The organism is Flavobacterium sp., from assembly GCF_046296355.1.
Classification (GTDB): domain Bacteria; phylum Bacteroidota; class Bacteroidia; order Flavobacteriales; family Flavobacteriaceae; genus Flavobacterium.
Genome location: NZ_JBKBLM010000018.1, coordinates 1 through 57,671, shown reverse-complemented (window position 1 = coordinate 57,671; position 57,671 = coordinate 1). Strand labels below are relative to the sequence as shown.

Annotated in this window: 52 protein-coding genes (1 of these 52 running past the window's edge); 28 read left to right on the top strand and 24 right to left on the bottom strand. The window is 38.4% G+C overall.

The annotated features are described in order from the left end of the window. The 5 genes from ACK4HO_RS08665 to ACK4HO_RS08645 form a co-directional block, all read right to left on the bottom strand. On the bottom strand, positions 1–1,145 hold part of the coding region annotated (locus ACK4HO_RS08665) for a DUF2357 domain-containing protein (RefSeq protein WP_409664919.1) (this coding region is incomplete at its 3' end). The annotated region extends 65 nt beyond the left edge of the window; 1,145 of 1,210 annotated nt are visible. A 6-nt stretch (positions 1,146–1,151) separates the two neighbouring features. Further along, positions 1,152–3,401 carry an McrB family protein gene (locus ACK4HO_RS08660; protein ID WP_409664917.1) on the bottom strand — a complete coding sequence of 750 codons (2,250 nt, stop codon included), beginning with the start codon at positions 3,399–3,401 and terminating at the stop codon, positions 1,152–1,154. Positions 3,402–3,437: 36 nt separating this feature from the next. Further along, positions 3,438–5,645, bottom strand: coding sequence for a DNA cytosine methyltransferase (locus ACK4HO_RS08655; protein ID WP_409664915.1), 2,208 nt, complete (start codon positions 5,643–5,645; stop codon positions 3,438–3,440). Further along, a complete protein-coding gene (locus ACK4HO_RS08650; protein WP_409664914.1) occupies positions 5,642–5,863 on the bottom strand; it encodes a helix-turn-helix domain-containing protein in 222 nt (73 codons plus the stop codon). The genes ACK4HO_RS08655 and ACK4HO_RS08650 overlap by 4 nt, the downstream gene beginning before the upstream one ends. Positions 5,864–6,061: 198 nt before the next feature. Beyond that, complete coding sequence (locus ACK4HO_RS08645; protein WP_409664912.1) at positions 6,062–8,077, bottom strand: M13 family metallopeptidase; 2,016 nt, start codon at positions 8,075–8,077, stop codon at positions 6,062–6,064. Positions 8,078–8,339: 262 nt separating this feature from the next. Here ACK4HO_RS08645 and ACK4HO_RS08640 point away from each other — a divergent pair, with 262 nt between their 5' ends. The 4 genes from ACK4HO_RS08640 (at position 8,340) to ACK4HO_RS08625 (ending at position 12,795) form a co-directional block, all read left to right on the top strand. Then, positions 8,340–8,930 (top strand): Crp/Fnr family transcriptional regulator, encoded by a 591-nt coding sequence (locus ACK4HO_RS08640; protein ID WP_409664911.1) that lies wholly within the window; start codon positions 8,340–8,342, stop codon positions 8,928–8,930. Next, entirely contained in the window at positions 8,930–10,159 is a 1,230-nt protein-coding gene (locus ACK4HO_RS08635; protein WP_409664909.1) for a hypothetical protein, read from the top strand. The genes ACK4HO_RS08640 and ACK4HO_RS08635 overlap by 1 nt, the downstream gene beginning before the upstream one ends. Positions 10,160–10,244: 85 nt before the next feature. Next, positions 10,245–10,796 (top strand): fasciclin domain-containing protein, encoded by a 552-nt coding sequence (locus ACK4HO_RS08630; RefSeq protein ID WP_409664908.1) that lies wholly within the window; start codon positions 10,245–10,247, stop codon positions 10,794–10,796. 184 nt (positions 10,797–10,980) lie between these two features. Continuing rightward, positions 10,981–12,795: a hypothetical protein gene (locus tag ACK4HO_RS08625; protein ID WP_409664906.1), complete on the top strand. Its 1,815-nt coding sequence runs from the start codon at positions 10,981–10,983 to the stop codon at positions 12,793–12,795. A gap of 49 nt (positions 12,796–12,844) precedes the next feature. Here ACK4HO_RS08625 and ric read toward each other — a convergent pair whose 3' ends face one another. From ric to ACK4HO_RS08580, 9 genes are all read right to left on the bottom strand, one after another. Then, the gene (ric, locus tag ACK4HO_RS08620; RefSeq protein WP_409664905.1) at positions 12,845–13,579 is read right to left on the bottom strand and encodes an iron-sulfur cluster repair di-iron protein; all 735 of its coding nucleotides are present in this window, start codon (positions 13,577–13,579) and stop codon (positions 12,845–12,847) included. Positions 13,580–13,722: 143 nt separating this feature from the next. Continuing rightward, positions 13,723–14,094, bottom strand: a complete 372-nt coding sequence (locus tag ACK4HO_RS08615) for a group III truncated hemoglobin (RefSeq protein WP_409664903.1) — start codon at positions 14,092–14,094, stop codon at positions 13,723–13,725. A gap of 1 nt (position 14,095) precedes the next feature. Further along, the gene (locus ACK4HO_RS08610) at positions 14,096–14,863 is read right to left on the bottom strand and encodes an ABC transporter permease subunit (RefSeq protein ID WP_409664902.1); all 768 of its coding nucleotides are present in this window, start codon (positions 14,861–14,863) and stop codon (positions 14,096–14,098) included. Continuing rightward, a complete protein-coding gene (locus tag ACK4HO_RS08605; protein WP_409664900.1) occupies positions 14,847–15,569 on the bottom strand; it encodes an ABC transporter ATP-binding protein in 723 nt (240 codons plus the stop codon). The genes ACK4HO_RS08610 and ACK4HO_RS08605 overlap by 17 nt, the downstream gene beginning before the upstream one ends. Further along, positions 15,566–16,795, bottom strand: a complete 1,230-nt coding sequence (locus tag ACK4HO_RS08600) for a nitrous oxide reductase family maturation protein NosD (RefSeq protein WP_409664899.1) — start codon at positions 16,793–16,795, stop codon at positions 15,566–15,568. Before ACK4HO_RS08600 ends, ACK4HO_RS08605 begins: the two co-directional genes overlap by 4 nt. Continuing rightward, a complete protein-coding gene (locus ACK4HO_RS08595; protein ID WP_409664897.1) occupies positions 16,792–17,223 on the bottom strand; it encodes a nitrous oxide reductase accessory protein NosL in 432 nt (143 codons plus the stop codon). The genes ACK4HO_RS08600 and ACK4HO_RS08595 overlap by 4 nt, the downstream gene beginning before the upstream one ends. Before the next feature lie 2 nt (positions 17,224–17,225). Next, positions 17,226–17,810 (bottom strand): hypothetical protein, encoded by a 585-nt coding sequence (locus ACK4HO_RS08590; RefSeq protein WP_409664895.1) that lies wholly within the window; start codon positions 17,808–17,810, stop codon positions 17,226–17,228. Between the two features lie 51 nt (positions 17,811–17,861). Further along, positions 17,862–19,841 carry a Sec-dependent nitrous-oxide reductase gene (gene nosZ / locus ACK4HO_RS08585; RefSeq protein ID WP_409664893.1) on the bottom strand — a complete coding sequence of 660 codons (1,980 nt, stop codon included), beginning with the start codon at positions 19,839–19,841 and terminating at the stop codon, positions 17,862–17,864. Positions 19,842–19,904: 63 nt separating this feature from the next. After that, the gene (locus tag ACK4HO_RS08580; protein WP_171221100.1) at positions 19,905–20,387 is read right to left on the bottom strand and encodes a c-type cytochrome; all 483 of its coding nucleotides are present in this window, start codon (positions 20,385–20,387) and stop codon (positions 19,905–19,907) included. Between the two features lie 215 nt (positions 20,388–20,602). Between ACK4HO_RS08580 and ACK4HO_RS08575 the strand changes: the two genes are divergently transcribed. From ACK4HO_RS08575 to ACK4HO_RS08545, 7 genes are all read left to right on the top strand, one after another. Continuing rightward, positions 20,603–21,568: a 2-hydroxyacid dehydrogenase gene (locus ACK4HO_RS08575; protein WP_409664891.1), complete on the top strand. Its 966-nt coding sequence runs from the start codon at positions 20,603–20,605 to the stop codon at positions 21,566–21,568. A 23-nt stretch (positions 21,569–21,591) separates the two neighbouring features. Beyond that, positions 21,592–21,993 carry a hypothetical protein gene (locus ACK4HO_RS08570; protein WP_409664889.1) on the top strand — a complete coding sequence of 134 codons (402 nt, stop codon included), beginning with the start codon at positions 21,592–21,594 and terminating at the stop codon, positions 21,991–21,993. Further along, positions 21,986–22,384: a VOC family protein gene (locus ACK4HO_RS08565; RefSeq protein ID WP_409664887.1), complete on the top strand. Its 399-nt coding sequence runs from the start codon at positions 21,986–21,988 to the stop codon at positions 22,382–22,384. Before ACK4HO_RS08570 ends, ACK4HO_RS08565 begins: the two co-directional genes overlap by 8 nt. Positions 22,385–22,464: 80 nt before the next feature. Beyond that, positions 22,465–22,806 carry a TM2 domain-containing protein gene (locus tag ACK4HO_RS08560; protein WP_409664886.1) on the top strand — a complete coding sequence of 114 codons (342 nt, stop codon included), beginning with the start codon at positions 22,465–22,467 and terminating at the stop codon, positions 22,804–22,806. Position 22,807: 1 nt separating this feature from the next. Then, positions 22,808–23,215, top strand: coding sequence for a DUF2752 domain-containing protein (locus ACK4HO_RS08555; protein WP_409664884.1), 408 nt, complete (start codon positions 22,808–22,810; stop codon positions 23,213–23,215). Further along, positions 23,212–23,643 carry a DUF4870 domain-containing protein gene (locus tag ACK4HO_RS08550; protein WP_409664882.1) on the top strand — a complete coding sequence of 144 codons (432 nt, stop codon included), beginning with the start codon at positions 23,212–23,214 and terminating at the stop codon, positions 23,641–23,643. The genes ACK4HO_RS08555 and ACK4HO_RS08550 overlap by 4 nt, the downstream gene beginning before the upstream one ends. Then, positions 23,643–24,443 carry a M48 family metallopeptidase gene (locus tag ACK4HO_RS08545; protein ID WP_409664881.1) on the top strand — a complete coding sequence of 267 codons (801 nt, stop codon included), beginning with the start codon at positions 23,643–23,645 and terminating at the stop codon, positions 24,441–24,443. Before ACK4HO_RS08550 ends, ACK4HO_RS08545 begins: the two co-directional genes overlap by 1 nt. Before the next feature lie 37 nt (positions 24,444–24,480). Here the strand turns inward: ACK4HO_RS08545 and ACK4HO_RS08540 are convergent, their stop codons facing one another. Next, positions 24,481–26,298 (bottom strand): GNAT family N-acyltransferase, encoded by a 1,818-nt coding sequence (locus ACK4HO_RS08540; RefSeq protein WP_409664879.1) that lies wholly within the window; start codon positions 26,296–26,298, stop codon positions 24,481–24,483. A 163-nt stretch (positions 26,299–26,461) separates the two neighbouring features. On the opposite strand from ACK4HO_RS08540, the gene ACK4HO_RS08535 reads away from it, so the two are divergent. The 4 genes from ACK4HO_RS08535 to ACK4HO_RS08520 all read left to right on the top strand — a co-directional run bounded on the left by ACK4HO_RS08535 (position 26,462) and on the right by ACK4HO_RS08520 (position 29,983). Then, positions 26,462–27,223 carry an exodeoxyribonuclease III gene (locus tag ACK4HO_RS08535; RefSeq protein WP_409664877.1) on the top strand — a complete coding sequence of 254 codons (762 nt, stop codon included), beginning with the start codon at positions 26,462–26,464 and terminating at the stop codon, positions 27,221–27,223. Positions 27,224–27,233: 10 nt separating this feature from the next. Next, positions 27,234–27,818: a hypothetical protein gene (locus tag ACK4HO_RS08530; protein ID WP_409664875.1), complete on the top strand. Its 585-nt coding sequence runs from the start codon at positions 27,234–27,236 to the stop codon at positions 27,816–27,818. 17 nt (positions 27,819–27,835) lie between these two features. Further along, entirely contained in the window at positions 27,836–28,801 is a 966-nt protein-coding gene (locus tag ACK4HO_RS08525) for an OmpA family protein (RefSeq protein ID WP_409664873.1), read from the top strand. Between the two features lie 147 nt (positions 28,802–28,948). Continuing rightward, positions 28,949–29,983 carry an NADP(H)-dependent aldo-keto reductase gene (locus ACK4HO_RS08520; protein ID WP_409664871.1) on the top strand — a complete coding sequence of 345 codons (1,035 nt, stop codon included), beginning with the start codon at positions 28,949–28,951 and terminating at the stop codon, positions 29,981–29,983. A 34-nt stretch (positions 29,984–30,017) separates the two neighbouring features. Here the strand turns inward: ACK4HO_RS08520 and ACK4HO_RS08515 are convergent, their stop codons facing one another. The 8 genes from ACK4HO_RS08515 to panC form a co-directional block, all read right to left on the bottom strand. Beyond that, on the bottom strand, positions 30,018–31,391 hold the full coding sequence (locus tag ACK4HO_RS08515; protein WP_409664870.1) for a PQQ-dependent sugar dehydrogenase: 1,374 nt from the start codon (positions 31,389–31,391) through the stop codon (positions 30,018–30,020). A 90-nt stretch (positions 31,392–31,481) separates the two neighbouring features. Then, on the bottom strand, positions 31,482–33,431 hold the full coding sequence (locus ACK4HO_RS08510; protein WP_409664868.1) for a transglycosylase domain-containing protein: 1,950 nt from the start codon (positions 33,429–33,431) through the stop codon (positions 31,482–31,484). Continuing rightward, the gene (locus tag ACK4HO_RS08505; RefSeq protein ID WP_409664866.1) at positions 33,431–33,889 is read right to left on the bottom strand and encodes a hypothetical protein; all 459 of its coding nucleotides are present in this window, start codon (positions 33,887–33,889) and stop codon (positions 33,431–33,433) included. The genes ACK4HO_RS08510 and ACK4HO_RS08505 overlap by 1 nt, the downstream gene beginning before the upstream one ends. 19 nt (positions 33,890–33,908) lie before the next feature. After that, complete coding sequence (radA, locus tag ACK4HO_RS08500) at positions 33,909–35,270, bottom strand: DNA repair protein RadA (RefSeq protein ID WP_409664865.1); 1,362 nt, start codon at positions 35,268–35,270, stop codon at positions 33,909–33,911. Between the two features lie 11 nt (positions 35,271–35,281). Further along, on the bottom strand, positions 35,282–36,532 hold the full coding sequence (locus tag ACK4HO_RS08495; RefSeq protein ID WP_409664863.1) for an alpha/beta hydrolase-fold protein: 1,251 nt from the start codon (positions 36,530–36,532) through the stop codon (positions 35,282–35,284). Between the two features lie 57 nt (positions 36,533–36,589). Beyond that, positions 36,590–37,555 (bottom strand): YbhN family protein, encoded by a 966-nt coding sequence (locus ACK4HO_RS08490; protein ID WP_409664861.1) that lies wholly within the window; start codon positions 37,553–37,555, stop codon positions 36,590–36,592. Positions 37,556–37,559: 4 nt separating this feature from the next. Continuing rightward, positions 37,560–37,910, bottom strand: a complete 351-nt coding sequence (gene panD / locus ACK4HO_RS08485) for an aspartate 1-decarboxylase (RefSeq protein ID WP_409664859.1) — start codon at positions 37,908–37,910, stop codon at positions 37,560–37,562. Between the two features lie 14 nt (positions 37,911–37,924). Next, positions 37,925–38,773 (bottom strand): pantoate--beta-alanine ligase, encoded by an 849-nt coding sequence (gene panC / locus ACK4HO_RS08480; protein WP_409664923.1) that lies wholly within the window; start codon positions 38,771–38,773, stop codon positions 37,925–37,927. A 106-nt stretch (positions 38,774–38,879) separates the two neighbouring features. Here panC and ACK4HO_RS08475 point away from each other — a divergent pair, with 106 nt between their 5' ends. The 12 genes from ACK4HO_RS08475 (at position 38,880) to ACK4HO_RS08420 (ending at position 54,976) form a co-directional block, all read left to right on the top strand. Then, positions 38,880–39,686: a glycogen/starch synthase gene (locus tag ACK4HO_RS08475; RefSeq protein ID WP_409664857.1), complete on the top strand. Its 807-nt coding sequence runs from the start codon at positions 38,880–38,882 to the stop codon at positions 39,684–39,686. A gap of 18 nt (positions 39,687–39,704) precedes the next feature. After that, a complete protein-coding gene (locus tag ACK4HO_RS08470) occupies positions 39,705–41,354 on the top strand; it encodes a DUF4270 domain-containing protein (RefSeq protein WP_409664856.1) in 1,650 nt (549 codons plus the stop codon). A gap of 11 nt (positions 41,355–41,365) precedes the next feature. Beyond that, a complete protein-coding gene (gene glmS / locus ACK4HO_RS08465; protein ID WP_409664855.1) occupies positions 41,366–43,213 on the top strand; it encodes a glutamine--fructose-6-phosphate transaminase (isomerizing) in 1,848 nt (615 codons plus the stop codon). A gap of 283 nt (positions 43,214–43,496) precedes the next feature. Beyond that, positions 43,497–46,337, top strand: a complete 2,841-nt coding sequence (locus tag ACK4HO_RS08460) for a TonB-dependent receptor domain-containing protein (RefSeq protein ID WP_409664853.1) — start codon at positions 43,497–43,499, stop codon at positions 46,335–46,337. 30 nt (positions 46,338–46,367) lie between these two features. Continuing rightward, positions 46,368–47,858 carry an SGNH/GDSL hydrolase family protein gene (locus ACK4HO_RS08455; protein WP_409664851.1) on the top strand — a complete coding sequence of 497 codons (1,491 nt, stop codon included), beginning with the start codon at positions 46,368–46,370 and terminating at the stop codon, positions 47,856–47,858. A gap of 218 nt (positions 47,859–48,076) precedes the next feature. Next, positions 48,077–49,588, top strand: coding sequence for a F0F1 ATP synthase subunit beta (gene atpD, locus ACK4HO_RS08450; RefSeq protein WP_409664849.1), 1,512 nt, complete (start codon positions 48,077–48,079; stop codon positions 49,586–49,588). A gap of 75 nt (positions 49,589–49,663) precedes the next feature. After that, positions 49,664–49,945: a F0F1 ATP synthase subunit epsilon gene (locus tag ACK4HO_RS08445; protein ID WP_409664847.1), complete on the top strand. Its 282-nt coding sequence runs from the start codon at positions 49,664–49,666 to the stop codon at positions 49,943–49,945. Positions 49,946–50,007: 62 nt separating this feature from the next. Next, the gene (locus ACK4HO_RS08440) at positions 50,008–50,538 is read left to right on the top strand and encodes a hypothetical protein (protein WP_409664845.1); all 531 of its coding nucleotides are present in this window, start codon (positions 50,008–50,010) and stop codon (positions 50,536–50,538) included. After that, complete coding sequence (locus ACK4HO_RS08435; protein WP_409664844.1) at positions 50,535–51,692, top strand: aminotransferase class I/II-fold pyridoxal phosphate-dependent enzyme; 1,158 nt, start codon at positions 50,535–50,537, stop codon at positions 51,690–51,692. The genes ACK4HO_RS08440 and ACK4HO_RS08435 overlap by 4 nt, the downstream gene beginning before the upstream one ends. Positions 51,693–51,786: 94 nt before the next feature. Next, positions 51,787–52,404: a dethiobiotin synthase gene (bioD, locus tag ACK4HO_RS08430; protein ID WP_409664842.1), complete on the top strand. Its 618-nt coding sequence runs from the start codon at positions 51,787–51,789 to the stop codon at positions 52,402–52,404. Between the two features lie 4 nt (positions 52,405–52,408). Then, positions 52,409–53,680: an adenosylmethionine--8-amino-7-oxononanoate transaminase gene (gene bioA, locus ACK4HO_RS08425; RefSeq protein ID WP_409664840.1), complete on the top strand. Its 1,272-nt coding sequence runs from the start codon at positions 52,409–52,411 to the stop codon at positions 53,678–53,680. Positions 53,681–53,815: 135 nt separating this feature from the next. After that, positions 53,816–54,976, top strand: a complete 1,161-nt coding sequence (locus ACK4HO_RS08420) for a beta-ketoacyl synthase N-terminal-like domain-containing protein (protein ID WP_409664921.1) — start codon at positions 53,816–53,818, stop codon at positions 54,974–54,976. Positions 54,977–55,241: 265 nt separating this feature from the next. Here the strand turns inward: ACK4HO_RS08420 and ACK4HO_RS08415 are convergent, their stop codons facing one another. Then, a complete protein-coding gene (locus tag ACK4HO_RS08415) occupies positions 55,242–55,709 on the bottom strand; it encodes a regulatory protein RecX (RefSeq protein ID WP_409664838.1) in 468 nt (155 codons plus the stop codon). Positions 55,710–56,521: 812 nt separating this feature from the next. On the opposite strand from ACK4HO_RS08415, the gene ACK4HO_RS08410 reads away from it, so the two are divergent. Next, the coding region (locus ACK4HO_RS08410; protein ID WP_409664837.1) for a hypothetical protein at positions 56,522–57,671 on the top strand (1,150 nt) is incomplete at its 3' end.

Sequence of the window (57,671 nt, the reverse complement as noted above, 5' to 3'; positions counted from 1 at the left end):
AAATCATAAAGCGTGAAAAACAGCCAGTATTCGTATAAAGTGGCGATATCCCTTTTGCCTGCTTTGTAAACATCATCGCCTCCTTTCCAAACTAACTTAGCTGCCAAGTCAAATTGTAGCCAAGCACTTAAAATCTCGCGATAACCGCTTTTTCGTTGTAAAACAGGACTGTTTAATTTTAATGAGGTTGGCCTTGATATATCTTTAAAGAAAGAATGACTTAAATAACCATCTAGTTTTGTGACCAAATTAGAGGCTTCAATAGATGGCCTGGCATATCCTTTATCTTTGAAGTACTGTTGGCAGTCTTCTGCAAATCTTAAAAACACTTCTAAGGCATGTTTTATAAATCGATTTTCGGGTGTATCTGTGTGCTCTATTTTTCTAAAGCTATTTATTTTACTCGGGATTGAATGAATCCCGACTTGGTATAATGGATGTGATGTCTGTAGAGGAATTCTATTGGAGCCTGATATTATTTGTTTAGTAGCGGCATTGTTGAATCTTCTGATTCTACGGATGTCAACAACTTCTTCTTCAGTATCCCAATTGGTTTTGGGAGAAGCTATAATTTTAAGTACTGCTTCCTCAAAATCTTTGTTTTCAATGATTGTACTGATAAAACTAAATCGTTGGTAAATGGTTTCGTTATCTCTTGAAAAATCGGTTTCAAAATTTTGTTCAATCGGAGAGTTGATCTGCATTAATAGTTCCGTACACTTATCCGTTATGTCTTTGAGCATAAAGCGATAGTTTTCACGGTAACTTTTGTCGAGTTCAGTATCAAACTTAGTAGCTAAGACTTCAATAGTAATAGAGTATTCTTTACCTAATTGGGTAATATCAGTTACAAATAATTTAAGTGTTCCTACATAGATATTTGGCACTATCCTTCCTAGAGATGGGTTACGCTTTGATTGCGAAATTACTCCATCAATACTACAATTTAAGCGATAATTTTCATTAGTAAAGGCATATTCATAACTGTTCCCTTCCAAAATCTGAAAGGGACTTTCTCCATTTTCATTCGCTTCAACTTCGGAAATTTCAAAAAGTTTAGCCTTGTTTTCAGGATAGATTTCTAAAAAATCAATCTCGTTAAAGAATGTTAATGGTATTTGAATATGTTTTTTGGTTTCCTCCATGTTTCTCTATGCTTCAGCATAACTAGTAAAACCATTAGCTAAGACATTTTTATACATTCTAATTAGCTTCTCAAATGAAATGGAGTACTTAAGATCAATACCTTCAAAGTCTTTTTTATAAAGTTCTTCAAAATTCTTTTCGAAATCTTCCTTTTTCATACCATCGATACATAAGCCCGCTAAAGCAATTAATATTTTCACTAACTTGCTTCTAGAACCATGTAGTTTTGGTAGCAACTTTTGCATAATAGCAATATCTAAACAAACATTATCGCTAATTTCAGGCTCTAACATTTTTAATTTTGCCGCTAGTTGCATTATCTCTGTAGCAGAACGGTAACCGAACTCGGCCCCCACTTTTTTTAGCTCGTTAAAGAAATAAACCAACTCATCTGTTAGTGCTTTGTTTTTAACTATATCTACTTTTTCTGAGATGGATAAAAAACTTTTTGCCATTGCAATTCCTTGACCTTTTAGTTTTTTTAAAACTGGAATACCCGGACTTGCTAAGAAGCCATTTATTTCTTCTTCTGTAATTCTGAATTCTATTACATTGGCTCTGTCTAATACTTTAGGACTGAACATGTATGTTGTTTCATCTATGTTTACTGTACCGATAATAAATACATTTTTTGGCCAACCAATCTCAAGAGGAATTTGTATACCATCTAAACTTGATCTTTCCTTGCCTGTATATAATTTTATGGAGTCATTGGATTCCATTATACTTAGAAAATCTGCAAAATATCTTTCTACATGACTGAGGTTCATCTCGTCTAGAATTAAAAAGAAAGGTTTGTTTTCATTTTCTATTTTTACCGCCTCCATTAATAGATGAATTACGCCGCTATCTGGAGTAATGTATTCATTTGAAACTAATCCATTTGGATAACCAACTAAAGGTTCCCGATTAGTCCAATCTGCACCTACAGGAACAATTTTGTATTGGGTGTCATCTTCACAAATCCATTGCACAAAGCTTTGTGCTATTTTGGTTTTTCCAGAACCAGATAAGCCACTAAGTATAACGAATGGTTTTGAGGAAAGAGACGATATAAACCTTATAATCAATAGATCAGAAAATGTTAATTTACTTTCATTTAAACTTTTCAAATAAGCTTTATAATCAAATTTTTCTGTCCCCATGTTTTTAATAATTATATCTTCTTTCTTTAAAGAAACTGTTTCATCTAAAATTGATAAGGTTAATGAATTAATATAGTATCTCTTTGATTTATCCTTTAATTCAACTAAATCTAAAAACCCAAAGTTTGAGAGAAATAACAAATATTCTTTAATCATTCTAAAGTCATTATCTCCAGGAGCACAATTTGGCCATGTGCTAAATTGAGATTTGTCGGCTCTATATTTTAGAATATTGTCAACATAAACATCAACATCTAAATCTTTATAAATAGATAACGGAATTACAACATCTCTGAGCTCTTCTCCTTCAATATACCAATTTGTTGGCGATTGATTTCTTTTTGACAGACCTAATAAAATATTGAAAATGATCTTAAAAGGATGAACAACAATGTTATTATCATTCCAGATGCTGATAGTAGATATACTTTCTATATTAGGGTTAGGCAATGAAAAATCATTGTACAATTTCTTTATAAAATCTAATTTTGAAATATTGCCACTGACAATACCCTTACCTAAATCTGTAACCGATATTGTACCGTCAGTTGTAGAATTAAGTAATCCAAGTGCTTTCCAATATTGACCTGAATTTTCTATTATATTTTTGTTAATATCTCTATCAATTTTTGCTAAATCAATACTAGTACCAGTTCTATTTTGTAATTCCAACAAATCATTCTTAAACTCTTGTGTGGCATGTCTTTTGCCATTATGTTTTACGAGAATTGCTAAAACCCCAAATAAAAGTTCTTCAGTATTAAGGCTTTCGGAAGGTGTAGTTACTGCCCATCTCCATTTGAATTCTGGAAATGGAATTACTGGTGGAATTACTATATTTTTAATTTCCATTCTCAAGAATTTTTTAAATTGCCCAATACTAGCAGTTAAATTGTTATGCCCTTTAGCATTTATTTCTATAAAATCTTTGTTTTCTCTTAATTGACTTTCATTACTAGACCATTCAATTGCGGTCCATTTATATAAATCCCCTAATTCAGCATTTATAGAAATTTTATTAGCCGTATTAAAATAAGAAAAATATTTATCCGCAGATTTTGTAAAATTAACGGTTAACCAATCTCGAAATTTAATTTGAATATCTGTCATTAGAATTATAGTTCTTTCCTGATTCGATTAAATAATTTATTTTTCTATTAATGAATAATATGCAAGGTTGCTTGTATCTTCTTCAATCCAATTGTTAGAAATTGCTTTTGCAATACTATTAGCTATTGTTTCTGCTGCCATAGGAGGAAATGCATTACCAACTTGTTTACATTGTTCACCATGATTTCCTAAAAACTCAATGTTATCAGGGAAACTCTGAATTCTAGCTGCTTCTCTGACTGTCAATTGTCTGTTTAACCAAGGATGTATTGGAAAAGCACTATGTCCTGGGACTAATGTGTGACTTGGATTATTTCTGTTAAGTCTAAAAAAGACTTTACTGAAACTTTGAATTTCTTTACCAGTTTTACTATGCTTTAAATGTTCTGGTAAATCATCAGGGACAATTTTACATCCTTCTTTTATATATGAAAATCTTTCTACGACATCTGGAGAATGGTTCATAGGAGTGTGATTAAAATATTTAGATTGTGATTTTATTGTTTCTAAACCTAATAAAACCTCCCCAACACTCCTGTAAGGTTTCTCCCAGTCCTCTGGCTTTTCATAATACTTTGGTTTTGGCCAAGGAATGATATTACCTGTTCTATTTGCAATAAGAATAAAGCGTTTTCTTTTTTGAGGAACACCATAATCAGCTGTGTTTATTATTTTGTAGTCATGATTGTTATAACCCAACTTCTCAATTTCTAAAATAAGTGCTTTTAGGAAAGATCCTCCATCAAGAGTGGTCAATCCTTGAACATTTTCCATCAAAAACCATTTTGGTTTAAAATGTTTAACATATTCTAAATAAGTAAAAATTAATTTGTTTCTATCATCATCATGAGGATTATAGTCTTTGGAATTAACAAATCTTCTTTTGCCAAACATTGAAAAACCCTGACATGGAGGACCTCCAACAATAATATCAATTTCCTTATCTGAGAAATCTTCTTTTATTTTATTAAAAATAGACTCATCCGATAAATCTCCTTCTATAAATGGAATGTTGGGATTGTTATGTCTAAATGTTTTAGCAACAGCTGAATCGAAATCAGCACTAAATACATGCTCAAAACCAGCTTGTTCGAAGCCAACACCGATGCCACCAGCACCGGAGAACAAATCAATAAAACTAAGTTTATTTTTTTTGTTATTTTTAAAATTTGATTCTTTACTCAATTCTATTTTTTTATGTTTTTTTAAATAAATGTGTTTTGAAGTTTCCTCCGTTTCCATTGATTCAATATGACGTTTTACTGCTGCAGCAATGTTAGCTGCCATTAAAGGAGGAACTGCATTTCCAACAAGAGTACATTGTTCTTTTCTTGGTCCAGTAAAAATGTGTTGGTCTGGAAAAGATTGAATTCTCGCAGCCTCTCTGGGTGTCAAACTTCTGTTTAAAATTGGATGTACTGGAAAAGCATTGTTTCCTGGAACCATAGTTGACGAAACCTTGTTTCTATCTAATCTAACATATGTGTTTCCAAAATTCTTTCTTCTTATTTTTTCAGGTAATTCTTCAGGTGGAGGCAATTTTCCACCTTCCTTGATAAGTTTATATCTTTCTAATACAATTTCACCATGTTCCAAAGGAATGTGATTTGGGAAGGTTTCGTCTTTATCAATTAAATCGTTTATTGCTTCGCCAACATCTTTATAAGGTATTAAATTTCCAATCTGTTTATCATTGGGAAGAGGATAGTTAAAGGGATTATCTAATCTAGTTCCAAAAATAATTACTCTCTCTCTAGATTGAGGCACCCCATATTCTTTTGAATTTAAAACTTTAAGATGAATATCATAGCCTAAATCAGCAAAGCTATTAGCAACCATATTTAGGTATCTGCCATTAAACATAGTTTTTATTCCCTTTACATTTTCAAAAACAAAACATAGTGGGTTCAAATCATCAACTAATCTAACATAACTTTCAAAAAGTGAATTTCTGGGGTCTGCTGAATTTTTATCTCCCATGACGGAAAATCCTTGACATGGGGGACCTCCGATGATTATATCAGGAAAAACGTTATTTGTGCTTTCTAATATTTCACTAGAAGTTAACAGTCTAATATCCTTGCAAATAAATGGAATATTAGGATAATTTAAATTCATTGTTTTTTCGCTTTCTTTCCAAATATCGGATGCGCCAATTACTTCAAATCCAGCTTCTTCAAAACCAATGTCAAAACCACCAGCACCAGTAAATAATGAATAAACTTTATATTTTTTCTCTTTCATCTCTTAAAACTTTTATCACTGAAGAATGTTGCAAAATCACTCTCTAATCCGGTTATTACCTTTTCAATTATTTCAATCGATGCGTTTCTTTTTCCCTTTTCTATATCGGAAATATAGTTTCTATCTACGTTGGAAATGTTGGCTAACTGCTCGATGGAGAAGCCTTTTTCTTCTCTCAAAGCTTTAACCTTATTGCCAAATTTTTCTTTAATATTCATGTGTTTAAAATTATGTTTATGCCTACGATTGGCCCGCCTACGATTGTAAGCATAAGGTCTGTTTGTTTGCAAAATTTATGAACAATGGGTTTGCCCTTCGTCAGGCTCAGGGTGACAGTCGGGATTTCGATTGGCTTTAGTGGTAAAACAAAAAACCCCAACGTCTCCGTCAGGGTTTTTATTATAGTATGATTTCTTCTACCAAATCTTCACACGCTTTTCAGGAGCCAAATACAAAGAATCCGTTGGTTTAATATTAAACGCTTCGTAAAACTCAGGAATATTACGCACAGTTCCGTTGACTCTGAATAGTGCCGGTGAATGTGGGTCGGAGGCAATTTGACTGCGCAGGGCTTCGGCACGGGATTTTTCTAACCATACTTGTCCCCAACCTAGGAATACGCGTTGCATGCCGGTGAAGCCATCCATTACGGGTGCTTCTTTGCCGTTTAAACTGGCTTTGTAGGCTTTGATGGAAATGCTCAATCCACCTAAGTCGCCTATGTTTTCGCCTAAGGTAAAGGCACCGTTGACATTCAAATCAGGGAAGGCTTTGAAGCTGCTGTATTGGTCAACCAAAGCGGCCGTTTTCTTTTTGAAAGCGGCTAAGTCTTGTGGTGACCACCAGTTTTTCATTTCGCCTTTGCCATTAAAAGCACTTCCTTGGTCGTCAAAACCGTGGCCTATTTCGTGACCAATCACGGCTCCAATTCCACCATAGTTTACAGCATCATCGGCATTCAAATCAAAGAAAGGCGGTTTCAAAATGGCAGCCGGGAATACAATCTCGTTTAAGGAAGGATTGTAGTAAGCGTTTACCGTTTGCGGGTTCATGCCCCATTCGGTGCGATCTACCGGTTTGCCTAGTTTGGCTAGGTTGCGGTTGTATTCAAATTCGGCAGCGCGTACACCGTTACCGAAGAAGTCGTTTTTGTCTATTTTAAGGGCTGAGTAGTCTCTCCAAGTGTCGGGATAACCAATTTTAATCATGAAGTTGTCCACTTTTTTCAAGGCTTCTTTTTTGGTGGCCGGACTCATCCAATCTAGTTTTTTGATGCTTTCGGCATAGGCTTTTAATAGATTTTCCACCATAGTCACCATGCGTTCTTTGGCTTCGGGAGAGAAGTGTTTTTTGACATAGACTTTCCCCACAATTTCACCCAAACCGCCATTTACCACATCAACGGCACGTTTCCAATCTTCTTGTTGCTTCTCAATACCATTAAGCGTTTTGCCGTAAAAAGCAAATTTTTGGTTGTCTATGGCAGTGGTTAAACTTTCGCCTGAGTCGTTGATTAAACCCCATTTTAAGTAGGTTTTCCAAGTGTCAATTGGGGTGTTTTTGATAATGTTGTTTAGGCTTTTGGTATAGTCTACTTGGGTCACTACCATTTTTTTCTCATTGGCTACACCGGCACTTTTTAGCATGGCTGTCCAATTGAAATCGGGCATCAACGTTTTTAAATCTTTTACAGCGTAAGCATTGTATAGTTTTACAATGTCGCGCGTGTCTTCTTTTTTCATTTGGTTGGAAGCCAAAGTAGTTTCCAAAGCCATGATGGTGGCGGCACTTTCGGCAGCGTTTGGCATATTGGTCAATTGGAACATCTTTTCGATGTAGGCTACATATTTTGTACGGATATCAGCCATTTTAGCATCGGTAGCCAAATAGTATTCTCTTTCCGGAAGTCCGAGACCTCCTTGCCAAGTGATTAAAGTGTATTTCGTAGGATCTTTAAAATCGGTATAGACCGAAACGTTGAACGGAATGGCTACTCCTATGCGGTTGGCTTTTCCGAAATATGCTGCTAAATCGTCATAAGAAGCAATGGCATCGATGGCTTTTAATTCGGGTTGGATAGGCGCTACGCCTTTCGCATCGCGACCTTTTCTGTCCATAAAAGAAGCGTAGTAGTCACCGATTTTTTGTTCGTCGGAACCTTCCGCATTGCTGCCTTTTGCGGCTTCTTCGATAATGGCTTTGACGTCTTTTTGGGATTGGTCTACCAACATGTCAAAAGCACCAAAGGAAGCTTTGTCTGCCGGAATCTTGGCGGTTTTCATCCAAGCGCCGTTGACATAGGCGGCAAAGTTATCGCCGGGTTTTACCAGCGTATCCATGTTTTTTTTAGTGATACCCGAAGTGAGTTCTTTTTGGCTGCAAGCCGCCAATAAAACGGAAGCCGATAACAAGATGAGTTTAGTATTCTTCATAGTTTTAGTTTGATGATTAGAATGCTAAAGTAGTTAAAAATATTAGGTTATGGTGTTAAAAGGTAAGGTTGAGGTTGAGGAAAAGGTTTCTTTTAAGGGTAACATTTCACCTATAAGATTCTTCGAAGCCTGAAGCAGATAAAGTTATTATTTATATGACTATGGTCATATTTTTTGTAATTTTATTCGAATTAACTTTGTATCCATTAGTTGGGAAGGCTTGTAAAATAAGCGTTTTTTACTTAAAACACTCAAAATCAAAATGCAAATAGACTTAGACTTACTCTTTACTTGGGGCGCCATAGCTAAGGAATATAAAAAAGGCGAAATGATTTTTGGTGAAGATGAAATAGCCCATTTTTATTTTCAGATTATAGAAGGCAGCATTAGGATGTATAATTCTAATGATGAGGGAAAAGAATTTACGCAAGGGTATTTTTCAGAAGGGCAAAGTTTTGGCGAACCGCCATTATTTATTGATGAAAAATATCCGGCTACGGCAGTGGCATTTCAGGACAGTAAAATTGTAAAGCTTTCTAAGGAGAAGTTTTTAAAAATTTTGGACGAATATCCGTCTTTTCAAAAACAGTTTTTGGTCTTGATGTCGAGGCGAATACATTCAAAAGCCATGACGTCAAAGGATATTATTAATCAAAAGCCGGAATTTAGAATTACTGCTTTTTTGAATGCACATAAAAAAGGGAAAAGCGGCTGTGAGAAAGAGCAAGTTCCGTTTACCCGACAAGAGATTGCCAATTTCACCGGATTAAGAGTGGAAACCGTAATTAGGGCATTGTCTAAAATGTCAAAAACGAATAAGGTTGAGATTATCAACCACAAAATATTTTACTAATGCAATTTACCCCTAAGTTTTGGCTGAAGTTTTCACTACTCAATTTGCTGATTGTGGCGCTGCTCGGGCTTTTGATGCGGTATAAAATAGGTTTCGAATTTCCTTTCTTTAACCAAAAGAATTTGCAGCATTCCCATTCTCATTTTGCTTTTGCCGGTTGGATTAGCCATACTTTAATGGTGTTGATGGTTGGGTTTTTGGAGAAAAGAGGCAATAGGCAAAAGGCATTAGGCAACAGATTTGGTAATTATAATAAGATTCTATTGGCCAATTTGATTTGTGCTTATGGCATGTTGGTTTTCTTTATTATTCAAGGTTATGCGGCCTTTTCGATTGTGTTTTCTACTGCTTCTATTATTGTGGCTTATGTTTTTGGGTACCAATATTGGAAAGATTTGAAAGCGGTGGACAAGAGCTCGCTATCGGTCAATTGGTTTAAAGGCGCTATTTTTTTTAATGTGATTTCATCGTTGGGCACTTTTGCTTTGGCGTATATGATGGTTACCAAAAACATCCATCAAAACGAATATTTGGCTTCTATTTATTACTATTTGCATTTTCAGTATAACGGTTGGTTTTTCTTTGCGTGTATGGGATTGTTAGTGCATTTCCTCGACTTAAAAACCACGGATTCGCCTTTGTATCAAAAGGTGTTTTGGCTGTTTTTTATCGCTTGTATTCCGGCTTATGTTTTGTCTGTATTATGGTTAGATATACCCTTGTGGATTTACATTCCAACCGTAATTGCTGCTTTTCTTCAAGTGTTTGCCTGGTTTCCGTTTTTGTTTAAGGTCATTAAAACTAAAAAAGGCGTTTTTGAAAACTACCCGTTCTTTTTGCGTTACATTATCGTGTTTGTGGCGGTGGCTTGCAGCGGAAAGTTGCTGTTGCAATTAGGCTCGACGATTCCCGCGCTTAGTCAGTTGGCTTTTGGTTTCCGACCTATAGTGATTGCTTATTTGCATTTGGTTTTATTGGCGGTTATCAGTTTGTTTTTGTTGTTTTACATTTATGTCAATCATTTCTTTTTTATCCGTAGCCCCATCAAATTCGGGATTACGCTTTTTTCAGTGGGTGTTTTTTTAAACGAATTGGTTTTGGCCGTTCAAGGGATTGCCTCGTTTAGTTATACGGTCATTCCGTTTGTGAACGAGCTGCTTTTTGGCATTGCGGCTTTAATGGTTTCGGGTATAGGCATCACCGCTTTTTATTCGATAAAAAAAAGTTAAAATCCCTGCAGTTTTATGAGTTCAATCATAAAATAACTGTTTCATAGTTAGGTACTTTGTGTGTATAAACCAAGTATCTATTATTATGAAAAATTCCATTAAAATTTTGCTCTTAGCTTGTTTTTTTGCCACTGTGGGTTGCAAACAAAGCAGCGAAACCCCAACTGAAACAACCGAAAGCACACCGGCTCAAAGTGTGGGTCAAGAAGGCGTACAAGATGAAACCTCTAATCCAAATATCGTTCAGGTTGCCTCGGGAAGTAAAGACCACACTACTTTAGTAGCGGCTGTGAAAGCCGGTGAGTTGGTGACTTCTTTAAGCAATGCCGGACCGTTTACCGTTTTTGCTCCTACCAACGCGGCTTTTGATAAATTACCGGCCGGAACGGTTGATGGTTTGCTTAAACAGGAGAAAAAAGCCGACTTGCAAAACATTTTAGGTTACCACACTTATGTAGGCACTTTGAAGGTTGAATACATGCAAGACGGACAAGAGTTTGATATGGTGTATGGTGGTAAAGTGAAAATTACCAAACAAGGCGAAAAGACTTTTGTCAACGGTTCTGAAATCGTGGCTTCGATTGAAACGTCTAACGGGATTATCCACGTAATTGGAGACGTCTTACTTCCAAAATAGGATAGTTATTAATTCAAATCTTGTTTTTCTTTTTTGAAAGGGAAAAGGCGTGGAAGTTGTCATTCACGCCTTTTTTTGTGATTAAAAATATAAAAATGACTACTATAACTGCGTGGTATGACATATATCATACTTTATATGGAATGATTTTCCAAAATTCGCTCCTTATTTAAAACGTTACCACATGACTACTACGAACAACATTCATACTTTTCACATACCCGTTATGGGCTTGGCTTATACCATTGACAGTCCGATTCGCGTGGCGCAATTTGGGATTTCCTCTGTAATCTCCATTACTGATGATGAGTTGATAGAAAAAATGCGTGCTTTTTACAGTAAAAAGTTCAGTTTGCCTTACCAAGAGATTACCCAAAAGTGCCATGATTACCGTGCAGAACGCATCAAGCACTATTTGAATTTGGTGGATACGATTGTTAAAGACAAGTTTGAAAGTTTTAAAAACGAATTGGCGGAAAACAAAACCGCTTTGGAAAACTATATCGCCATGTTGCCCAATAAATCAGCATTTAAAGAAGGATTGCAAAAGTTCATAGATGAAGGTTTATTAATCAAAGAATCGGTTAAAAATTACTTGGCTGAACACTTTGCGCCGGGCGAGATTGATGTGAATATCATGACTAAAGTCGACAAAGACAATTTTGATAAAAACGAACAACTGCCGGTTGAGTTTAACGATGCTCATGCTTCATTGCGCGGTTTTGCCGAGAGTGATTTGACTTCTTCAGTAGTTCTTTCGGCAGGCATGAATCCAAGGTTGTACAGCTATTTTGAAAAGTTTCCGGTGTTTTATCCGGATGCGAATGGTATGTTGTCAAAGAAAATTATTTTGAAAGTAAGCGATTTCCGTTCGGCGATGATTCAAGGGAATTTCTTGGCCAAAAAAGGGCTTTGGGTTTCGGAATACCGTATCGAATCGGGGTTGAATTGTGGCGGACATGCGTTTGCTACCGATGGTTTTTTAATGGGACCGATTTTGGAAGAGTTTAAAACTAAGAAAGACCAATTAATCCAATCCGCACACGAGTTGATGGTGAAGGCTTTGGAAGCTAAAAATCTTCCTGTTCCGGCACAGCCATTCGACTTAAAAATCACGGCTCAAGGTGGCGTAGGTACGGCTGAAGAACATGAGTTTTTATTGCATCATTTTCAAATGGATACGGTGGGTTGGGGTTCGCCTTTTTTATTAGTTCCCGAAGCGACTTCGGTGGATGAAGCCACCAGAACACTTTTGGCGAAAGCCCAAGAAGAGGATTTTTACTTGAGTGATATATCACCGCTCGGTGTTCCGTTTAACTCTGTAAAAGGCATGAGCAATGATCTTTGGAAACAAAAAAGAATAGACGACAACAAAGCCGGAAGTTCTTGTCCGAAGAAATTGTTGGCGCTCAGCAAAGAATACGATTCACAGGGTTTGTGTACCGCTTCTAAAAAATATCAGGATATTAAATTGGCTGAATTAGAAGCGCAAAAAGACTTGTTATCCGACAACGAACTTCAGAAAAAGCAAGCTAAGATATTTGAGAAATCTTGTTTGTGTGTTGGTTTGGCCAATGCTTCTTATATGGAAAACAATCTCGAAGTCAAAGGCCAACAGCAAGGCGTGGTGATTTGTCCCGGACCGAATTTGGCGTATTTTGACCGAGAGGTTTCTTTGGCCGATATGGTGAAACACATATACGGGAATGCTAATGTGTTGGCTGAAACCCATCGCCCGAATATGTTTGTCAAAGAGTTGGCCATGTATGTTGATTATTTGAAAAATGAATTGGACAACTATACAGAGGAATTCACGGCGGCCCAACTCAAAAAATGGAATGCCTTTAAAAGCAATATGTTGCTGGGCATTGACTACTACATAGACTTATTTGCGACGACCGATTTCTTTGCCAATGAAAAGCATGCTATCCAAAAACAATTGCAGTTTTACAAGACAGTGGTAAACGAGATTGACCTTCCGGTTTTGGAGAAAGTATAGCTTTCATTTTACCACTGCAATTGTTCTTTAAATGGACACCCATGGATGACTACATTTGATTTAAACAAAGTTGGGCTTCCATAGCTATGGCTTTTGGAAATACAATGTTGTTTTCAAGGTGGATGTGTTTGTGCAAATCTTGCTCAAATTCTTTTAGCATGGCAAAGGTTACTTTGTAAGTTTGACAGGCATCGTTTGGCGGAGTATAATCATTAGTCAATGCTGCGATTTTGAGAAAACGTTCTCCTTCAGCTTCATGTTCGTCTTGCATCATCGCTATAGGATTGTCAACCGTTCCGAAAAGCGGTTGCTCAATTGGGGTGTTGTTTTTAGTTGCCGAGTATAATTTTTTGACAAACGGAAACAAAATCAGCTCTTCTTTTTTCATGTGTTGGGCCAATTCTCCGGCGCAAATTTTAAAGTGAAGCGCAATTTCAAACAACTCGGGATGTCTTTCTCCGTGTACTTTGCAAAGTTTGTCGAGATAGAATAATAAAGCAATCGATTTTTCTTCTACATAACGGTGGTGCGTTTTTTCGATGTAATCGATAAGTAGGTCGATTGGCCAAGATTTGAAATCGATGGCGCTATCGGATTTAGAGTCTAAAACGGCATTTAATTCGTTTTGAATGGCATTTGCGTCAAGCCCTTTTTTCTCGCAAACTTCTTCTAAAGTTCGGTTGCCTTTGCAGCAAAAATCAATTTTGTATTTGGAGAATAGGGCTGCGGTTCTAAAATCTTGGGCTACAAATTCGCCCACAGTTTGTTTTTCTGATGTTTTCATGATGCATTAATTTAATAGTCAATATTAAGGCATATTGAAAGGATAAACTATGCGTTAAATCATAAGAAGAAGGCTTTTTTTCAACCGGTTGAGCTAAAAATAGGTGACTAATAAATGAAATATTAAAATAATTTGATGCATCATCAGCTCAACGTTTTATACATCATGGCGGCTGAAATGTTCAGTGCGCGGTTTTTGATTTCTTCAGCTTTTGGTCCTTCAAAAAGCCTGTCTACCGTTTCGGTAAAGAGTTTGTTCCAATGTCCGAAATGCGTTGGATTCATAGTGCTTTTTTCATGCAATTCTTTGTGCTTCGCCATGGGATTGCCTTCATAATTTCCGGTAAAGAAAAGAATGTTTTCCCAAAAACTATACATTTTCGGTAAATGAGTTTCCCAATTCACATGAGCCACATCGGTAAACAAATAGCCAATAACCTCGTCGGTTTTTACTTTTTCGTAAAAGGTGTTGACCAATTTTTCGATGTCTTTTCTGTTTCGGATATCGGTTTTCATGTTACAAGTCTTTTTTGTTGAATTTTTTCAATGAAATAAAAAATGGAATAATAGCCCACAGACAAAGTAGTAAGAACGAGACAACCAAACCAACACTGGTTCCGAAAAAGTCTTTGAAAATAGCGCCGGTATAACCCATCATAGCCGATACATCTAAATGCATCAGAATTTGGATTCGGGCTAAGTCTATCGGACTCAATGCGGTTATCCCAACCATGGCATTTTCGATAGGATAATCGGCCAATTGGAACAATAAAAACAATACGATGCCATCAAAAAGCAAGGCAAAAAACAGCCAAGTCATAATGGCAATTCCGATGCCTTTCGCTTTGTCGCGGGTGAGAATCGAACTCAAAAAGGCCAAAGCCACAAAGATGACCGAAATCAAACAGCCGATAGCAATCATCATGAGTCCAACGCTGTCGGGCGCATTCACCAATAACGGAATTCCGGCACCAATCCCAAAAGCCAAAACCATCGAAAGCGATAAACCAAGGAACAAACTCGTCCAGATTTTTCGGCGTTTGATAGGTTGGCTCAATAACAATTCGATAAACTCGGAACTGTTGTACAAGTAAATCGTAGAAAACAAGATGGAAACCAACGGTACAGTGAATAAAATGACATTGAGTATGGTCAATAAACCCTTGGCAGCATTGTCTTCTAAGGCGAAAGAACTCCACGAAAGTGCGGCCAAAATCAAGGTGTAAGCCAACACGATTTTGTTCTTTAGGATGTCGAGTAAGATGATTTTAATGATGCGGTTCATGGCGGTTGTTTTTTAAGATTTTGGCAATCGCTTTCGAGATTTTAGCCTCTTGGGTAGAAGCTTTTAAGTCTTCTATTTTTTGATGGAAATGCACTTTGCCTTCTTGCATGAAAATAATTTCGGTAATCAAATCGTCCAATTCGCTGAGCAAGTGCGATGTGATGAGAATCAGCTTTCCTTTTTCTTTTTCGCGGATTATTTTTTCTTTCAGAATTTCAGAAGCCAATGGGTCTAAACCGGCTGTAGGCTCATCTAAAATCAGTACATCGGGATTAAAAAGAAAAGCTAAAACCGCGCTAACTTTTTGTGTAGTTCCGCCGGAAAGGGTTCTCATTTGTTTGTCGAATAGTTTATCCAGTTCAAAGGCGTGTATTAAATCTTCGTCTAATTCCGTTGCGCTGTTTCGTACTTTTTTAATCATTTCAATAATTTGACCGATAGTCATGTTGTCAGGATAACGTCCAATTTGAGGCATGTAACCAATATTGTTTCGGTACAAATATTCTCCGAGGATGGATTTTCCGTTGACCGTTATTGAGCCGCTATCGGGTAAAACCATTCCCAAAATAGATTTGATTAAAGTAGTTTTTCCGCAACCATTCGGACCGATAAGCGCAATGCATTGGCCTTTTTGAAACGAAAGGTTGATGTCTTGGAGTACGGCTAATTTGCCGAACTTTTTAGTAATGTTTTGTATGTCAATCATAATGGCAGCGACTTCATTAAGGGCTTATTGTCTATAAAATTGTCAGGCGTTATGCTGGGTAAAACTTTTTCTGATTTGTCTAAAAGAGTAATCATAAAACTTCGGAATAAGATCATGGCCGACGGATTGTTTTCGGTCAAAACGGCGAACAAACTCAGCGGATGATATGGTACATCTCCAATACCGTCTTTGTTTAAATCATAGCCTTCATATTTGTCCCAATAATTGCTGTTAAATGTGTTGAGCACCAGACTTCCATTGGTACTGATGTCAAAAGTGTTGCCTACATAATTGTTGTTTACGATTTCATTTTCCATGCAACTTGCTTGGATTTTCATGCCCCAACCATTGGCTTCGAACACGTTTTTCTCGACTTTAATTCGGGACGTACCTTCCATATAAATGCCGGAAGTGTTTCTCGCAAAACGATTGTTGAAAATATAGCTGTCGGCAATCTCTTTGAGCAATAATCCATAAGCAGAATCACCCCAGTTTTCTTCGAAATAATTATTGAACATCTTTACGTTTTTGGTAAACATCACCGCAACACCGGCACCGTTTCCTTTGAAAACATTGGTGATGTACGAATCATCATTGGAAAACATAAAATGCAAACCGTAACGAATATTGTGGTTGGAAATATTTCTCCAAATGACCGATTGGGTTACAAATTCAAAATAAATCCCGTCGCGATGGCCGGAGATTCGGTTACCAATGATTTGCAGCTGCTCACTTTTCCAGCAATGAATGCCGTTTCCGATGAGTTGTTCCTGTTTGCCATAGGCTTTAATCGTATTGTTTTTGACAATGCTGTTTTTGCAGTTTTGGAGGTAAATGCCAAAGAAATTGTTGTCGAGGATGTTGTTTTCGATGCGAACAAAATTTCGGTCATAGACTTTAATTCCGCAAGGATCATCCAAAGCGGCATAACCTGAATTGATGATTTTGAAACCTTTCACCAGCACACTGTCGGCTGCAACAGACAAGACTTCAAATTTATTTTGACCATCAAGCGTTGGATAGTTTTTGCCTAAAAAAGCAATTTTTTTGTTGATGATAATATTCCCTTCTTTATATATTCCTTGAGTAACGATAATGGTATCGCCATCGATTGCCAAAGTCAAAGCGTGTTTGATGGTTTTGACCGGATAGGTTTTACCAACTGTAATGGTTTTGGCATTAGAAATCAAGCCAAAAAAGAAGAGTATATAAACTAGATTTTTCATTTGTAAGCGTTGTAAACTTCGGACCAAGTGATGGTTTGGGCTTCTAGTTTTTGGCCAAATTCGTTTTGTTCTTTGGCTGAACTGAAAGCGGCCATATTGCCTCTCATGGGCGAATTGATTTTTCCGCCTTTGATAAAATGTGCGGTTTCGGCCGGAATGAGCGTGTTGTCTTTGAGATAGTCGTTTACAAAGAATGACAGGTAAGGCACAACGGTATTGGATTTGGCAAATTGTACCATGCAAGCCAAGTCATCAAATTTATAATAGCGTCCTTTTTTGGTGATTAATTCGGCACCAAATTTACCATTGGCAATCGTCATCTTGCAGAAATCGCAGGCATCTGAATTTATTTTGATGGGTTTTGGCTCATTGGAACCACAAGAGAGTAAGGTTAGCATTGTGATACAAGCCATAACGAGCGTTCTCATGTTTACTTATTTTTATTAAACTTATATTCTTTTAGCACCACTAAAAATAATAAAATTCCGGCTGCGGTTAACATCCAACCACCGGTATCGGGGATAGAATAGGCGCCAAAGTTTAGCAATTGTTTGTAGCCAATAAGTGGCGGTTGGTAAGCCATTCCCGGCACTCTGATGGCTGCATTTGGGTCAAGGTTGTGTCCGTATTCATAGTTCCATCGGTAAAAATCTATTGCTGCTAAGACGATAAAAAGCACATAAGTAATTAGGAAAGCCAAGACTGCTTTTCTTTTGGCCACAAAAATCAACAAGATGGAAATTAGGGCAAAAGCACCAAAGACATAAGGCAAAACTTTGAACTCAATAAAGTTTTCGGTGTGCAAGGTTGCCATGCCGATGTAGTGATTTAATCCGTTGATGATTTCAACATCGCCACCGATTTTATTGGCGTGTAAACGAAGCACGAGACCTTCAGGATATTGCGGTGCTTCGAGTTGGATTTGCCACATTGGGACAAATAACGCACCGGCAAATAATAGTCCTGTGATCAAAAGCAATATTTTTGACAAGCCTGAAATTTTTATATTTTCCATTTCATAGGAGAAAAAAAGGGAACAAATAAAATCTGTTCCCTTTGGTTAATTTTATTTGGTTGCCTTCGGTAAGTTGGTTCCCAGACTATAAGTAATCGGGACGTTACTTCCGGCTGGAGAAACTCTAACATAGCCTTGCATTTCTTGGTGTAGTGCGCTACAGAAATCGGTACAATACATTGGCCAAATTCCGGCTTTTTTAGGAAGCCATTTTAGGGTAGCGGTTTCACCCGGCATAATCAATAGCTCACCGTTGTCGGCACCTTTGATGGCAAATCCGTGAGGTACATCCCAGTCTTGTTCTAAATTGGTTACGTGGAAATACACTTCGTCACCTACTTTAACACCTTCAATATTATCGGGTGCAAAGTGAGAACGGATGGAAGTCATCCAAACATCTACTCGGTTGCCTTTTCGAACTACTTTGGCTTCTTTTTCGCCTTTGGCCACAAATGGGTGGTTGTTGTCGGCGATTTTGTAGAATTTCAACTGACCATTATTTCGAATCAACTCGGCCGGTGCGGCTTGAGCATAGTGCGGCTCTCCGATGGTTGGGAAGTCTAAGATTAACTTCATCTTATCGCCACTGATATCATAAATTTGAGCCGATTGTGCTAACTCAGGACCGGTTGGTAAATAGCGGTCTTTGGTGATTTTATTGTAAGCGATTAAGTATTTACCGAATGGTTTTTTACTGTCACCTCCAGGGATACACAAGTGACCTACAGAATAATAAGTTGGTACTCTATCCAATACTTTCAAAGATTTGATGTCCCATTTCACTACTTCAGAAGACACGAAGAAAGTGGTATAAGCATTTCCTTTGCCGTCGAATTCGGTGTGTAATGGTCCTAAGCCCGGTTTTTGAACTTCACCGTGTAAAGCAGCTTCGTATTTTACTACCGGAATGCCACCGTACTCGCCATCGAATTTTTTGTTTTTGATGGCGCCCATCAATTTATCAAAACTGAATACCGGAATCAAAGCGGCCAATTTACCTGAACCTACAATGTATTCACCTGTTGGATCTACGTCACAACCGTGAGGTGATTTCGGGCAAGGAATCATATAACAAATGTCTTTTAAAGCCGCAGCATCTAGGACCAATACTTCATTTTTCATTTCAGAAGTAGCGGTATGGGTTTTTTCATTCCATTTGTTGTGGACATATTTTACCGATTGTTTTTTGCCTTTTCCGGCTTTGATGTATTCTTCGGCTTTTTTCCAGTTAACCGCCATGATAAAATCTTTATCACGTTGGGAAGCATTTACTTCTAGCAAAGTATTGGCTTGTTCGGTGTTGTAGCAAGAGAAGAAGAACCAACCGTGTGATTTTCCTTTTCCGGCGTGAGAAAGGTCGAAGTTAACTCCGGGCGTTACAATTTGGAACGCTAAGTCCATTTCACCTTCTTTGCCCACTTTTACAAAACTGATGTGGCCTTTGAAGTTTTCTTTGTAAGTATTGATAGCTACATCTCCATTAACATAATCAGGCGGTACACTAAAACGGGTTCCTGCTACTACATATTCGGTGTTTTCGGTGATGAATGGGGAAGAGTGATTTCCGCCACTGTTTGGTAGCTCAATGATTTCAGCTGTTTTGAATGTTTTCAAATCAATACGAGCGATACGCGGCGTGTTATTGGCATTACCAAAAACCCAGCGACCGTCTACTTCACCATTGGTTTGTGACATTTCGGTGTGGTGTAAATCATCCCAAGGCACAAAACCATTGGAGGTGTTTAACATGGGTTTGGTTTCCTCACTGTATCCCCAACCTTTTTCAGGGTCAACGGAGAACACCGGAATTACTCTGAACAATCTTCCGCTTGGAAGACCGTAAACACTCAGTTGTCCGCTGAAACCTCCGGACACGAAGTTATAAAACTCATCATATTTTCCCGGAGCAACATAGGCTTTTTGAGCGGCGTCACCACTCACGGCATCTCCGGAGTTTTTTGGCTTACAAGAAGTGAACAAAGCACTCCCAAGAGCAATCGCAAAAATTGCTTTAACAAACTTATTTTTCATTATAATTGATTTTAAATAAGATTGGTCAGCACTTTCAACGGTTAACCAATCTCAGGTTTTGGTTTATTTTACACCGTCATTTTTACGCATGTATTCCAAGATGTGTCTGGCATCGTCGTCACTAAGACCTTGGTTTGGCATACGAACTAAACAGATTTCTAATTGTGCCTGAACTTCCGGATCTTTGTCAATCATTGGGTCAGGATTGGTAATGAAGTTCATAATCCACTCCGGTTTTCTTCGTTCTGTTACGCCTTTCCATCCTGGTCCGACTAATTTTTCATCGGTCATTTTGTGACAAGAGGTACATTTTACTCCGGAAACTTCTTCGCCTTTAGTCGCCATGGCTTGGTCTAAAGCAGCGCCTAGTTCTACTGTGGTAAATTTACCTTCACCTCTTTTTGGGTCATAAGATGACGGGTCAGTAGCGGTTGTTTCTGTTGCACTTGGGTCAGCTGCAGGATTATACTCTTCGGTTTCTTTTTCCTTTTTACCACAAGCGATTAACAGAGAAAAAGCAAGAGCAGTTAAAAATAATTTTTTCATGATTGGATGTATTAAAATTTCTTAAACAAATTTCGGCACTAAACAGTTGTTAATTTTATGATTACAATCATAGTTGGGAAGAAACTTTTTGGGACTATTTATAATAAAAACTAAGAAAAGAAATGTACTAACGGATTTAAAACCCGAAGGAAGAAACAAAAGCACTTTTTCAAAATCTCCTAATAAATACTATCTTTACTCTTCAATTTACCATCATGCCCAACCAAGACATTAGAATTCTTCATATCGACAGCAATCATCCTTTGTTGTGGGAACAATTGGAGCAAGCCGGTTTTCAGAATGAAGCCGATTTTACTTCTTCTAAAGCCGAAATAGAAGCCAAAATTCATAATTATCATGGCGTGGTTATTCGCAGTCGGTTTAAAATTGATAAAGCCTTTTTAGACCAAGCCACTAATCTTAAATTCATCGCTCGCGTTGGTGCCGGATTGGAAAGCATCGATTGCGAGTATGCCGAAGCTAAAAACATTCATCTTATCGCTGCTCCTGAAGGGAACAGAAATGCGGTTGGGGAACACGCTTTGGGCATGCTTTTATCGGTAATGAACAAACTGAATCGCGCGGATAGATTAGTGCGTGAAGGCAAATGGATAAGAGAAGGCAATCGAGGGTATGAGTTAGAAGGTAAAACCGTTGGACTCATCGGTTATGGCAATATGGGAAAATCGTTTGCTAAGAAACTACGCGGATTTGATGTTACAGTTTTGTGTTATGATATTCTTCCGAATGTAGGCGATGCCAATGCGAAGCAAGTTACCCTTTCGGAATTACAAGCCCAAGCCGATGTTTTGAGTCTGCACATTCCGTGGACACCCGAAACGGATAAGATGGTTAATGATGAATTTATCAATGCTTTTGCTAAACCGTTTTGGTTTATCAATACTTCTCGTGGGAAAAATGTAGTGACTGATGATTTGGTCGCCGCTTTGGAATCGGGTAAAATTCTCGGCGCCGGATTGGATGTTTTGGAATATGAAAAATTGTCTTTTGAAAATCTTTTTATCGATACCGAAAAACCTAAAGCTTTCGAGTATTTACTCCAAGCAGAAAATGTTTTATTAACCCCACATATCGCCGGTTGGACGTTTGAAAGTCATGAAAAACTGGCGCAGACTATCGTGGATAAAATTGTTCAATTACGAATTACGAATTGTTTTTGAATATGAACTAAACCTTTTTGATTATGAATAAAGTGAGTTATTATTTAGTGGTAATTGTGGGAATCCTAACCTTCCTTCAATTTTTTCCTCATGCGTTTATGGGCATGCCAGCGGTTTTAGAACACATTAAAAAAGGAGAAATCCAGCCTGTTGCGGCACAAGGCATGCAAATGATTTGGTTGTATTCTTCGATTATGATGTTGTTGTCGAGTATTTGGTTGTTCTTTTTGGCCAAGCCCATAAAGGAAGGAAAACACGTGGCAAGATTGCAGGTTTTGTACATGAGCATTGGGTTTTTGGCCTTTGGATTGGGTTGTAGTTATATTGCTCAGGAAGTTTTCAATCACTTATTTTTCTTTACTGTAGAAGGTATTTTGCTTTTATTGGCCGTCACCATTTTTTATAAAAGAGAAGCCAATGAGTAAAGATGATTTCAAAAGAGTAACCGGTTTGGGTGGCTTTTTCTTCAAAAGTGAGAACCCAAATGCGATAAAAGATTGGTACAAAAACCATCTCGGCATTCCAACTGACCAATACGGCTGGACATTTTGGTGGAAAGACAAAGACGGGAATGATTGCTCCACGCAATGGTCACCGTTTGAAGCCAAGACTAACTATTTCAGTCCGAGTGACAAACCCTTTATGATGAACTTTAGGGTGCATGATTTGGAAGCTTTGTTAAAAGTTTTAAAAGAAGAAGGTGTAACAATAGTAGGCGACATGGAGACTTATGATTATGGAAAATTCGGTTGGATACTCGATCCGGAAGGCAACAAGATTGAACTTTGGGAACCTATTGACGCCGCTTTTCTATAATAGTTTTTTCGGAGATAGTATTATTTTATAAGAATTTTATATATTAGACCCATCATTAACAAAACCAATAAAACAATATTATGGAAGCACAAAAAGTGGACATGTTTATGATGATGAACGCAAAGTATTTTGAAAGTCATCATCTGAACGCTGTTAGAGAAAAATTATTAAGCCTTGACGAATCTAAATGGGGTTTAGTGCAAACCCTTCAATTCAAAGAGCCAACAACTGCGCTTATAATCTCAATTGTAAATGGAGGACCACTGGGTATAGATCGTTTTTACATAGGCGATACAGGAATGGGTGTTGGAAAGTTACTAACCTGCGGAGGTTTAGGAATTTGGACTATAATAGATTGGTTTTTAATTATGGGTGCTGCTCGCGAGAAAAACATGGAAGCTTTCCAAAACGCACTTTATTAAAATGAATAGAAACAAGCTCTACGGAATATTGTTATTGGCTTGTTTCTTAGGATTTATCTACCTTTTTTTAAATCATTTTTACAATAACGGAGCTTACATCGATAGTCTATGTCCAATAAAGAATGTGACCGGCTACGCTTGTCCGTCCTGTGGTACCACTCGAGCTGTAATGTTGCTTTTGCAAGGCAAAATTACTGACTCATTATTGATCAACCCCTTTGGAATAATTGTTGCTGTCATCATGACAATCTTCCCTGTTTGGGTTTTGACCGATATTATTTTAAAAAGAGATACTTTTTTTACAGCATATAAAAAAACAGAAGGTCTTATCAGAAAACCTTGGCTTGCCATTGTTTTAATCCTGTTAGTACTGCTCAATTGGATTTGGAATTTATATAAAAATCTATGATACAAGAAACCACTTTTGCCTATAAACCGGGCGAACACGAATGCGAAAAATCATCCAATAGTTATTTGATGTCTTTAGTAGCACTTATCGCCGGATTGCCTTTGCCGATTATCAACTTATTGGCAACGTTTTTCTTTTATTTGGCCAATAGAAAAGGCACTTATTTTGTGCGTTGGCATTGTACGCAAGCGTTATTGTCACAATTGGCTTTATTGGGAATCAACAGCGCCAGTTTTTGGTGGACGGTTTCCATATTATTCTCTGATGAGAAAGCCAGCAATGAGTATTTTGCCTATATTTTCACGGTCATTTTATTCAACTTATTTGAGATTTTCTCCACCATTTACGCCGCCATTCAAACCCGAAAAGGGAAACATGTGCAGTTTTTGTTCTTCGGTAATGTTACTAACTTAATTTGTAGACCATAATGATACAGAGAACCATTTTTCAGGGATTAATTATAGTCATGGGATTCGCCGCAGTTTGGTTTGGGTTTTCCCAATTGGATTTCATGAAGTTTTTCGAAGTAAGAGAAAGAACGACTAATTTGGAAAACAAATTGGGCGATTTGATTTGGTCTGAAATTTCGAATACAGAAGATATTGTTACCAATGATACTTTAGTAAAAACATTAGACAGTTTGATTAATCCGTTGTGTGAAGCCAATGATATCGAACGCGATTCTTTAAAAGTTCACATCATCATTAAGGATGAAATTAATGCATTTGCTTTGCCCAATAATCACTTGGTTGTTTACACCGGATTGATAGCAGACTGTAAAAGACAAGAAGCCTTACAAGGTGTTTTAGGTCACGAGATTGCTCATATTGAGAAAAACCACGTGATGAAAAAATTGTCCAAAGAATTAGGATATTCTGTATTATTAACTGCAGCCGGCGGAAGCAAAGGCGGTGCCATGGCAAGGGAAATTTTAAAAGAATTAACCTCTTCTGCTTATGACCGAACTTTAGAAAAAGAAGCGGATATCACCAGCGTTGATTATATGATTAATGCTAAAATTGATCCTAAACCCATGTCTGATTTTATGTACCAAATGGCGATGGATAGCAATATGGACGCCACTATGTATTGGATATCAGACCACCCGGAATCAGAAGAACGGGCCAAATATATTTTGGAATACATTAAAAACAAAAAGCTTAAAAGCAAACAAACCTTATCGGATAAAGACTGGAAAGCATTTCAGGAAAGGGTAAAGTTAGAATAACAAAAAAGGCAACTAAATGAGTTGCCTTTTTTTATGCTTAATTATAATTCTTTTCTTTTCGTTCGAGTTCCGCTTGGAATTCCTCCATGACCGGTTTTACCGTGCTTTCGGGTAAATCGGCGATTCTGATGTACATTAAACCATCGACGGCATTGTTGAATAATGGGTCAACGTTGAAAGCTACTACGCGCGCATTTTGCTTGATGTATTTTTTAATCAATACCGGTAATCTCAAACTTCCCGGTTCTACTTCGTCAATGATTTTATCGAATTTATTCAAATCCGCTTCGGTTTCATTGAAGACAAAATCTTTGTCGGCGTCTTTAAGTTTTACCTTAAATTCTTTTTTCGGGTGAATGTATTGCGCCACATAAGGATCATAATAATGCGACTTCATAAACTCAATCATGAGTGATTTAGAGAATTCTGTAAATTGGTTACTGATACTCACGCCGCCAATTAAATATTTGTGTTCCGGATAACGCAAAGTGGTGTGTACAATACCTTTCCAAAGCAGGAATAACGGCATTGGTTTTTGTTGGTAATCACTAACAATAAACGCTCTTCCCATTTCAATGGATTGCGACATCATGCCGTACAATTCCGGTTCAAATCGGAACAAGTCTTGCAAATAGAAACCTTCGATGCCGTGTTTTGGGAATATTTCTGCGCCCAATCCCATGCGATACGCACCGGCAATTTGTTGGTTTTCATCATCCCAAAGGAACATGTGATGGTAATAATTGTCGTATTGGTCAAGGTCGATAGATTCATTAGTCCCTTCGCCAACGGCTCTAAAAGTAATTTCGCGCAAACGACCAATTTCGTGTAAAATATTCGGAATCTTATCGGCAGTTACTAAGAAAACCATGTAGTTTTTGCTGTGCAACAAGCGATAATCACCTTGTTTTAAGACTTCCACTTCTTCAATGATTTTGTCGTGGTTGGCCGGTTTTACGATTTGTTTCGGACTTTTAGGGGTTTTTAAATTTAGGTTGAGGTTGAGGTTTTGCGAACTCAATAGTTTGGACTCTTCGTTGAACGAGTTGGCCAACATATAAGTCTTTCGACGTAAAAATTCTGAGTATTCCTCGATGGTTTTGTGCTCGTTTTGTTCGGCCACCGAGATTGGTTTACCGATACGCACTTTAATCACGCGGTCTTTTTGGGTCAACAATTCCGAAGGCAATTTGGCTGTTCTGAGTGTTGGATTTATTTTAGATAAAAAGTAAAAAAAGCGACTGTTTTTAGCGTGAAAATAAATCGGAACTACCGGGACTTGTGCTTTTCGGATTACTTTAATCGCGCCTTCTTCCCAGGCTTTGTCAACTACTAATCGGCCGTCTTTATAGGTTGACACTTCTCCGGCAGGAAACATACCCAAGGGTTTTCCATCGCTTAAATGGCGCAGTGTTTCCTTGATACCAATGACACTCGATTTAGCATCTTTATGATTCTCAAAAGGATTCACCGGCATGATGTATTTTTTCATCGGTTCGATACGATGCAACAGGAAATTGGCAATGATTTTGAAATTGGGTTCTCTTTCGAGCATTAATTTCAATAGCAAAATACCGTCTATTCCGCCAAGCGGATGATTGGAAATGGTAATATAAGCGCCGTCTTTGGGTAATCGTTTTAAGTCGTCTTCAGGGATTTCAAACTTAATATGTAATTCATCCAAAATGGCGTTTAGGAATTCTACATCGCTCAAATGTTTGTTACGGTCGTAGAGTTTGTTTAAGGTCGAAATTTTTAAAGCTTTCATTAATAGCCAGCCACAAAAAGTTCCGAAAACCCCATATTTATCAGCGTTTATTGCTTTTGCAACTTCTTTAGCAGTAACTAAACCCATTTATACCTTTCAATTTTGAGTAAGAAACAAAGATAGTAATTCTACTGAAATAGCTTTCAGAAAATGCAGAAATCGCTAAGTAAACTTTAATTTTTTATTATGTTTTTTGGGTTTCAAATGTTTTTGTTTTTAGCTACTTTTGGGAAAACTAATGTAAAGCTTAATGAGAATTATTTCTTATAACGTAAACGGCATTCGTGCAGCGATATCCAAAGGATTTTTGAATTGGTTGCAGCAAGCCAACCCCGATATCATTTGTCTGCAGGAAATAAAAGCCACCGAAGACCAAATTCCGTTGCTCGATGTGGAACTTTCGGGTTATCCTTATCACTACTGGTTTCCGGCTACTAAAAAAGGGTATAGTGGTGTGGCGATTTTGTCTAAAGTCAAGCCGAATAATGTAGTTTTCGGAACCGGAATTGAGCACATGGATTTTGAAGGCAGAAATCTTCGCGTTGATTTTGACGATTTCTCGGTGATGAGTTTGTATTTGCCTTCGGGAACGAATATTGAACGATTGGACCACAAGTTTATGTACATGGATGACTTCCAAAATTATATAGACGAATTAAAAAAGGAAATTCCGAATTTGATTATCTGTGGCGATTATAACATTTGTCACGAAGCGATTGATATTCACGATCCTATTCGCAACAAAACCGTTTCCGGATTTTTACCGGAAGAACGCGCTTGGTTGGATAAATTCATGAAAAGTGGTTTCATTGATACGTTCAGATTCTTCAACAAAGAGCCTGATAATTACAGTTGGTGGAGTTATCGTGCCAATGCCAGAGCCAATAACAAAGGTTGGAGAATTGATTATTGTTTGGCCAGCGAACCGTTGAGAAACCGATTGAAAAGAGCTGTGATTTTACCCGAAGCCAAGCATTCCGACCATTGTCCGGTTTTGGTGGAAATTGATTAAAACACTAAGCATGGAAACTATTTGTTCAAATTGTCAAACAGCGCATAATCATGAGACAAAATATTGTTTGGATTGTGGGCATTTGTTACCGGTTAAGGAATTGGAAAAAACAGCAGCGGTAGTATTTGGTTATAAACCAAAGAAAAAGATACATCCCATCCTATTAGTAATTTTTGTAGCATGTTTTTGGGCTGCCTTTTTTGGAATATACACTTTACTAAATCCGTCAGTTGATGCACTAAATTCGCCAGTTGATGCACTAAATTCGCCAGTTGATGCAGAACTTGCCCAAATAGCAGAGAACATGAACAGAGGTTGTCCTTTTCAGGTTGATGAAATAACGGTGTTGGTAAATGTTAAGGCATTGCCTAACAAAACCCTTCAGTACAAATACAAATTGAATGATATCACAAAAGCAGAAATCAATTTAGATACGATAAAAAAATATGTTTTCCCCAATCTTTTGAAAAACATAAAGGAGAATCCGGAGGGCAAATCATTACGATATAAACAAGTTACCATCAAGTATAATTACTCAGATAAAAATGGAGAACACGTTACGGAATATGTAGTTACTCCCGATATGTACAATTAAAATAAATAAAATAACTTATGATAAAAAGAATAATTTTAGGAGTAGTAGTATTGACTTTACTGTCCTCTTGTGTGTCAAAAAAAATCTACAATGATTTAGAGAACAAATACACCGATTTAAAAAAAGAGAATCGTTCGTTGTCGGATGAAGTGGATGAATTGCATAAGGCCAATGCCGAGTTTGATTCGGTCAACAAGTCCTTGATGACAGAATTGTCCAAACTCAAAGCCGATAGAGACAAATTGCAAGCGGATTGTACTGCTACGACAAATAACTTAAAGGCTTTACAAGAATCGTATGCTGCGTTAGAGAAAAACAGCAATGATGCTTTGGAAACCAACATGAATAAAAACCGCGAGTTGTTGGCGCAACTGGAAGCCAAAGAAAAAGCCTTGGCAGCCGAGCAAGACCGTTTGAACAAATTGAGAGACGAATTGGCTTCAAGCACGCAACGTTTGAACGAATTGGAAAGCATGATTGCGGCGAAAGATGCTGCTATGAAAAAATTAAAAGACACTTTGTCAAAAGCACTGAACGCCTTTGAAGGAAAAGGTTTGACAGTAGAAATGAAAAACGGGAAAGTATATGTTTCAATGGAAAATAAATTGTTGTTCCAAACCGGAAGTTGGGCCGTAGGTTCAGAAGGAAGAAAAGCTGTGGTGGAAGTGGGTAAAGTATTGGCCCAAAATCCTGACATTACCGTGTTGATTGAAGGTCATACCGATAATGATAAAATCCTTGGAAGCATTGGCGGCGGCATCGAAAGCAACTGGGATTTATCGACTAAAAGAGCTACGGCGATTGTGAATATTTTAGGCGAAAATGGCGGTATTCAAAAGAAGAATTTAACCGCTGCCGGTCGTGGAGAATATGCGCCAATTATGAGCAATGATTCTCCGGAAGGCAAAGCCAAAAACAGAAGAATTGAAATTATTTTGACTCCGAAATTGGATGAGATTTCCAAAATGTTGAACGAGTTTTAAGAAATAGGCGCTAAGGTGCTAAGAGACTAAGGTTCTGAGTTTTTTGCTTAGAACCTTTTTTGTTTCAAACGATTCCAAAAAATGTGTTAATCGGTTGAAATTAACGGTTACAATATTTTACTTTTGCGCAGCGAAAATGCAATACCAATGAACTACACTACTTTACCGAATACAGATATTAAAGTCAGCAAAGTCTGTTTGGGCACCATGACTTTTGGCGAACAAAACACCGAAAGCGATGCGCATGCTCAATTAGATTACGCCGTTGAAAAAGGGCTTAATTTTATTGATACCGCCGAAATGTATCCGATTGCGGCACGTCAAGCGACTCTAGGGCTGACTGAAAAATACATTGGTACTTGGCTAAAGAAAACCGGAAAGCGAGATGATTTGGTTATTGCTACTAAAATAGCCGGACCCAATCGCGGGATGGAATACATTCGCCAACCATTAAATTTCTCAAAGCAAAATATACATGAAGCGGTTGAATTGAGTTTGAAAAACCTGCAAACAGATTACATCGATTTGTACCAAATGCATTGGCCGGAACGCGTGATGAACATGTTTGGGCAACGTGGTGTTTCTAAAATTGACAACCAATGGCAAGACAATTTTTTTGAAGTATTGAGCGTTTATGACGGTTTAATCAAAGAGGGGAAAATCAAGCACATTGGCGTTTCGAATGAGAATCCTTATGGTGTGATGAAGTTTTTAAATGAAAGCGAAAAACACAATTTACCAAGAATTGCTACCATTCAAAATCCGTATTCTTTATTGAATCGCTTGTTTGAAGTAGGTTTGTCCGAGATTTGTTTGCGCGAAAATGTGGGTTTGATGGCTTATTCTCCTTTGGCCTTTAGTTTCTTAACCGGTAAACATTTGAATGGTACACAACCGACTTCAAGATTAGGATTGTTTCCACAATTCACTCGATATTCTAATGAGAATTGTCACAAGGCGACAAAGTTGTATCACGAATTGGCACAAGCCAACGGATTGACGTTAACCCAAATGGCGTTGGCTTTTGTAAACCAACAAGGTTTTGTGATGTCAACCATTATTGGAGCTACTACGATGGAACAACTTAAGGAGAACATTGCGGCTTTTGAAGTGCAATTGTCTTCAGATGCCATTGCCGATATCAACAAAATTCAAGCAGTATTTCCTGATCCTGCGCCTTAATAATAAATGGCTAAAAGGATTTTTATTCGCAAAGTTATTCCACGACCAATTTAGATTGGAATGAATTTCCGGATTGATTTTTTACTTCCACCAAAAACATACCTTTGGCAATACCGGATATGTTTATGGCATTGATTTCGCTGTCATTAAGGTCTTGGCTTAGAATAATTTTGCCTGATAAATCGATAATTTTCACTGATTTTAATCTGATGGTATTTTCATTTTTCAGAAACAATTCCGTTTTAGCCGGATTGGGGTATAATCGAATGTTATTTTGAGCAAAATTATCCGTGCTCAATGAAGTATCTATGATTTTATAAATTGTGCCACCAACGGCTACATACAATTCTCCGTCTTTGTCTTCTCCGAAAGTCGTGGTCGAGTAATTAGCTCCATCGTAGTTCCAAGTGATACTTCCGTCTGGATTTACCCAGCCAATTTCTCCGGAACAGTAATCGGCAAATAAGTATTTGTCTGCAAAATTAGGATAAGTAGTTCCGGTGTAAAGATAACCTCCGGTAATAGAACAACGAATGGGTGAACCGTGAGCGTAAAATGTAATTGGAGCATAAGTTGCACTATAAGCAGGACAGCCCGAATTATTGTAAGTTGCATTTGCTTCGTAACAACGCCATCCAAAATTTAAACCGGTGTTGGGAATCGGAGCGCTAACTTTATTGATTTCTTCAAGAGCATTCTGACCTACATCGGCAATCCATAAATCGCCATTCAGTCTGTTAAAAGAGAATTTCCATGGGTTTCTTAAACCAATGGCCCAAATTTCATCATTACCGGCAATACCTAGATAAGGATTTGTAGGAGGAATGCCATAAGGCGAAGCTGAATCTACATCGAGGCGCAACATTTTACCTAAATTCTCATTGATGTTTTGTGCTCTGTTTCCGGGATCGCCGCCACTGCCGCCATCGCCCATTCCGATGTATAAATAACCGTCGGGGCCAAATTTAATAGTACCGCCATTGTGATTGCTGTAAGGTTGTGCTACAGTAAGTAAAACCGTTCCGCTCGCAACATCCGCTACATTAGGGTCTGAGGAAACCGTATAACGGGCAATTACGGTAGCGCCATCACCGGCACGAGTATAGTTGACATAGAAATAACCATTGGTAGCATAATTAGGATGAAAAGCCAAGCCTAGCAAACCTCTTTCACCACCGGAAAGAATAACGGTGCTCAAATTTATAAAAGGAGTGGTATTCACCGTTCCGTTAGCATTCAAAACTCGGATTAAACCGGCTTGTTGTACTACAAATAGTCGGGCATCATTGGCCGGATGAGTAATTTCAACCGGAGAAGAAAAACCGGTAGCAAAACTTTGCAATCCGATGGTTTGGGCAAAAGAAGTCATAGTCAAAAGACCAAAAACGAAAGGTAGAATTTTTTTCATAGCTAATAGGTTTTTGGTAAAGTTAAAAATAAAACCATTACAATCAAAGGGTTATGAAAAAACGCAATCTTGATAGTTTAAATAGTGCTTTTAAAAATTAAAATCGTCAACACTTAAACTATCTTGATCAATAGTAGTCGGCTTTTGTTTAAGGTACATTTTCGCCGGTCCGGTTATATCCAAAGCAAAGTTGCCAATCGTGTCGCTAACGGTAATGAGGTTTCTTTGAAACATCAATCGCATTAAGAAATCGTTGTGTTGTTGGGCAAAGGGTTTGAATTTTTCACTATTCTCCAAACGAGACATAAAGCCTTTAGGTTTCGGAATGATACCGGCCAAAAACAAGCACTGATTTACATTTAAATCCTGAGGTATTTTATTGAAGTAAAACCGCGATGCTTCGCCAATACCATATACATTTGGTCCCCATTCTATAATGTTGAAATACACTTCGAGCATGCGTTCTTTGGAGCTGATTCGGTTGTTTTCTAGAATGTAAACCAATAGGATTTCTTCCAGTTTTCGGGATAAGGTTTTTTCACGGGTTAAGAATACATTTTTGACCAATTGCATACTAATCGTACTGGCACCACGGGTGAATTTTTTGGTTTTGATGTTTTTGACAATTGACTGTTTGAAAGCAGAGTTGATAAACCCACGATGTTCAAAAAACGACGGATCTTCACTGGTTAACACACATTTTCTTAAGTAAGGCGAAATGGCGGAAAGCGGTGTGTAGTTATAGTTTGAATTCCCAACAATGATAGGTCTTTGCTCTACACCATTGTCAATCGCACGATAGGTGAATTCACTGTTGATTTTGTTTAAATCGGCTTCCCCATATTTGGTGATTTTTAAACCTTCGGGTTTTAGTTTGCTGTCAAATATGATGTCGTTTGGTTTGTGGTCATTGTATTCAAAATTAAGGGCATAACTAAAATTGCCTTGTGCTTCCATGCCTTCAAAATGGTGGAATAAACCGGTTGGTAACGAGGTAATGAAATCGTTGGCTTTCATTTTAGGAATGGTCAATTTGAGGGCATAAATTTTATCGTTTTCATTGGTGTATGAAACATACGGATGACATTTGATATTATTCAATTGCACGGTTGACGTACTGTCTAATGCCATAAATCTCGGGCCGACAATCCAACGGTAATCAAATCGGGCGTTTTTAACAACCACATCTTTGCTCGCAATTTTGGGATGATTGACCATTAAATTCTGTATAGATGAATAACCGTCAATATGCAAATTGCCACTGTCCATCGAAAGATTGTCTAAGTTGAAATGAATCGATTTAAAACCCGCTTTCAGGTTGAATTTTTGGTCCAAATAAGGAAGGCGTATGGTGTCGCTTTTTGGGTTGAAGAATTCCAAATCGGCTTTTCGGTCTCTTGGATCGGCAAAACCGTTGATGGCCCATTGTTGGGAAAAACCATTCGCGGTGACATCAATTAAAGTGTTGAGTTTTTTATCGGCCAAAGCCAATTGGGTAAAATCGAAAACCACTTTGTTGCCCTTATCATTAATCTTAAAAGCAAAGCCTTTGACGTGCATATCGGTTGGTACCAAATCCATTAAATTGGAGGAAATTCGGTTTAAAAGTTTGGCATAATTGACTTCTGAATTGTCCGTTTTCTCTTTTTTAGAACGAAGAAAAGCATCGAAGTTGCTGCCGGTTTTGGTTTTTACCAATTGGATATAACCTTTGTTGATTTCGAGTTTTCCCAATTGAATATCACCCATGAATAATTTCCAAAAACTCACCTTGGTTTTCAATTCGTCAATACGAACCAAAGTATCTGCGTTTTTTGGCACTAAAGTAATTTGTTGGAATTCAAGACTCGTTAAGCCCTGAAATTCGGCTTTGGCAATGGTAAAATCACATTGGTAATCGCGCTCCATTTTGGCATCAATGCGGTGAATGACTTTCTCTAAAATGGTATTTCGAAAAGCAAAAAGCAACACTATCCCAAGCAGTACAACAATACCGCCTATTTTGAGGACTAGGAATGCTTTTTGTTTTTTGTTTTTCATTATTCTGTTTTGTCAACGTTTAAACCCAAGCATATGATATTGGGTAAATAATCATAGTTAAATCGATGGGAAATATGTACCGTATAAGTTCCTTTTGACAGCTTAACATTTTTTTTGAACGTTTGTTTTAAATCACATAAATCGCCCAAACAATCGCCTTTGTCTTTTCCTTTGTCATCTTTTATAAGCAAGTCAAAGAATAGAATTTCTGTTTTGCCTTTCGGATTAGTGATGCCTACTTCTATCGGAACACTTTCAAATTGATAGTTGTATATATGGCTTATTTTTATAGAAAAGTCGTAGTTTTTGCTTTCGTCATCAATCAAAAAAGTAAACATTTGGACTTCTTTTTTGGGCCATTGATTTGCGGTAAAATCGTCTTTGGTCTCAGAGAATACATTTTTGCTGTTGCAGGAAAAAAACAAGCAACTCAATAGCAATAGGCTTTTTATTTTCATAAAATAATCTTTAAATTATTTACCCAAACAACTGCTCAACCACTTCTTCAATTTTAGAGACTAAAACTACTTTTATACCCGGAAATTTAGTTGCAATTTTATTGTATTTAGATACAAAGATAGTCGCAAAACCTAATTTTTCGGCTTCTTGAATGCGTTGTTCTACGCGATTCACCGGACGGATTTCACCTGACAAACCCACTTCGCCTGCAAAACAGACATCTTTGCCCACAGCGATATCTTCGTTGGAAGACAAAATAGCCGCTACAACCGCTAAATCAATCGCCGGATCATCCACGGAAATGCCACCTGTAACGTTTAGGAAAACGTCTTTGGTGCCCAAACGGAAACCGGCGCGTTTTTCTAAAACCGCTAAAATCATATTTAATCTTTTGGCATTGTAACCGGTTGTGCTTCGTTGAGGTGTGCCATAAACGGCTGTTGAAACTAGGGCCTGAATTTCTATCATCAACGGTCGCATGCCTTCTAAAGTGGAAGCAATGGCGGTCCCTGACAATTCTTCTTCTCGATGTGAGATTAATATTTCGGAAGGATTGGACACTTCTCTTAAACCTGAACCTTGCATTTCGTAGATGCCTAATTCGGCAGTAGAACCAAAACGGTTTTTGAGCGAACGCAGGATTCTGTAGACGTGATTTCTGTCGCCTTCAAATTGCAAAACGGTATCGACCATGTGTTCTAAAATCTTGGGTCCGGCGATGTTGCCGTCTTTGGTAATATGACCAATAAGAATCACCGGAATATTGGTTTCTTTGGCGAATTTAATCAGTTCAGCAGTCGTTTCTCTGATTTGAGAAATACTTCCGGCAGTGGATTCAATATAATCCGTATGCAAGGTTTGAATCGAATCGATGATGACAATATCGGGTTCGGTTTCTACGATGTGGCGGAAGATATTTTGGGTTTTGGTTTCGGTTAAGATGTAGCAATTGTCGCTGTTCGGATTGATTCTTTCCGCTCGCATTTTAATTTGCTTCTGACTTTCTTCGCCCGAAACGTATAAGGTTTTATAAGGTAATTTTAAAGAAATCTGTAACAGCAACGTACTCTTTCCGATTCCTGGTTCGCCACCCAATAAGATTAACGAACCGGGCACGATACCGCCACCGAGTACGCGGTTTAATTCGCCGTCAGTGGTGTCCATTCGCACTTCTTGCGTCGAATCGATTTCTTTGATGCGAAGTGGTTTTGAAACTCTTTTGGAATCAGACGTATCAGGTTTCCAACTCGACTTTTCTTCCTTTTGAATAATCTCTTCGGCTATGGTGTTCCATTCTTTACAGGCATTGCATTGGCCTTGCCATTTGGCATATTGGGTACCACAATTTTGACAAAAAAAAGTAGTTTTGAGTTTCGACATTTAGGGTATATTTATTCTGGTTTTTTTTCTTCGGCAGGTGTTTCTGATGGCGGTGTATCTGTTGGAACTTCCTCAGTTGGCGGTGTTTCTTCAATCACTTCCTCTTTTTTGTTTTTGAGTTCTCCTTTTAAGGCATCGGCTCTTTCGAGCATCATGTCTTTGGTCAAATCACCAATTTCGTCTTTTTGGAAAGCGGTTTGGTAACTCTTGATGGCTCTTTTGGTGTCGCCTGTTTTTTCATACATCTGTCCCAAATGGTAATCTGCCAGCATGGATTTCGGGTAATTTTTTCGCGCTAATTGAGACAATTCATCGAATTCTACGTAAGCTTTGTTTTTCAAAATAGCGGCTTCAATGGCTTTGAAATCATTGATTCTGATTTGCAGTTTTAATCCTAAAGAGTTTTCAAGTACCGCATATTTATCGACTAAATATTTGACATAACCCGAAGGCAATACAGCGATTTTTTCTTGGAACTCTACCGTTGAAATTGGTTGATAAACTGAGAAAATTTGGTACAAAGCACTCGGAATAGCATGTAACACTAACGAATAATGTGAAGCACCTTTGAACTCTTCATAAAGATAGTTGAGTTTAGGATTTTTTACATTTTTTACCGCAGCGTCTAAGGCTTGAATACGGGTTTTCATTTTTTTCATATCACCTTCGGCAGTACAATGGTAGTAGAAAGTAGTTTGTTGCATCGCTGCTAATCTCTCCGGAATTTGTTCTTCCATTCCTTCCGGGAGTTCAGGGCTCATGGAAATGTAAGCATTGAATATGGGTTGATCTTTGTACAGATAGCAGTTCAAAAAGGCTGCGGTGGTGTCTAATCCGGCCACCATTCTGAATGGTGCGACACGAAAGTTTTTTTGGATACTCGGAATCAATTCCATCCCCACAAATTCGAAGAAATCGGCTCCTTTTTCCGAAGGCAAACCGGTAGTTTCATCGAAGGTACAATCGGTTTCGCGTTCGTTGTTTTTGTTTTGACTAATGGCTACCACAATCACTTCGGGTAAATCATCCCAATAGTAACCGTAACTCAAAGCGCCTTGAAAAGCATCAAAAAGAAAATCACCGTCAAAAAGGATTAGTAAAGGATATTTTTGGGCTTTGTTTTTATCGTAAGATGGCGGAAGTCCGATTTTGATTTCGCGGTCTTCGTTGAGTTTTTGAGAAGTTATAGTGTCTGTGATGGTTCTTTGGGCCAATAAATTACCCGAACAAACAAACAGCAATAGTAAAAACAATTGTTTCATGGAAAATGTTTTTTGGTTAAATAGAGTCGTTGCTAAAATGATTAGCAAGATAGTAAATTATTTATTTCTATTGAACACCGGAAGCAAAACATAGGAAATCAATCCGAGAAGAATAGCCAGGATTGTTTGAGAAGTCCAAACCAGCCAACCAAAGGCAATGCCAATATCATTTGAAATACCGTAAAGTGAGAATATCAAAGCGATTGAAAAAGGATAAGCGCCCAATCCACCGTTAGAAAACCCTACGGCTAAGCTACCAAAAATAAAGCCCATGATGATGATATCAAAGCTTATTTCTGCTGTTTCGGGTAAGGCAAAAATGGCCACATAAAACATGCTGAGGTAAGAAATCCAGATGAAAAAAGAGTGGAAAATGTATTTCCATTTGTCTTTCATTTTCAAAACGGTCGTCATGCCTTCAATTAGCCCTGACAATTTTTCCTTGAGTTTTAAGATGATCGGCCATTCGGCATAAATCCAAATGAGCAAAAAAATCACGCCCATGGCAACAGCTGCAATGCCGTAATAAATTAAGTATTGTAAAGAAACATTTTTACTCAATAAGAACTGATAAATGGCGTCAAACTGAGAGATGAATCCAATTAAAACAAAGAGTAAAAAAATAAGTAAATCGACAATTCTTTCAGCAACGATAGTTCCGAAAGCTTTGTCAAAAGGGACATTTTCATATTTTTTCAGCAAGGCAGCACGAGAAATTTCACCCGAACGCGGCACGGTCAAATTGACCAAATAGGAAACGCAAACGGTAAAAAAATTGTTGTGGAATTTGGTTTGGTATCCCAAATGATTGAGGGCAAATTTCCAGCGATAGGCTCTTGACCAATAGCCTACACAGGCAATCATAAGTGACAAAACAATAAAAGAGTAATTGGCCTTTTGAAAGCTTCTCTTTATTTTGTCAATTTCATCCGGTTTTAGTGTGGTGTATTGGTAGTAAATGATGCCTATTCCAATAAAAAGAGGAATGAGAATAGTCAGCCATTTGCTAATTTGCTTTTTCAAGTGCTTAGGTCAGGGAGTTATCTTTTTCATTTGGAAAAACCATCCAAGGTTTGAATGTTTTGGCTTTTTCAAAATCCATAGTGGCATACGACATGATGATGATGATGTCATCTTTTTGCACTTTTCGGGCTGCCGGACCATTGAGGGTTATTTCTCCGGAGTTTCTGAGGCCTTTGATCACATAGGTTTCAAAACGTTCTCCATTATTTACATTTACAATGAAAACTTTTTCGCCTTCAATGAGGTTTGCGGCTTCCATTAAGGTTTCGTCAATGGTAATGCTGCCAATATAATTTAAATCGGCACCGGTTACTTTTACACGATGAATTTTAGATTTTACTACTTGAATTTGCATGGGGCAAAGGTAAATTATTTTAGTGAAATAGTGTCAATCAATCGAATATTGTTGACAAAAACGGCGATAAACGCACGGTATTTTTTGTTTTTGCTTTTTCTGATACAAGGAAGCAAAGAGGCTTCGTCGGCAATTTGGAAATACTCCAAAGTAAAATTTGAATTTTGGTCGAATGTCTTTTTAACCCAATGACTTACTGCTGCGGCCGATTTTGTGGGGAATAATTTCTTGGCTTGTAAAAGGGTTTTATAAATGATAGCGGCTTCTTTCTTTTCGGTATCCGATAATCTTTCGTTGCGCGAACTCATGGCCAATCCGTTAGGTTCTCTGAAGATTGGGCAGCCTATTACTTTGACCGGTATTTTTGCTTTTTCGACCATTTTTTTGACAATCTGCAACTGCTGAAAATCTTTTTCTCCGAAGTAGGCATGGGTTGGTTTTACAATTTCAAAAAGTCTTTTGACAATCGTTCCTACGCCGTTGAAATGACCGGGACGAAATTGGCCTTCCATTTGGTTTTCCAAACCGTCAAAATCAAAATGTTGGGAAACCGTATTGCCGTTGTAAATATCCTCTACGCTGGGTGCATAAACGATAATTTTGTCGGAAACGGATTTTATTTTTTCAATATCGGTTTCTAATGTTCGCGGATATTTGGCTAAATCTTCCTGGTTGTTGAACTGCGTCGGATTGACAAAAATACTCATTACCACTATGGAATTGTTCTTCAATGCATCAGACAAAAGCGATAAATGTCCTTGGTGAAGTGCACCCATAGTGGGTACAAAGCCAATGGTAGTTGTGGCGTTTGAAACAGTAGCTAAATAAGAAACTAATTCATTTTGAGTGTTAAAAATGAGCATTGGCTTTCGGTAAATGAGTTGCAAACTTACTATTTTCATAAATAACTGCATAAATTTTTGTACTTTTGCCTGTTTTTTATTGCCAATAAATAAAGTAAAATAGATTATGGAAGATAAGAGGATATTGTATGTATCATCTGAAGTGGTGCCTTATCTGGCTGAGAATGAGGTTTCTTTAATGTCGTATGACGTTCCAAAAATGGTTAATGATCAAGGCGGGCAAATAAGAATTTTTATGCCAAGATATGGGAACATCAACGAAAGAAGGCATCAATTACACGAGGTTATCCGATTGTCGGGAATGAATTTAGTAGTGAATGATTTGGATATGCCATTGATTATCAAAGTGGCTTCTATACCTAAAGAGAGAATTCAAGTTTATTTTATTGATAATGATGAATATTTCAAACGCAAAGCAACCTTCAGCGATGAAGATGGTGTGATGTATCCCGATAATGACGAAAGAGCCATTTTCTTTGCCAAAGGCGTTGTGGAAACCGTTAAGAAATTAAATTGGGTTCCCGATATCATTCACGTTCACGGTTGGATGGCCGGTTTGTTGCCTGTTTACATGAAGCATTATTACAAAGACGAAGCTTTGTTTTCGGACACTAAAATTGTGACTTCGGTTTACAGTCAATCTTTTGAAGGGACTTTAAATGCGGAAATGATTAACAAAATTAAGTTTGACAATATTCCTCATGAAGCCATTCAAGAATTGGAATTGCCTAACTATGAAAACCTTATCATGTCTTCCATTCAACACTCAGATGCGGTGATTATTGCCTCTGAAAACCTGTCGTCAAGTTTAACAAAATTTATAGAATCTTCAGGAAAACCTTTTTTACCTTTCGCCTCGAAAGATAAATTTTCAGAAGCCTATACCAACTTCTATAAGGAAATGCTCCCCTAAAAATAATTATTAAGATTTATGTTTAAAAAATCGTACGTACAAAAGATTTTATTCGGGCTTATTGCCCTTTCTTTATTTGCCGCTTGTGACAAAGATTTCAATGAATTAGGAACAGACATCGTAGGTGATGACCATTTTGGTTTTGAAAGATACACCGATGCTAGTGTCAAAGCTTACAACCAAAAATTAGGCCCAATATCTTCTAATAATTTACCGATTAATCCATTGGGCTTTTATTCCAATCCGGCTTTTGGAACCACTCAAGCTAATTTTGTAACCCAAGTGGAATTAGACAGTGAAAATCCGACTTTCAACAATGTCGACCCGGAAGATTATGATGTTGATCCGACAGAAATTGACAGTATCATTTTGGATATTCCTTATTTCAGTACTTTAAAAAGCACAGATGAGGCAGGACTTAAAGTTTATGAGTTAGACTCTATTTACGGACCTGAGAATTCAAAATTCAGTTTGAGTATTTACCAGTCGAATTATTTCTTGAGAGATTTAGATCCCAATCAATCTTTTGCCGAACCCCAGCTTTTTTATACCGATAAAGATGCGGAAATCAATGCGCACAAAATTCCCCTTTTATTGAATGACGCCCCGCTTAGTGGCGATAATGCTGACGGGCATGAAAATACCCAGTTTTATTTTGATAAAAGAGAGCATAAAACAGTCGCGTTAAATGATGACGACGAGGAAGTTGAAACCAGAACAGCTCCGTCAATGAGATTGCATTTGAACAAATCCGTATTTACCAATTTACTTTTAAATGCGCCAAGTGGACAATTGGTCAACAACAATGTGTTTAAGAATTATTTCAGAGGGTTATATTTCAAAGTAGAAAACGGAAATCCGGGACAGATGGCGATGATTAATTTCTTAGGTGGAAAAATAACAGTGTATTATAATGAAGATAAGGAAACCGTCACAAATGGTATTCCAACCTATGAAAGAGAGTTTAAGACACTAGTCATGAACTTGACAGGAAATACGGTTAGTATGCTTAACAATTCTAACGAAAACACCGATTATTTATCGGCCACGGCCAACAATACTGACGAAGCATCAAAATTGTATCTAAAAGGTGGTCAAGGGTCAATCGCAGTGATTGATATTTTTGGTCCTGATGCGGATGATAATGGCATAGCCGATGAAGTAGAAGTGATTAAAGCTAATGGTTGGTTAATCAACGAAGCCAATCTTACTTTTTATGTTGACAGAACCGCCATGTCTGACCCCAAAACGATAGAACCAACTCGTATTTTTTTATATGATTTGAACAACAATAGGATTTTAGTCGACTATACATACGACTTTAGCACTAATTCAACTTATCCTAAATTCAACAGATATGTTCACGGGGGCATTTTAGAATTGGAGGATGTAGATAATGGCAGAGGAATCAAGTACAAAATCAGATTAACCAATCACGTTAGAAACTTGATTTCAAACGATTCTACGAATGTGAGACTCGGACTTTCAGTAACGGAAAGCATTAACAATGTTGGTTTTTCCAAATTGAGAACGGCTAACAGTACTACTGATAGCGCACCAAACATGTCGGTGTTGAGTCCGTTAGGAACCGTGCTATACGGCACCAATCCGGCAGTTCCGGATGACAAAAAAATAAAACTTGAAATTTATTATACCAAACCTGATTAATACGTAAAGTTATGTGTGGAATTGTAGGCTACATTGGTTACAGAGAAGCGTATCCAATAGTAATTAAAGGTTTAAAAAGATTAGAGTACAGAGGTTACGACAGTGCCGGAATCATGCTTTGCGATGGTAAAGAGATTAGTATTGCCAAAACCAAAGGAAAAGTTTCTGACCTTGAAGAAAAATCAAAAGATTTAGCGTCTTCTAAAGCTACTATCGGAATGGGGCACACGCGTTGGGCAACCCATGGTGTTCCCAATGATGTCAATTCACATCCGCATGTATCCAATTCAGGAAACTTAGTTATTATCCACAACGGAATCATTGAAAACTATGAGCCCTTGAAAAAGGAATTGCTCAAAAGAGGCTACACTTTCACTTCTGATACCGATACTGAAGTTTTAATCAATTTAATTGAAGAGGTTAAGAAAAAAGAAAACCTAAAATTAGGTAAAGCCGTTCAGGTTGCCCTTAATCAAGTCGTTGGAGCTTATGCTATTTGCGTTTTTGATAAAGAAAAACCGGATGAAATAGTGGTTGCAAGATTAGGAAGTCCGTTAGCTATAGGTGTTGGACAAGATGAATTTTTCATCGCTTCCGATGCTTCACCGTTTATCGAATACACTTCCAATGCTATTTATTTGGAAGATGAAGAAATGGCCATCGTAAGATTACACAAGCCGCTTAAAATCAGAAAAATCAAAGACGATACTTTAGTTGATCCCTACATTCAAGAACTTCAAATGAATTTGGAGCAAATTGAAAAAGGCGGTTATGACCATTTCATGCTCAAAGAAATCTATGAGCAACCTAATGTTATCAAAGATACTTACCGTGGGAGATTGTTGGCCAACCAAGGCATTATCCAAATGGCCGGAGTGGAAGACAATCTTGAAAAATTCCTTCATGCCCAAAGAATATTAATCGTAGCCTGTGGGACATCATGGCACGCCGGTTTAGTAGCCGAATATATTTTCGAAGAATTTACCAGAATCCCGGTTGAGGTTGAATACGCTTCCGAGTTCAGATACAGAAATCCAATCATCAATTCGTCAGATGTAGTGATTGCCATTTCCCAGTCGGGAGAAACTGCCGATACTTTAGCCGCTATTAAGTTGGCCAAAGAAAAAGGCGCTTTTGTTTTTGGGGTATGTAACGTTGTAGGTTCTTCTATTTCCAGAGAAACCCATGCCGGAGCTTATACCCATGCCGGACCAGAAATTGGTGTGGCTTCTACGAAAGCTTTTACTACACAAATTACCGTGTTAACCATGATTGCCCTTCGTTTGGCTAAAGCCAAAGGAACGTTGTCCAATTCTGATTTCCACCGTTATTTACAAGAATTAGAAGTTATTCCTGAAAAAGTGAAAGAAGCTTTGGAAACCAATGACAAAGCCAAAGAAATTGCGGCCAAGTTCAAAGATGCTCCAAATTGTCTTTACTTGGGAAGAGGTTATAATTTCCCGGTAGCTTTAGAAGGTGCTTTAAAATTAAAAGAGATATCATACATACACGCCGAAGGTTATCCTGCTGCCGAAATGAAACACGGACCGATTGCCCTAATTGATGAGCAAATGCCGGTAGTGGTTATTGCGCCAAAACAGGGACATTATGACAAAGTGGTGAGTAATATTCAAGAAATCAAGTCGAGAAGCGGTAAAATTATTGCCGTGGTGACCAAAGGCGATACCCAAGTAAAAGAATTAGCCGACCACGTAATCGAAATTCCGGAAACATCAGATGCACTATCACCGTTGATTACTACAATACCATTGCAATTATTATCTTATCACATAGCCGTATTAAGAGGATGTAATGTAGACCAACCCAGAAATTTGGCAAAATCGGTAACAGTAGAATAAATTTTTTACTACAAAATACACTTAAAAGCGAGATTTATTCTCGCTTTTTTTTTGCTAATTATTTGTGATTAATTTAATGAAATCTTCATTTTGTATGTAAGCATAGTATTTTTTTTACCAATACTGTCAAAAAGTTAATAAAAGCTTAAAAAAGGTATATATTGTTGAATTGTTAATATTCAAACTGAATAATTAATTATTGCCAAAAACAAAGGTGTTTTTTTGATAATGTAAAAAAAATATTTGTACTTTGGTTCCATAAACCAACAAAATATAAAACCAAATGAAGATTTATTTATTTATCCTTTCATTGTTTTTTTGCGGCATTACTTATTCGCAAACTTCAATTTCTGGTTCGGTAAAAGACAGTAAAAACCAACCAGTTCCAGGAGCCAATGTTAAAGTGGCAGGAGAAAGTGCCGGTACAATTACTGACGCCAATGGGAATTTCAGTTTGACAACCACAAAAAAACCACCTTTTGACCTAGAAGTTTCCAGTGTAGGTTATGGTTCGTCAACAGTAAGTGTTACTTCCAACAACCAAAATGTAAGCGTTTCATTAACAGAGCAAGAAACACAATTAGACGAGATTGTAGTATCTGCCTCAAGAACACCTGAGAAAGTCAGAGAATCCCCGGTAACTATCGAGAGAATGACCATCAGAGACGTTAAGAAGACAGCTTCGCCAACTTTTTATGATGGTTTGGAAAATTTGAAAGAGGTTCAAATGAACACCAGTAGTATGTCGTTTAAGTCAATCAACACCCGCGGATTTGCAACAGTTGCCAATACGCGTTTCATGCAATTGGTTGATGGTATGGATAACTCTTCACCATTGTTGAACTTTGTTTTGGGTAACCTTATCGGAGTTTCAGATATAGATGTGGCCAGTGTTGAATTACTTCCGGGTGCCTCATCGGCGCTTTATGGTGCCAATGCCTTCAACGGAATTTTATTCATGAACAGTAAAAGTCCTTTCAAATACCAAGGGATTTCTGCGTATGTAAAATATGGAGCAACCAGTCAAAAAGCAGCGGGTTCTAACGATTATCGTGATTATGGTATAAGAGCAGCACATAAATTTAATGACTATTTCGCAGCCAAAGCCAATTTCACTTACATGAATGGGACAGATTGGTGGGCGACAGATTATGATGATAAAACAGTAGAGGGAAGAGATAGAAGTCACCACAACTATAATGGTATAAATGTTTACGGAGATGAAGCGACAACCAATATTAAAAGTGTTGGTCAATCATTGGTTGGCTTAGGGTTGCTTCCTGCTTCTGCTTTAAATATACTTCCTAATGAAAATGTTTCAAGAACAGGATACAACGAGGTAGACTTAACAGATAATCAAGTCAGAAATGCGAAAATTGATTTTTCCTTGCATTTAAGACCTTTCGGTAACGAAAAACTGGAAGTTATTTGGCAAAGTAAATTCGGATTTGGAAATTCCGTTTATCAAGGAGCAAACCGTTATTATTTGAACGGGTTCTCTATGCAACAACACAAATTAGAACTAACCGGTAAAAACTTTTTTGTTAGAGGTTACTTTACAACAGAAGACGGCGGAAGTTCTTATGATATGCTTTTCACTGGGCTTAACATAAACAGAGCTTGGAAACCAGATGCTACATGGTTCGGTCAATACGCCGGAGCTTATGTGCAATCCACTTTATTAGGTGCAACGCCTACACAAGCACACGCAGCAGCGAGAAATGTAGCTGATACCGGAAGATTTTTGCCAGGAACGCCTGAATTCCAAAATGCCTTCAACCAGGTAATTGCTAATCCTGATGTATTATCAGGGTCTAAATTAGTGGACAATTCAAAAATTTACCATTCAGATGCGAATTACAACTTTAGAGATTTAATTAAAGTGGCCGAAATTCAAGTCGGTGGTTCTTACAGAAGATATGACTTAAACTCTTTCGGAAGAATTTATACTGATACCCCACAATTTGGCGGAATTAAGTACGATGAATACGGAGTTTATACTCAAGTTCAGAAAAAATTAATGGATGATAGATTGAAATTTACCGGTTCTGTTCGTTACGACAAAGCGGAAAACTTCGACGGAAATTATTCACCAAGAGTTTCCTTAGTATACACTGCAGGGGAAGCTAAAAATCACATCTTCAGAGGTTCGTTCCAAACCGGTTTCCGTAACCCAACCACACAAGACCAATACATTGGATTCAACGTTGGTAATGCTATTTTATTAGGTTCTGCACCGGATAACTTAACAAGATATGTTGAAACACTGCCGGTTACTTCTCCGTTAGGACAAGCATTGGTTGGTGGGACTTCAACAACAATCGATGGAAATAATGCATATTATAATTCCTATACAGCACAATCAGCTCAAGCATTTGCTGCATTGGCTCCAACCGATCCGATAGCTGCTTCTGCCTTATTGGTAAGAACAGATGTTGACTTAGTAAAACCTGAAACAGTGAAAGCTTTTGAATTAGGTTATAGAGCTGAAGTAAAAGGATTTACGTATGATATCAATGGATACTACAATATTTATAATGACTTTATTGGTAACTTAACGGTTGTAGCTCCATTATATGGTACAGCACAAGATGCTCCAAATCCATTATTAGGGCCAACAGATCCGGGTGCTCAGTCGATAGATGCATTAGCTACAGGAAACACAAGAGCTTTCCAATTATACACCAACACAGATATCGAAATCAAATCATTAGGATTTGGTGTTGGAGTTTCAAAAAAATTACCAAGAAACTTTGAAGTATCTGCTAATTATAACTATGCCGAGTTTGATTTTGATCAAGCCAAAGACCCAAGTTTTGAGGCTGGATTTAATACCCCTAAACACAGAGTGAAAGCATCCTTCAGCAATGACAATTTGTTCAAAAACTTCGGATTCAACATCAGCGGAAGATGGAGTGATGAGTACTACTGGGAATCAACTTTTGACGATGGAATGATTGATGCAGTAACCGTTATCGATGCGCAAATCAGTTACGGTCTTCCAGGTTTAAAATCAGTAATCAAAGCCGGAGCAACAAACTTAGGAGGTACAGAATACAGACAGCTTATTGGTCCTGGATTAATAGGTCAACAATACTTCTTGTCTTTAACAATCAATCCATAATTCAAACCAAATTATTAAATTATAATAGTTATGATAAAAAATTTCAAATGGCTACTATTGGTGTCTTTAACCTTTGTAGCGTGTAATAGTGAGGATGAGCCTTTTGTTGACCCTAACTCAACAGACGGAACACCACTTACAGCAGGAACCGCTGATTTTTCCAAATATGTTTCTTTAGGAAATTCATTAACGGCCGGATATTCTGACAGTGCTTTGTTTATTGCCGGTCAGGAAGGTTCTTACCCTAATATTTTAGCCAGTCAGTTTGCGTTAGTAGGAGGAGGGGATTTTACAATTCCTTACATGGCTGATAACACAGGCGGATTGTTGCTTGGCGGAACGCCTATCGCCGGGACAAGATTATACTTTAACGGATCAGGACCGGCACCGGTAACAGGACCACCAACTACAGACATAACTAACGTTCTTTCAGGACCATTCAATAACATGGGTGTTCCGGGAGCTAAAAGTTACCATTTATTAGCACCGGGTTACGGTAATGTTGCCGGAGTTTTAAGCGGACAAGCGAATCCTTATTTTGTGCGTTTTGCTTCAAGTCCGAGTACAACTGTTTTAGCGGATGCTTTGGCACAAGACCCAACCTTTTTCTCTCTTTGGATAGGAAATAATGATATTTTAAGTTATGCTACTTCAGGTGGTGCTGGAACCAATCAAACCGGGAATCCAAATCCGGCGACTTATGGCGCTAATGACATCACTGATCCTACTGTTTTTGCCGGTGTTTACAATACCTTGGTTGATCAATTAACCGCTAACGGAGCCAAAGGAGTTGTAGCCAATCTTCCTTATGTAACTACCATTCCTTACTTTACAACCGTACCTCATAATCCAGTACCGCTTGATGCCGCTACAGCTGCCCAATTAAATGCCGGATTTGCACCTTACAACAACGGTTTGTTGTTTGCTCAATCTAACGGATTGTTATCGGCAGCAGAAGTAGCCAGAAGAACTATTACCTTCTCCGCTTCAAGTACCAATCGTGTGGTTATGGTAGACAGTTATTTGACCAATTTATCAGGTTTCGGAATTCCATCATACAGACAAGCGACCAGTGAAGACTTAATTGTATTGCCTGCAAGAAGTGTTATCGGAACAACTGTAGGAGGAAACCCTGCTCAAGTAAATGGAGTATCAGTTCCTTTAGCTGACAACTGGGTGCTGTCTAAAGAAGAAATTCAAGAAGTAAGAGTAGCAACTGATGCCTATAATGCAAGCATCGAGTCTATTGCCAATGCAAAAGGGTTAGCGTTTGTTAATGCCAATGTATTACAGTCTCAAATCGCTCAAGGAGGTATTACCGCTAATAACTTTACAGTAACGTCAGCTTATGTAACCGGTGGTGGATTCTCCTTAGATGGTGTTCACCCTAGCCCAAGAGGATATGCTTTAATTGCTAATGAATTTTTTAGAGCCATCAACGCCACTTACGGTTCAAACTTCAAAGGAGTTAACATCGGATTATACAGAATTTTATACCCAATGGATCCGGCTAATTTCTAAACCAACCAAATTTATATATTCCCAAAACCACCCGAGAAATCAGGTGGTTTTTTGTTTGGCATAACCCAATGTTTGCTTTTAATTGACAATTCATCAAAAAATAAAGAAAAAAACTCACTTCAAATATTGATTTTTCGAAATAGAAATTTTACCTTTGCGCTCTGAAAAAAGAGGTGTTTTTTTTAAACCTAAATAGCTATTTAATAAATACATAAACAATGTCTAAAGCAATAGGAAAAGTTTCGCAAATCATCGGTCCGGTAGTTGACGTAGTATTTGATACTAAAGATGTTGAGTTGCCAAAAATTTACGACTCATTAGAAATCATTAACAAAAATGGTTCAATTTTAGTTCTGGAAGTTCAATCTCACATTGGTGAAAACACAGTGCGTACGATTTCCATGGACTCAACCGACGGTTTGTCTAGAGGAACAGCAGTAAACGCTACTGGTGCGCCAATTCAAATGCCAATCGGTGCTGACGTTTACGGACGTTTGTTCAACGTAATTGGTGATGCTATCGATGGATTAGGAGATTTGCCAAAAGCAGGTAAAGATGGAATTTCTATCCACAGACCGGCTCCGAAATTTGAAGATTTATCAACCTCTACAGAAGTTTTATTCACCGGTATTAAAGTAATCGACCTAATCGAGCCTTATGCAAAAGGGGGTAAAATTGGATTATTCGGTGGTGCCGGAGTTGGTAAAACCGTATTGATCCAAGAATTAATTAACAATATCGCCAAAGGTCACGGTGGTCTTTCTGTATTCGCTGGAGTAGGAGAAAGAACCCGTGAAGGAAATGACTTGCTTCGTGAGATGTTAGAGTCAGGCATTATCAAATATGGTGACGATTTCATGCACTCTATGGAAAATGGAGGATGGGATTTATCCAAAGTAGACAAACCGGGAATGAGAGAGTCTAAAGCTACTTTCGTATTCGGACAAATGAATGAGCCACCTGGAGCTCGTGCTCGTGTAGCACTTTCAGGATTATCTATCGCTGAGTATTTCCGTGATGGTGCTGGTTCTGACCAAGGGAAAGATGTATTGTTCTTCGTAGATAACATCTTCCGTTTTACACAAGCAGGTTCTGAGGTATCAGCGTTATTAGGACGTATGCCATCTGCGGTAGGTTACCAACCAACATTGGCCACAGAAATGGGTGCGATGCAAGAGCGTATTACATCAACCAACAAAGGTTCGATTACTTCTGTACAAGCGGTTTACGTTCCTGCGGATGACTTAACTGACCCGGCGCCGGCAACAACCTTTGCTCACTTAGATGCAACAACAGTATTGTCTCGTAAAATTGCTGAGTTAGGTATTTATCCTGCGGTTGACCCGTTAGATTCTACTTCAAGAATCCTTACAGCTCAAATCTTAGGGGATGAGCACTACAACTGTGCACAAAGAGTAAAAGAGATTTTACAGAAATACAAACAATTACAAGATATCATCGCCATCTTAGGTATGGAAGAATTGTCTGAAGAAGATAAATTAGCCGTATCAAGAGCGCGTCGTGTACAACGTTTCTTGTCTCAACCATTCCACGTAGCGGAGCAGTTTACCGGTATTCCTGGAGTATTGGTTGACATCAAAGAAACCATCAAAGGATTCAACATGATCATTGATGGTGAGCTAGATCACCTTCCGGAAGCAGCTTTCAACTTGAAAGGAACTATCGAAGAAGCAATCGAAGCTGGACAAAAAATGTTAGCAGAAGCATAATCAGTTAGCAATTAGCAGTTGGCAGTATTCAGTTGGTGCTAATTACTAATCACTAATTACTAATCACTAAAAAAAATGATTTTAGAAATAGTATCACCGGAAGCTACATTATTCAAAGGAGAAGTTACTTCAGTTTCTTTACCGGGTGTGAATGGTTCGTTCCAAGTATTGAACAACCACGCACCTATAGTTTCTATCCTAAAACAAGGTACCGTGAAAATCGTTGCCGATAGTTTTAAATTGGGCAAAGAAGTAGCCGAGCAGTTTACCAAAGTAAACGACCAAAACTACACTCTGGAAATCAATTCAGGAACTATTGAAATGAAAGACAATAAAGTAATTGTATTAGCCGACTAATACGATTCAAAATAAAGAGAGAAAGCCCAGCATTATTGTTGGGCTTTTTTTATTTTTGAAATATGGAAGAAAACTTGAAAGAATATGAGTTGGTAGTGCATGAAGGAAGAAGGCCTTTTTTAATGGTGATAATAGCTGCTATCTTTTTTACTTTTGCTATTTATAGATTATATGAGCTTATTCCTTTTTATCAAAATTACGAATTGAATTTAAAGACAGCAGGACTAATTCCAATTGCTCTTAAATCTTCCATATTACTTTTTGCTTCCGGTATATCATATTCATGTACTAAATCCGTTCTTATCGATACTGATAAAGACCTTTTAATTTCGAGATTTTGCGTAGGCCCATTTTCAAAAGATGTCAAATCAAAAGTACCCGATTTAGATTATGTTTCTGTATTTAAGGTTGATGAAATGGAATATCAAGTCAATCTATGGTATCTACAAAACAAACATTACAAAATGTATAAGTTAGCCGAAGAAGAACATGCACTTAAATTTGGCACCATGGTTGCCAAAAAACTTAACATCGATTTACTGGAAGCTACCGAAAAAGGAAACAATAAATGGGTTGAAAAAGAAACACTATGAAACTCCCAAAATCCCTTCAAGCTAAACTCCAACAACGCCAAGCCAACAACGCTTTGCGCCAACTACCTGTAGCCAAAGATTTGGTAGATTTTGCCTCCAATGATTATATCGGGTTTGCCCACAGTGAAACTATTTTCAATCAAACCCATCAATATCTTCTGGATAATAATATCAAAAGCAACGGCGCCACCGGTTCCCGACTAATTTCCGGAAACCACCATTTATATGAAGCTACCGAAAGTTACATCGCCAACTTCCACCAATCCGAATCTGCTTTAATATTCAACTCCGGTTACGATGCCAATGTTGGGTTTTTCAGTGCCGTGCCGCAACGAAATGATGTGATTCTATACGACGAATTGTGCCACGCGTCTATCCGTGACGGCATCCAAATGAGCCATGCTAAAGCCTATAAATTTGGGCATAACGATTTAGAAGATTTAGAAGGGCTACTCAGCAGATTCCAACCAACAACCAACAACCAACAACCAACAACCATCTACATCGTCACCGAGTCTGTCTTCTCCATGGACGGCGATTGCCCTAACTTAGAAGAGCTCGTTGCCTTAGCCAATAAGTACAACGCCTATTTAGTAATCGATGAAGCCCACGCACTCGGTGTTTTCGGAGAACAAGGTGAAGGCGTCGTTCAAAGTTTGGGCCTACAAGACAAAGTCTTCGCCCGTATCATGACCTTCGGAAAAGGATTAGGTTGTCACGGTGCCGCCATTTTAGGTAGTGTCGAACTCAAAAGCTATTTAGTCAACTTCGCCAGAAGTTTTATTTATACCACAGGTTTGTCGCCTCATAGTGTGGCTACAATTTTAGTCGCGTACCAACATTTGGCAAAAGAGAAAACCGCACTACAAGCGTTAAGAAACAACATCCTGTTCTTCAATCAAGAGAAACTGAGATTAGGATTAAAACCCATGTTCGTTTACAGTAAATCGGCCATTCAATGCGCTATCATTCCCGGGAATGACAAAGTAAAAAGCATTGCAACGCAATTGCAAAAAAAAGGTTTTGACGTCAAACCCATCTTATCCCCAACCGTTCCCGAAGGACAAGAACGCTTGCGCTTTTGTTTGCACAGTTACAATTCCGAAAAAGAAATCTCAAATGTCTTGGAATTGTTAGCTACTTTTGTGTTTTAATTACACAGAGATACACGGAGAAAAAAAGAGATGCACAGAGAAAACCTCAGTGAATCTCCAATAAACTCTGTGAATCTCTGTGAAACTAATTTATATGAAAATATTCATCACAGGAATTGGTACCGATGTAGGCAAAACAGTCGCGTCCGCTATAGTAACGGAAGCCTTAGAAGCCGATTATTGGAAACCCATACAAGCCGGCGATTTAGATAATTCCGATAGTCATAAAGTTAGAGCATTGGTATCGAATACCAAATCTGTTTTTCACCCCAATGCTTATGCGCTCAACACTCCGGCAAGCCCACATTTGGCTGCCGCCAAAGACGGTGTGCGCATCGATTTAAATAAAATTGTCGAAACCAAAGTTGAAAACCATTTGGTGATTGAAGGCGCTGGCGGCGTTTTAGTGCCATTAAATGATTCTGAATGTGTAATCGATTTAATCCAAAAAGACCATAAAGTGATTGTCGTGTCCCGACATTATTTAGGCAGTATCAATCATACGTTACTAACGATCGAAGCCTTGCAAAACCGAAAAATAAAAGTTGCCGGCATCATTTTTTCAGGAGACGAAAACAAAGCCACCGAAGATATTATCCTTAATAAAATTGGTGTAAAATGCATCGGTAGAATTGATAACGAACCGTATTTCGACGCGAACGTAATTGCTTATTACGCGGATAAGTTTCGGGATAATCTTTTAAATCTTTAACGGCATGAAACTATCCGAAAAAGACCAACTCTACAACTGGCATCCTTATACCCAACACAAAACCACCGGTTTATTGCCCGCCATTGTCAAAGGCGAAGGCGCTTTGCTTTGGGATGATAACGGTAAAGAATTTATCGATGCGATTGCGTCTTGGTGGGTCAATCCGTTTGGTCATTCGAACAAAGTGATTGCCGATGCGATTTATACGCAGTTAACGACCTTAGAACACGTTTTGTTCGGAGGTTTTACCCATAACAAAGCGGTGGAATTGTCTGAGAAACTGCTTTCGATTTTGCCTGCCAACCAAAAGAAAATCTTCTATTCCGATAACGGCTCAACCGCAGTGGAAGTAGCGCTCAAAGGTGCTTTGCAATTCTATTACAACCAAGGCGCAAAACGAACTAAAGTCATTGCTTTTGAAGATGCTTTTCACGGCGATACCTTCGGTGCGATGGCAGCCAGCGGTATTACTTTTTATACCGAAGCGTTTCAAGGGTCGATGTTGGAAGTCGTGCGCATTCCGGTGCCAACAGTTGGGAATGAAGAACGCAGCTTGAAAGCTTTAACCAATTTGGTGGCGACCAAAGAATACGCCGCGTTTATCTTCGAACCTTTAGTACAAGGTGCAGCAGGAATGGTGATGTATGCCGCCGAAGTTTTAGACCAAATGATTGCCCTTTGTCAAAAACACCAAGTCTTTACCATAGCCGATGAAGTCATGACGGGTTTCGGAAAAACCGGGAAAACTTTCGCTTGTGATTATTTGCAAAACAAACCCGATATCATGTGCTTGTCGAAAGCGTTGACCGGCGGAACAATTCCCATGGCGATTACCACTTTTGCCCAAGAAATCTTCGACGGGTTTTACAATGATGACGTCAACAAAGCGCTTTTTCACGGACATACTTTTACCGCGAATCCAACGGGTTGTGCTGCGGCTTTGGCGAGTATCGGTTTGTTGGAAACAGCCGAAATGCAAAACAACATTACGCGTATCAATGCCCAACATTTGGCTTTCGCCCAAAAAATGAATAGCCATCCTAAAGTCAAAACCACTCGTGTACTCGGTGTAATTTTCGCCTTAGAAATCAAAACCGATGGTGCCGAAAGTTACTATGGTTCGATGCGAATGAAACTCTATAACTTCTTCATCGAACACGGCGTAATCCTGCGACCGGTGGGGAATATCGTTTACATCTTGCCACCGTATATTATTTCAAACGAACAACTGGAAAAGGTTTATGGTATAGTTGAAGACGCTGTTGAGATGATTTAAACCACAAAAGGCACAAAGAAAAACAAAGACTCAAAGAACTCTTTTGTGACTTTTGAATCCTTTTGATTCTTTTGTGGTAAAATCTTTTTCACAACAAAGAGTTTTACGACCTTTACGCTTCAGAATACAATCATGTTGAAAACCAAAATTGCCATTACTTCTCTTGCTTCGATTTCGCCATTAGGAAATAATCCTGAAGCGATTTGGGCCCATTATCTTTCGCTTAAAACTTTAATTTCTACTAAGGAATTTAATGGTAAAAGTCAGTTTGTGGCGATGATTCCTGCAGAGGTTAGAAAGGAAATCGACGCCTTGCGCAAAGAAGACATCAAATACAAAGCCTTAGACGAAACGGTTTTACTCGCGATATTGGCATCGCGCCAAGCGATTGCAAAGGCAGGTTGGCAACAAGGTTCCGACTTCGGCATTAACATTGGTTCCTCTCGCGGTGCTACGCAATTGTTTGAAAAATACCATAAAGAATTTATTGAAACCGGAATGACCGCGACATTAACTTCGCCAACCACCACTTTAGGCAATATCTCTTCGTGGGTGGCGCATGATTTAAAGAGTGCCGGACCCGAAATCTCGCATTCCATAACGTGTTCTACGGCTCTGCATGCGGTTTTGAATGCCGTGGCTTGGCTGCAATCGGGACTGGCGACTAAGTTTTTGGTGGGTGGAAGTGAAGCACCATTGACCGCTTTTACTTTGGCCCAAATGCAAGCTTTGAAGATTTATGCCAATGAAGAACAGCAATGGCCGTGTCGCGCCTTCGATTTGACCAAAACCAAAAACTCCATGGTCTTAGGCGAAGCAGCTTCTGTGGCTTGTTTAGAATTGGGCGAAAGCCAAAAAGCCTTAGGTTACATCACCGGAATTGGCTATGCTACAGACGATTTACAACACAACATTTCCATCTCAGAAGACGCTAAATGCTTTCAAAAATCGATGGCGATGGCGCTGCAAAATACCGCTTTAGACGAAGTTGACGCCATTGTTATGCACGCACCGGGAACGCTAAAAGGCGACACCTCAGAATACAAAGCGATACAAAAAGTCTTCGGGAAAAACTTGCCCATGCTTACGACCAACAAATGGAAAATAGGCCACACTTTCGGTGCCTCAGGCATGCTGAATATCGAGTTGGCACTACTGATGATGCAACACCAAACCTTTATCGGAATTCCATATATCGAAGAACCTAATCCGCGCAAAGCAATTCGCAATGTGTTGATTAATGCTGTCGGTTTTGGCGGGAATGCGGTTAGTGTGTTGTTAAGCAGAGAATTTTAAGTTGCAGTTACACAGAGATGCACGGAGTAAAAAAGAGATTCACAGAGTTTTATTAAACATTAAGAAGTTAAGGAAAATTAAGGTTTTCATTAAGGCTTAATTTTCCTTAATTTCTTAATGGTAAATTTTATTTGAATCCTTTTGGTTCTTTTGAGGTTAAACTTTCCCTGCGATTGCGACTGAAAACTCTTTCCTCCGTGAATCTCTTTTTACCCCGTGTATCTCTTTTTTTCTCTGTGAATCTCTGTGTAACTTACACTCGCAACTACTCCTCCAACTCCTTCATCTTCTCGTAAACGAGATGACTTTCCCAACCCCTGCGCAATAAATAATCGCAGAATTTCTTGTTCTTTTTTTGACCTTTTCTTTCGGTTAGGCTGTGCCAATGACGGTCGGCCAATTGGTGGAAAGTTTCCTGGTATTGCTCTTCCGTAATTTCGGTTAACGCGGCTTTGATATTGGGTGCCGAGATTTGTCGGGCTTTGAGTTCGTTGACAATCCTGATTTTGCCCCAAAGCTTGATGCGGTGTTTGCCTCGGGCGAAACTTCGGGCGAAGCGCTCTTCGTTGAGGAAATTGTGTTGGAGCAAATGCACCACTATCGTATCAATCTCCTCGCTTTTCATTCCCAGTTGGTACAACTTATCCACCACTTCCCGGTGACAACGCTCTTGGTAGGAACAGTAATATTCCAGTTTGAGCGTGGCTTCGGATAGGGTTGGTTTTTCGGTCATGGGTTTTTGTAGTTGGGGTAAAAGTAGGGAATTTTGGGGAGAAGGGAAAAGGGTTTTGCGGGTGTTTCAATGCGCTCCGCAGCGCTGCTCTGCGTTGGAATCGCGGTTCCCTAAGTTGGGATAGTGGTTTCGTAGGTGGAATTGTGGTTTCCCAAGTTGGGATAGTGCTGCTCCAAGTAAGGAAAGTGGTTTCCCGAGTTGGAATCGTGCTGCTCTAAGTTAGGATTGTACTGCTCCAAGTTGGAATCGTGCTGTTCTGAGTTGGGATTGTGGTGTTCCAGGTTAGGAAACCGATGTTCCGGGTAAGGAAAGCGGTGTTTCAGGTTAGATTTAGCACACAGATGACACGGACCTGTCTGCCGACAGGCAGGTACTACGGATTTTCACGGATTTTTTATCTGTGTAAAAAGTTTAACCGCAATCCCGATAGCTATCGGGAGCAAAGCAACTGAACACTGACCACTGACCACTCTTCACTCCGTGAATCTCTTTTTCCCCCCGTGAATCTCTGTGTAACTCTCCAATCACAACTGTCGCTCAAAAGCCTACAAAAAACGTAAGCCAAAACACTAACTCACCATAGCCCGTCATAAGATTTAACCGATGTTTTACCGTGCAACCGTTTCAATTTGAAAGCAATACCCCAAATTGTCAATAAAAATGTTGATTACTTAATCATTTCTTAAACCAAACCCCTTGTTTTTTAGTAATTTAGATGTAGTTTTGTACGCCCTAATTCCTACCTCAAATTGTCTTGACCTTTTTTTGTGCGCAAAAATCGCTAATGACTATGAAACGTTTTATAAAATTATATGAAATTTAGAATTTTACTTTTTGTAATTGCCCTTTTTACTGCTTCAACTTCAACGTCTTACGGGCAAATCTTTGCTTGGGATTTTAATGGAGCACTAGGAACTGAAGCCTCATTTAGTCCAAATGCTTCGGCAAATGCTAATTTAACTTATACGCCATTAACCAGAAATGGTGGTTTGAATACTGTTGCTTTAGCAAATGCTTTAGCTTCTACAAATTTTCCTAATGGTGGTGCGAAACCAGATGCTGTTACAAACAACAGAGGATATTCTTTTACGGTTACGCCTAACTCAGGTTTTACTCTTTCTCTATCAACGCTAGACGCTAAGTTTAGACGTTCAGGTACAGGTCCAAACGCTTTCGCTTGGTATTATAGTACTGATGGTACTACATTTACGCAGATAGGAAGTGATATATCTTTTACATCAACAACAACAGGTGGAGTTGCTCAAACTCAGATAAGTTTAGCCGGGATTCCTGCTTTACAGAATGTAACATCCGGAACAGTTATTACTTTTAGATTAATTGGTTGGGGAGCTACAGCAACAACCGGAACTTTTGCCATAGGAAGATCATTAACTGCGGGTGAATTATCATTACAATTTGGTGGTTCTGTAAATACCGCCGGAATCACTTCAGCTCAAACCGGAAACTGGTCTGATACCGCTACTTGGGTTGGTGGTGTAGTGCCAACTTCGGCAGACAATGCTACTATCAACAGTGGTCATAAAGTAACTATGGATAGCGCTACTTACAGAACGAGAAATGCGGGAACTACCACTACTGTAAATGTTGGAGGAACATTGGCCACAGGCAGTTTAACTTATACCAATAACGGAACGACCAACATCAACGGTACATTTGAAATCAACGCAAGCGGTTATGCCGATGGGAATAATTTATCTTATGGTACCAATGGTATTTTGAATTTTAATACAGGTGGTACTTATACGGTGCAAAATTTCCATACCTATTGGCCAGCGGCAGTAGGTGCTCCGAGAAACGTGAACATTGCTTCGGGCACTACAGTTGTTATGGCTACCAATGCTTATAGAGCAATTGCTGTTGGCGGTACTTTGAGTATAGCCGGTGCTTTGACTTTGACCACTAATCCAACCATAACCGTAAACGGAACTTTGCGTTTAGATC

What these genes read in the sequence shown, in the direction of transcription:
- ACK4HO_RS08660 (WP_409664917.1), bottom strand. Translation starts at nt 3,401, where the DNA reads ATGACAGATATTCAAATTAAATTTCGAGATTGGTTAACCGTTAATTTT.
- ACK4HO_RS08655 (WP_409664915.1), bottom strand. Translation starts at nt 5,645, where the DNA reads ATGAAAGAGAAAAAATATAAAGTTTATTCATTATTTACTGGTGCTGGT.
- ACK4HO_RS08650 (WP_409664914.1), bottom strand. Translation starts at nt 5,863, where the DNA reads ATGAATATTAAAGAAAAATTTGGCAATAAGGTTAAAGCTTTGAGAGAA.
- ACK4HO_RS08645 (WP_409664912.1), bottom strand. Translation starts at nt 8,077, where the DNA reads ATGAAGAATACTAAACTCATCTTGTTATCGGCTTCCGTTTTATTGGCG.
- ACK4HO_RS08640 (WP_409664911.1), top strand. Translation starts at nt 8,340, where the DNA reads ATGCAAATAGACTTAGACTTACTCTTTACTTGGGGCGCCATAGCTAAG.
- ACK4HO_RS08635 (WP_409664909.1), top strand. Translation starts at nt 8,930, where the DNA reads ATGCAATTTACCCCTAAGTTTTGGCTGAAGTTTTCACTACTCAATTTG.
- ACK4HO_RS08630 (WP_409664908.1), top strand. Translation starts at nt 10,245, where the DNA reads ATGAAAAATTCCATTAAAATTTTGCTCTTAGCTTGTTTTTTTGCCACT.
- ACK4HO_RS08625 (WP_409664906.1), top strand. Translation starts at nt 10,981, where the DNA reads ATGACTACTACGAACAACATTCATACTTTTCACATACCCGTTATGGGC.
- ric (WP_409664905.1), bottom strand. Translation starts at nt 13,579, where the DNA reads ATGAAAACATCAGAAAAACAAACTGTGGGCGAATTTGTAGCCCAAGAT.
- ACK4HO_RS08615 (WP_409664903.1), bottom strand. Translation starts at nt 14,094, where the DNA reads ATGAAAACCGATATCCGAAACAGAAAAGACATCGAAAAATTGGTCAAC.
- ACK4HO_RS08610 (WP_409664902.1), bottom strand. Translation starts at nt 14,863, where the DNA reads ATGAACCGCATCATTAAAATCATCTTACTCGACATCCTAAAGAACAAA.
- ACK4HO_RS08605 (WP_409664900.1), bottom strand. Translation starts at nt 15,569, where the DNA reads ATGATTGACATACAAAACATTACTAAAAAGTTCGGCAAATTAGCCGTA.
- ACK4HO_RS08600 (WP_409664899.1), bottom strand. Translation starts at nt 16,795, where the DNA reads ATGAAAAATCTAGTTTATATACTCTTCTTTTTTGGCTTGATTTCTAAT.
- ACK4HO_RS08595 (WP_409664897.1), bottom strand. Translation starts at nt 17,223, where the DNA reads ATGAGAACGCTCGTTATGGCTTGTATCACAATGCTAACCTTACTCTCT.
- ACK4HO_RS08590 (WP_409664895.1), bottom strand. Translation starts at nt 17,810, where the DNA reads ATGGAAAATATAAAAATTTCAGGCTTGTCAAAAATATTGCTTTTGATC.
- nosZ (WP_409664893.1), bottom strand. Translation starts at nt 19,841, where the DNA reads ATGAAAAATAAGTTTGTTAAAGCAATTTTTGCGATTGCTCTTGGGAGT.
- ACK4HO_RS08580 (WP_171221100.1), bottom strand. Translation starts at nt 20,387, where the DNA reads ATGAAAAAATTATTTTTAACTGCTCTTGCTTTTTCTCTGTTAATCGCT.
- ACK4HO_RS08575 (WP_409664891.1), top strand. Translation starts at nt 20,603, where the DNA reads ATGCCCAACCAAGACATTAGAATTCTTCATATCGACAGCAATCATCCT.
- ACK4HO_RS08570 (WP_409664889.1), top strand. Translation starts at nt 21,592, where the DNA reads ATGAATAAAGTGAGTTATTATTTAGTGGTAATTGTGGGAATCCTAACC.
- ACK4HO_RS08565 (WP_409664887.1), top strand. Translation starts at nt 21,986, where the DNA reads ATGAGTAAAGATGATTTCAAAAGAGTAACCGGTTTGGGTGGCTTTTTC.
- ACK4HO_RS08560 (WP_409664886.1), top strand. Translation starts at nt 22,465, where the DNA reads ATGGAAGCACAAAAAGTGGACATGTTTATGATGATGAACGCAAAGTAT.
- ACK4HO_RS08555 (WP_409664884.1), top strand. Translation starts at nt 22,808, where the DNA reads ATGAATAGAAACAAGCTCTACGGAATATTGTTATTGGCTTGTTTCTTA.
- ACK4HO_RS08550 (WP_409664882.1), top strand. Translation starts at nt 23,212, where the DNA reads ATGATACAAGAAACCACTTTTGCCTATAAACCGGGCGAACACGAATGC.
- ACK4HO_RS08545 (WP_409664881.1), top strand. Translation starts at nt 23,643, where the DNA reads ATGATACAGAGAACCATTTTTCAGGGATTAATTATAGTCATGGGATTC.
- ACK4HO_RS08540 (WP_409664879.1), bottom strand. Translation starts at nt 26,298, where the DNA reads ATGGGTTTAGTTACTGCTAAAGAAGTTGCAAAAGCAATAAACGCTGAT.
- ACK4HO_RS08535 (WP_409664877.1), top strand. Translation starts at nt 26,462, where the DNA reads ATGAGAATTATTTCTTATAACGTAAACGGCATTCGTGCAGCGATATCC.
- ACK4HO_RS08530 (WP_409664875.1), top strand. Translation starts at nt 27,234, where the DNA reads ATGGAAACTATTTGTTCAAATTGTCAAACAGCGCATAATCATGAGACA.
- ACK4HO_RS08525 (WP_409664873.1), top strand. Translation starts at nt 27,836, where the DNA reads ATGATAAAAAGAATAATTTTAGGAGTAGTAGTATTGACTTTACTGTCC.
- ACK4HO_RS08520 (WP_409664871.1), top strand. Translation starts at nt 28,949, where the DNA reads ATGAACTACACTACTTTACCGAATACAGATATTAAAGTCAGCAAAGTC.
- ACK4HO_RS08515 (WP_409664870.1), bottom strand. Translation starts at nt 31,391, where the DNA reads ATGAAAAAAATTCTACCTTTCGTTTTTGGTCTTTTGACTATGACTTCT.
- ACK4HO_RS08510 (WP_409664868.1), bottom strand. Translation starts at nt 33,431, where the DNA reads ATGAAAAACAAAAAACAAAAAGCATTCCTAGTCCTCAAAATAGGCGGT.
- ACK4HO_RS08505 (WP_409664866.1), bottom strand. Translation starts at nt 33,889, where the DNA reads ATGAAAATAAAAAGCCTATTGCTATTGAGTTGCTTGTTTTTTTCCTGC.
- radA (WP_409664865.1), bottom strand. Translation starts at nt 35,270, where the DNA reads ATGTCGAAACTCAAAACTACTTTTTTTTGTCAAAATTGTGGTACCCAA.
- ACK4HO_RS08495 (WP_409664863.1), bottom strand. Translation starts at nt 36,532, where the DNA reads ATGAAACAATTGTTTTTACTATTGCTGTTTGTTTGTTCGGGTAATTTA.
- panD (WP_409664859.1), bottom strand. Translation starts at nt 37,910, where the DNA reads ATGCAAATTCAAGTAGTAAAATCTAAAATTCATCGTGTAAAAGTAACC.
- panC (WP_409664923.1), bottom strand. Translation starts at nt 38,773, where the DNA reads ATGCTCATTTTTAACACTCAAAATGAATTAGTTTCTTATTTAGCTACT.
- ACK4HO_RS08475 (WP_409664857.1), top strand. Translation starts at nt 38,880, where the DNA reads ATGGAAGATAAGAGGATATTGTATGTATCATCTGAAGTGGTGCCTTAT.
- ACK4HO_RS08470 (WP_409664856.1), top strand. Translation starts at nt 39,705, where the DNA reads ATGTTTAAAAAATCGTACGTACAAAAGATTTTATTCGGGCTTATTGCC.
- glmS (WP_409664855.1), top strand. Translation starts at nt 41,366, where the DNA reads ATGTGTGGAATTGTAGGCTACATTGGTTACAGAGAAGCGTATCCAATA.
- ACK4HO_RS08460 (WP_409664853.1), top strand. Translation starts at nt 43,497, where the DNA reads ATGAAGATTTATTTATTTATCCTTTCATTGTTTTTTTGCGGCATTACT.
- ACK4HO_RS08455 (WP_409664851.1), top strand. Translation starts at nt 46,368, where the DNA reads ATGATAAAAAATTTCAAATGGCTACTATTGGTGTCTTTAACCTTTGTA.
- atpD (WP_409664849.1), top strand. Translation starts at nt 48,077, where the DNA reads ATGTCTAAAGCAATAGGAAAAGTTTCGCAAATCATCGGTCCGGTAGTT.
- ACK4HO_RS08445 (WP_409664847.1), top strand. Translation starts at nt 49,664, where the DNA reads ATGATTTTAGAAATAGTATCACCGGAAGCTACATTATTCAAAGGAGAA.
- ACK4HO_RS08440 (WP_409664845.1), top strand. Translation starts at nt 50,008, where the DNA reads ATGGAAGAAAACTTGAAAGAATATGAGTTGGTAGTGCATGAAGGAAGA.
- ACK4HO_RS08435 (WP_409664844.1), top strand. Translation starts at nt 50,535, where the DNA reads ATGAAACTCCCAAAATCCCTTCAAGCTAAACTCCAACAACGCCAAGCC.
- bioD (WP_409664842.1), top strand. Translation starts at nt 51,787, where the DNA reads ATGAAAATATTCATCACAGGAATTGGTACCGATGTAGGCAAAACAGTC.
- bioA (WP_409664840.1), top strand. Translation starts at nt 52,409, where the DNA reads ATGAAACTATCCGAAAAAGACCAACTCTACAACTGGCATCCTTATACC.
- ACK4HO_RS08415 (WP_409664838.1), bottom strand. Translation starts at nt 55,709, where the DNA reads ATGACCGAAAAACCAACCCTATCCGAAGCCACGCTCAAACTGGAATAT.